This is a genomic window from Intrasporangium calvum (genome assembly GCF_028446585.1).
Taxonomy (GTDB): domain Bacteria; phylum Actinomycetota; class Actinomycetes; order Actinomycetales; family Dermatophilaceae; genus Intrasporangium; species Intrasporangium calvum_A.
In genome coordinates this window covers 1-56,557 of the sequence record NZ_JAPFQL010000007.1, presented here as the reverse complement: position 1 = coordinate 56,557, position 56,557 = coordinate 1, and the positions used below count along the sequence as shown (strand labels likewise).

53 protein-coding genes (1 of these 53 cut by a window edge) are annotated in these 56,557 nt (G+C 71.8%); 24 read left to right on the top strand and 29 right to left on the bottom strand.

Features of this window, described 5'->3' with window-relative positions; translation table 11 throughout:
- Nucleotides 1–138 carry the final stretch of a gephyrin-like molybdotransferase Glp gene (gene glp, locus OO014_RS03115; RefSeq protein WP_272460807.1) on the top strand. 1,056 nt of this gene lie to the left of the window's left edge, so the window shows 138 of its 1,194 coding nt (coding positions 1,057–1,194); its start codon lies off the left edge, out of view; it ends in the stop codon at nt 136–138.
- A gap of 19 nt (nt 139–157) precedes the next feature.
- Here the strand turns inward: glp and OO014_RS03110 are convergent, their stop codons facing one another.
- Entirely contained in the window at nt 158–496 is a 339-nt protein-coding gene (locus OO014_RS03110; protein ID WP_272460806.1) for a YciI family protein, read from the bottom strand.
- Nucleotides 497–509: 13 nt separating this feature from the next.
- Nucleotides 510–1,364 carry a formate dehydrogenase accessory sulfurtransferase FdhD gene (gene fdhD / locus OO014_RS03105; protein ID WP_272460805.1) on the bottom strand — a complete coding sequence of 285 codons (855 nt, stop codon included), beginning with the start codon at nt 1,362–1,364 and terminating at the stop codon, nt 510–512.
- Between the two features lie 25 nt (nt 1,365–1,389).
- Here fdhD and mobA point away from each other — a divergent pair, with 25 nt between their 5' ends.
- Complete coding sequence (gene mobA / locus OO014_RS03100; RefSeq protein ID WP_272460804.1) at nt 1,390–2,004, top strand: molybdenum cofactor guanylyltransferase; 615 nt, start codon at nt 1,390–1,392, stop codon at nt 2,002–2,004.
- A gap of 18 nt (nt 2,005–2,022) precedes the next feature.
- Here the strand turns inward: mobA and OO014_RS03095 are convergent, their stop codons facing one another.
- Nucleotides 2,023–2,631, bottom strand: coding sequence for a hypothetical protein (locus OO014_RS03095; protein WP_272460803.1), 609 nt, complete (start codon nt 2,629–2,631; stop codon nt 2,023–2,025).
- Between the two features lie 139 nt (nt 2,632–2,770).
- Entirely contained in the window at nt 2,771–4,711 is a 1,941-nt protein-coding gene (locus OO014_RS03090; RefSeq protein WP_272460802.1) for a penicillin-binding transpeptidase domain-containing protein, read from the bottom strand.
- Between the two features lie 53 nt (nt 4,712–4,764).
- On the opposite strand from OO014_RS03090, the gene OO014_RS03085 reads away from it, so the two are divergent.
- A complete protein-coding gene (locus tag OO014_RS03085; RefSeq protein ID WP_272460801.1) occupies nt 4,765–5,859 on the top strand; it encodes an App1 family protein in 1,095 nt (364 codons plus the stop codon).
- 28 nt (nt 5,860–5,887) lie between these two features.
- The gene (locus tag OO014_RS03080) at nt 5,888–6,748 is read left to right on the top strand and encodes an Fpg/Nei family DNA glycosylase (RefSeq protein ID WP_272460800.1); all 861 of its coding nucleotides are present in this window, start codon (nt 5,888–5,890) and stop codon (nt 6,746–6,748) included.
- Between the two features lie 9 nt (nt 6,749–6,757).
- Here the strand turns inward: OO014_RS03080 and OO014_RS03075 are convergent, their stop codons facing one another.
- The 4 genes from OO014_RS03075 to OO014_RS03060 all read right to left on the bottom strand — a co-directional run bounded on the left by OO014_RS03075 (nt 6,758) and on the right by OO014_RS03060 (nt 7,998).
- Nucleotides 6,758–7,105: a rhodanese-like domain-containing protein gene (locus OO014_RS03075; protein WP_272460799.1), complete on the bottom strand. Its 348-nt coding sequence runs from the start codon at nt 7,103–7,105 to the stop codon at nt 6,758–6,760.
- Between the two features lie 69 nt (nt 7,106–7,174).
- The gene (locus OO014_RS03070) at nt 7,175–7,330 is read right to left on the bottom strand and encodes a hypothetical protein (RefSeq protein WP_272460798.1); all 156 of its coding nucleotides are present in this window, start codon (nt 7,328–7,330) and stop codon (nt 7,175–7,177) included.
- Nucleotides 7,331–7,367: 37 nt separating this feature from the next.
- On the bottom strand, nt 7,368–7,646 hold the full coding sequence (locus OO014_RS03065; RefSeq protein ID WP_272460797.1) for a DUF1648 domain-containing protein: 279 nt from the start codon (nt 7,644–7,646) through the stop codon (nt 7,368–7,370).
- 1 nt (nt 7,647) lies between these two features.
- On the bottom strand, nt 7,648–7,998 hold the full coding sequence (locus tag OO014_RS03060; RefSeq protein WP_272460796.1) for a GntR family transcriptional regulator: 351 nt from the start codon (nt 7,996–7,998) through the stop codon (nt 7,648–7,650).
- A gap of 52 nt (nt 7,999–8,050) precedes the next feature.
- On the opposite strand from OO014_RS03060, the gene pdxY reads away from it, so the two are divergent.
- Nucleotides 8,051–8,899 (top strand): pyridoxal kinase PdxY, encoded by an 849-nt coding sequence (gene pdxY / locus OO014_RS03055; RefSeq protein ID WP_272460795.1) that lies wholly within the window; start codon nt 8,051–8,053, stop codon nt 8,897–8,899.
- Nucleotides 8,900–9,076: 177 nt separating this feature from the next.
- The gene (locus OO014_RS03050; RefSeq protein ID WP_272460794.1) at nt 9,077–10,339 is read left to right on the top strand and encodes an ATP-binding protein; all 1,263 of its coding nucleotides are present in this window, start codon (nt 9,077–9,079) and stop codon (nt 10,337–10,339) included.
- A 128-nt stretch (nt 10,340–10,467) separates the two neighbouring features.
- Here OO014_RS03050 and OO014_RS03045 read toward each other — a convergent pair whose 3' ends face one another.
- On the bottom strand, nt 10,468–10,827 hold the full coding sequence (locus OO014_RS03045; protein ID WP_272460793.1) for a UBP-type zinc finger domain-containing protein: 360 nt from the start codon (nt 10,825–10,827) through the stop codon (nt 10,468–10,470).
- A gap of 102 nt (nt 10,828–10,929) precedes the next feature.
- On the opposite strand from OO014_RS03045, the gene OO014_RS03040 reads away from it, so the two are divergent.
- The 3 genes from OO014_RS03040 to OO014_RS03030 all read left to right on the top strand — a co-directional run bounded on the left by OO014_RS03040 (nt 10,930) and on the right by OO014_RS03030 (nt 12,691).
- Nucleotides 10,930–11,169 carry a hypothetical protein gene (locus OO014_RS03040; RefSeq protein WP_272460792.1) on the top strand — a complete coding sequence of 80 codons (240 nt, stop codon included), beginning with the start codon at nt 10,930–10,932 and terminating at the stop codon, nt 11,167–11,169.
- Nucleotides 11,170–11,361: 192 nt separating this feature from the next.
- Nucleotides 11,362–11,934, top strand: a complete 573-nt coding sequence (locus OO014_RS03035) for an RNA polymerase sigma factor (protein ID WP_272460791.1) — start codon at nt 11,362–11,364, stop codon at nt 11,932–11,934.
- A 1-nt stretch (nt 11,935) separates the two neighbouring features.
- Nucleotides 11,936–12,691, top strand: coding sequence for a hypothetical protein (locus OO014_RS03030; RefSeq protein ID WP_272460790.1), 756 nt, complete (start codon nt 11,936–11,938; stop codon nt 12,689–12,691).
- Between the two features lie 169 nt (nt 12,692–12,860).
- Here OO014_RS03030 and OO014_RS03025 read toward each other — a convergent pair whose 3' ends face one another.
- On the bottom strand, nt 12,861–18,443 hold the full coding sequence (locus tag OO014_RS03025; protein ID WP_272460789.1) for a carboxyl transferase domain-containing protein: 5,583 nt from the start codon (nt 18,441–18,443) through the stop codon (nt 12,861–12,863).
- Between the two features lie 219 nt (nt 18,444–18,662).
- Here OO014_RS03025 and OO014_RS03020 point away from each other — a divergent pair, with 219 nt between their 5' ends.
- The gene (locus OO014_RS03020) at nt 18,663–19,244 is read left to right on the top strand and encodes a hypothetical protein (protein WP_272460788.1); all 582 of its coding nucleotides are present in this window, start codon (nt 18,663–18,665) and stop codon (nt 19,242–19,244) included.
- Between the two features lie 80 nt (nt 19,245–19,324).
- Here OO014_RS03020 and OO014_RS03015 read toward each other — a convergent pair whose 3' ends face one another.
- A complete protein-coding gene (locus OO014_RS03015; protein WP_272460787.1) occupies nt 19,325–19,780 on the bottom strand; it encodes an Lrp/AsnC family transcriptional regulator in 456 nt (151 codons plus the stop codon).
- Nucleotides 19,781–19,820: 40 nt separating this feature from the next.
- The gene (locus OO014_RS03010) at nt 19,821–20,057 is read right to left on the bottom strand and encodes a DUF2249 domain-containing protein (RefSeq protein WP_272460786.1); all 237 of its coding nucleotides are present in this window, start codon (nt 20,055–20,057) and stop codon (nt 19,821–19,823) included.
- Nucleotides 20,058–20,352: 295 nt separating this feature from the next.
- Between OO014_RS03010 and OO014_RS03005 the strand changes: the two genes are divergently transcribed.
- Genes OO014_RS03005 through OO014_RS02995 form a run of 3 tightly spaced genes read left to right on the top strand, consistent with a single transcriptional unit; the run spans nt 20,353 to nt 24,317 of the window.
- The gene (locus tag OO014_RS03005; protein ID WP_272460785.1) at nt 20,353–21,732 is read left to right on the top strand and encodes a tryptophanase; all 1,380 of its coding nucleotides are present in this window, start codon (nt 20,353–20,355) and stop codon (nt 21,730–21,732) included.
- Nucleotides 21,733–21,768: 36 nt separating this feature from the next.
- Nucleotides 21,769–22,344, top strand: coding sequence for a TetR/AcrR family transcriptional regulator (locus tag OO014_RS03000; protein WP_272460784.1), 576 nt, complete (start codon nt 21,769–21,771; stop codon nt 22,342–22,344).
- Nucleotides 22,341–24,317 carry an alpha/beta fold hydrolase gene (locus OO014_RS02995; RefSeq protein WP_272460783.1) on the top strand — a complete coding sequence of 659 codons (1,977 nt, stop codon included), beginning with the start codon at nt 22,341–22,343 and terminating at the stop codon, nt 24,315–24,317. The genes OO014_RS03000 and OO014_RS02995 overlap by 4 nt, the downstream gene beginning before the upstream one ends.
- On the opposite strand, the gene OO014_RS02990 is transcribed toward OO014_RS02995, so the two are convergent.
- From OO014_RS02990 to OO014_RS02980, 3 genes are all read right to left on the bottom strand, one after another.
- Nucleotides 24,212–25,633 carry a tyrosine phenol-lyase gene (locus OO014_RS02990; protein ID WP_272460782.1) on the bottom strand — a complete coding sequence of 474 codons (1,422 nt, stop codon included), beginning with the start codon at nt 25,631–25,633 and terminating at the stop codon, nt 24,212–24,214. The genes OO014_RS02995 and OO014_RS02990 overlap by 106 nt on opposite strands.
- Nucleotides 25,634–25,794: 161 nt before the next feature.
- Nucleotides 25,795–28,758 carry a helix-turn-helix transcriptional regulator gene (locus OO014_RS02985; protein ID WP_272460781.1) on the bottom strand — a complete coding sequence of 988 codons (2,964 nt, stop codon included), beginning with the start codon at nt 28,756–28,758 and terminating at the stop codon, nt 25,795–25,797.
- Nucleotides 28,759–28,915: 157 nt separating this feature from the next.
- Entirely contained in the window at nt 28,916–29,101 is a 186-nt protein-coding gene (locus OO014_RS02980) for a hypothetical protein (RefSeq protein WP_272460780.1), read from the bottom strand.
- Between the two features lie 219 nt (nt 29,102–29,320).
- Here OO014_RS02980 and OO014_RS02975 point away from each other — a divergent pair, with 219 nt between their 5' ends.
- Nucleotides 29,321–31,993 (top strand): AMP-binding protein, encoded by a 2,673-nt coding sequence (locus OO014_RS02975; protein WP_272460779.1) that lies wholly within the window; start codon nt 29,321–29,323, stop codon nt 31,991–31,993.
- 72 nt (nt 31,994–32,065) lie between these two features.
- On the opposite strand, the gene OO014_RS02970 is transcribed toward OO014_RS02975, so the two are convergent.
- The gene (locus OO014_RS02970) at nt 32,066–33,028 is read right to left on the bottom strand and encodes a DMT family transporter (protein WP_272460778.1); all 963 of its coding nucleotides are present in this window, start codon (nt 33,026–33,028) and stop codon (nt 32,066–32,068) included.
- Nucleotides 33,029–33,206: 178 nt separating this feature from the next.
- Between OO014_RS02970 and OO014_RS02965 the strand changes: the two genes are divergently transcribed.
- Nucleotides 33,207–34,241, top strand: a complete 1,035-nt coding sequence (locus OO014_RS02965) for a GlxA family transcriptional regulator (protein WP_272460777.1) — start codon at nt 33,207–33,209, stop codon at nt 34,239–34,241.
- A gap of 16 nt (nt 34,242–34,257) precedes the next feature.
- On the opposite strand, the gene OO014_RS02960 is transcribed toward OO014_RS02965, so the two are convergent.
- The 7 genes from OO014_RS02960 to OO014_RS02930 are packed head-to-tail and all read right to left on the bottom strand — an operon-like array spanning nt 34,258 to nt 41,875.
- Complete coding sequence (locus OO014_RS02960) at nt 34,258–35,685, bottom strand: tryptophan-rich sensory protein (protein ID WP_272460776.1); 1,428 nt, start codon at nt 35,683–35,685, stop codon at nt 34,258–34,260.
- A gap of 4 nt (nt 35,686–35,689) precedes the next feature.
- Complete coding sequence (locus tag OO014_RS02955) at nt 35,690–36,409, bottom strand: CPBP family intramembrane glutamic endopeptidase (protein WP_272460815.1); 720 nt, start codon at nt 36,407–36,409, stop codon at nt 35,690–35,692.
- 4 nt (nt 36,410–36,413) lie between these two features.
- Complete coding sequence (locus tag OO014_RS02950) at nt 36,414–37,781, bottom strand: cryptochrome/photolyase family protein (protein WP_272460775.1); 1,368 nt, start codon at nt 37,779–37,781, stop codon at nt 36,414–36,416.
- The gene (locus OO014_RS02945; RefSeq protein WP_272460774.1) at nt 37,778–38,530 is read right to left on the bottom strand and encodes an SDR family NAD(P)-dependent oxidoreductase; all 753 of its coding nucleotides are present in this window, start codon (nt 38,528–38,530) and stop codon (nt 37,778–37,780) included. The genes OO014_RS02950 and OO014_RS02945 overlap by 4 nt, the downstream gene beginning before the upstream one ends.
- Nucleotides 38,527–39,846: an SAM-dependent methyltransferase gene (locus OO014_RS02940; RefSeq protein WP_272460773.1), complete on the bottom strand. Its 1,320-nt coding sequence runs from the start codon at nt 39,844–39,846 to the stop codon at nt 38,527–38,529. The genes OO014_RS02945 and OO014_RS02940 overlap by 4 nt, the downstream gene beginning before the upstream one ends.
- Entirely contained in the window at nt 39,843–40,598 is a 756-nt protein-coding gene (locus tag OO014_RS02935) for a DUF1365 domain-containing protein (RefSeq protein WP_272460772.1), read from the bottom strand. The genes OO014_RS02940 and OO014_RS02935 overlap by 4 nt, the downstream gene beginning before the upstream one ends.
- Entirely contained in the window at nt 40,595–41,875 is a 1,281-nt protein-coding gene (locus tag OO014_RS02930; protein WP_272460771.1) for an NAD(P)/FAD-dependent oxidoreductase, read from the bottom strand. The genes OO014_RS02935 and OO014_RS02930 overlap by 4 nt, the downstream gene beginning before the upstream one ends.
- Nucleotides 41,876–42,015: 140 nt before the next feature.
- Between OO014_RS02930 and OO014_RS02925 the strand changes: the two genes are divergently transcribed.
- On the top strand, nt 42,016–42,444 hold the full coding sequence (locus OO014_RS02925; RefSeq protein WP_272460770.1) for an SRPBCC family protein: 429 nt from the start codon (nt 42,016–42,018) through the stop codon (nt 42,442–42,444).
- Between the two features lie 25 nt (nt 42,445–42,469).
- Nucleotides 42,470–43,375, top strand: a complete 906-nt coding sequence (locus tag OO014_RS02920; RefSeq protein WP_272460769.1) for a MerR family transcriptional regulator — start codon at nt 42,470–42,472, stop codon at nt 43,373–43,375.
- Here OO014_RS02920 and OO014_RS02915 read toward each other — a convergent pair.
- Together OO014_RS02915 and OO014_RS02910 are read right to left on the bottom strand one after the other, a co-directional pair.
- A complete protein-coding gene (locus OO014_RS02915) occupies nt 43,372–43,635 on the bottom strand; it encodes a hypothetical protein (protein ID WP_272460768.1) in 264 nt (87 codons plus the stop codon). The genes OO014_RS02920 and OO014_RS02915 overlap by 4 nt on opposite strands.
- A 334-nt stretch (nt 43,636–43,969) precedes the next feature.
- Nucleotides 43,970–44,578: a polysaccharide deacetylase family protein gene (locus tag OO014_RS02910; protein ID WP_272460767.1), complete on the bottom strand. Its 609-nt coding sequence runs from the start codon at nt 44,576–44,578 to the stop codon at nt 43,970–43,972.
- Between the two features lie 67 nt (nt 44,579–44,645).
- Here OO014_RS02910 and OO014_RS02905 point away from each other — a divergent pair, with 67 nt between their 5' ends.
- On the top strand, nt 44,646–45,005 hold the full coding sequence (locus OO014_RS02905; RefSeq protein ID WP_272460766.1) for a hypothetical protein: 360 nt from the start codon (nt 44,646–44,648) through the stop codon (nt 45,003–45,005).
- An 87-nt stretch (nt 45,006–45,092) separates the two neighbouring features.
- The gene (locus tag OO014_RS02900; RefSeq protein ID WP_272460765.1) at nt 45,093–46,877 is read left to right on the top strand and encodes a SulP family inorganic anion transporter; all 1,785 of its coding nucleotides are present in this window, start codon (nt 45,093–45,095) and stop codon (nt 46,875–46,877) included.
- Here OO014_RS02900 and OO014_RS02895 read toward each other — a convergent pair.
- Nucleotides 46,822–47,814, bottom strand: a complete 993-nt coding sequence (locus OO014_RS02895) for a cobalamin biosynthesis protein (protein WP_272460764.1) — start codon at nt 47,812–47,814, stop codon at nt 46,822–46,824. The genes OO014_RS02900 and OO014_RS02895 overlap by 56 nt on opposite strands.
- A 105-nt stretch (nt 47,815–47,919) precedes the next feature.
- Here OO014_RS02895 and OO014_RS02890 point away from each other — a divergent pair, with 105 nt between their 5' ends.
- The gene (locus OO014_RS02890) at nt 47,920–48,753 is read left to right on the top strand and encodes a pyruvate, water dikinase regulatory protein (RefSeq protein WP_272460763.1); all 834 of its coding nucleotides are present in this window, start codon (nt 47,920–47,922) and stop codon (nt 48,751–48,753) included.
- 82 nt (nt 48,754–48,835) lie between these two features.
- Nucleotides 48,836–51,211, top strand: coding sequence for a phosphoenolpyruvate synthase (gene ppsA, locus OO014_RS02885; RefSeq protein ID WP_272460762.1), 2,376 nt, complete (start codon nt 48,836–48,838; stop codon nt 51,209–51,211).
- Between the two features lie 127 nt (nt 51,212–51,338).
- Here the strand turns inward: ppsA and OO014_RS02880 are convergent, their stop codons facing one another.
- Complete coding sequence (locus OO014_RS02880; protein WP_272460761.1) at nt 51,339–52,001, bottom strand: TRM11 family SAM-dependent methyltransferase; 663 nt, start codon at nt 51,999–52,001, stop codon at nt 51,339–51,341.
- 5 nt (nt 52,002–52,006) lie between these two features.
- Nucleotides 52,007–52,456: a rhodanese-like domain-containing protein gene (locus OO014_RS02875; RefSeq protein ID WP_272460760.1), complete on the bottom strand. Its 450-nt coding sequence runs from the start codon at nt 52,454–52,456 to the stop codon at nt 52,007–52,009.
- Between the two features lie 328 nt (nt 52,457–52,784).
- Between OO014_RS02875 and OO014_RS02870 the strand changes: the two genes are divergently transcribed.
- Nucleotides 52,785–53,459, top strand: a complete 675-nt coding sequence (locus OO014_RS02870) for a SprT-like domain-containing protein (protein ID WP_272460759.1) — start codon at nt 52,785–52,787, stop codon at nt 53,457–53,459.
- A 58-nt stretch (nt 53,460–53,517) separates the two neighbouring features.
- Here OO014_RS02870 and OO014_RS02865 read toward each other — a convergent pair whose 3' ends face one another.
- Nucleotides 53,518–54,813, bottom strand: a complete 1,296-nt coding sequence (locus OO014_RS02865) for a GNAT family N-acetyltransferase (RefSeq protein ID WP_272460758.1) — start codon at nt 54,811–54,813, stop codon at nt 53,518–53,520.
- Between the two features lie 103 nt (nt 54,814–54,916).
- Between OO014_RS02865 and OO014_RS02860 the strand changes: the two genes are divergently transcribed.
- Nucleotides 54,917–56,461: a sodium-dependent transporter gene (locus tag OO014_RS02860; RefSeq protein ID WP_272460757.1), complete on the top strand. Its 1,545-nt coding sequence runs from the start codon at nt 54,917–54,919 to the stop codon at nt 56,459–56,461.
- Nucleotides 56,458–56,557 (top strand): methionine/alanine import family NSS transporter small subunit (locus tag OO014_RS19340; protein WP_420485471.1); only part of this gene is annotated, 100 nt, incomplete at its 3' end. The genes OO014_RS02860 and OO014_RS19340, both read left to right, overlap by 4 nt.

The window sequence follows — 56,557 nt, the reverse complement described above, 5'->3', positions numbered from 1 at the left end:
ATCGCGCAGGACGGCACGGTGACGGCGCCCGATGCGCGTCATCTGTCGGCGCTCGCCGGCGCCAACGGGCTCCTCGAGGTGCCCGAGGCGGTCGACCAGATCGTCGCGGGTGACCTGGTCACCGTCCACCCGCTCTGACGGGATCCGCCGGCGTGCGTCAGGCGTTGCCCTGGCTCACGTCGGCCACCCACGGCCCGAGTGGCGGGTTCCACTCGCGCACGACGCGGCGCAGGACGTGCCCGCCGACCCAGTAGGGGTCCTCCTCGAAGGTCGCCAGCACGTCCGCCAGGGACGCTGCCTCGACGACGATCAACGCACCGTTGGGCGGCTCCTCGACCGTCTCCTCGCCCTCCGAGAACTCGTCGTGCCCGGACTGATACATCCCAGCGGCGCGCAGCCCCGGCAGCCCGCTCAGCCACGCCCGATGCTCGGGCCGGACCTTGAGCGCCTCGGTCATGTCCTCGGGGTAGGTGTAGTGGATCGCGAAGATGGCCATGCCGAGAGCGTAGTCAGGTGGTGCGGAGCCGGTCGCCACGCGAGTAGACGTTGAGCGTCGAGCCGCGGACGAACCCGGCCAGCGTCAGCCCCGCATCGGCCGCCGTCTCCACCGCGAGGGACGACGGGGCGGACACTGCGGCGAGGCAGGGCACCCCGGCCATGAGCGCCTTCTGGGTCAGCTCGAACGATGCACGTCCCGACACCATGAGCACGCAACCGGCTGCGGGCAGCCGGCCGGCCAGCAGTGCCCAGCCGAGGACCTTGTCGACGGCGTTGTGCCGCCCGACGTCCTCCCGGACCGCGAGCAGCTCGCCACCCGGTCCGAAGAGACCGGCGGCGTGGAGCCCGCCGGTCTTGTCGAACGACCGCTGCTCCGCGCGCAGCTTCTCGGGCAGGGCCGCGATCAGCGCAGCCGGCCACTGGGTCGGGTCGTCCCGGACGGGCCAGCGGGTCCGGGCGCGCAGCTGCTCGATCGACGCCTTGCCGCACACGCCGCATGACGACGACGTGAAGAAGCTCCGCGCCAGCTCCGGTGCCGGCTGTGCCACGCCGGGTGCGAGCGTCACGTCGATGACGTTGTAGGTGTTCTCGTCGAAGCCGCTCTCCCCGGAGACGACGGCGCCCTCGCAGTAGCGCGCGAGCGTCACGTCGGCCGCGTCGCCGATGATGCCCTCCGTCAGGAGGAAGCCGTGGACGAGATCGATGTCGTGGCCCGGGGTCCGCATCGTGACGGTGAGCGGGGTGCCGCCGACCCGCAGCTCGAGCGGCTCCTCGACCGTCACCGAGTCGGTGCGGGTGCGCGACACCGGCTGCTCGGCCGACACGTCGACGACCGTGACCTTGGTGCGCTGCGTGACCCGTCCCATACGGCAAGCGTGCCAGACTCCCAGCGTGCAGCCATCCCCCGCCCGAGTCGCCGCGATCGTCCTCACCGGTGGGGCGTCGTCGCGGATGGGCCGCCACAAGCCGGCGCTCGCCGTGGGCGGGCGCTCGATCGTCGCGCGGATTCTCGATGCCGTGGCCGGCTGGCCCGTCGTCGTCGTGGGGAGCGACGCCGGTGTGCCCGAGCGAACACCGGTCGTGACTGAGGAGCCACCGGGCGGAGGTCCCGTGGCCGGGATCGCCGCGGGGTGGGACGCCCTGATCGAGAGGCCGTATGCCGCTGGGCCGACTCCGCGCCCACCTGACGTCGTCGTCGTGCTGGCCGGGGACCTACCGCTCCTCACCCGGGCGCACCTCGAGTCCCTGGTCCGCGCCGCCAGGCACGGGCGGGTGGCGGTGACGAGGTCCTCGACGGGCCCGAACTGGCTCTGCGCCGCCTGGCCCGCGCCCCTGCTCACGGACCGGCTCGCGGCGGTGGGATCACCGGAGGGCGTCAGCGTGCGCCGGCTGCTCGCCGGGGTGCCCAGCGTCGAGGTGGTGGACGCGTCGGACGTGGCCACGGACGTCGACACGCCGGAGGAGCTGGAGGACGCGCGGCGACGCGTGGAGGGACCTGGCGTGTGACTCCGGACCCGCTCCGGCTCAGGTCGCGGGAGCGGGGATCGGGCTGGTGGGGGTGACGCACTCGGTGGCAGCGGGGGACGAGAGTGTCACGTCGGCGACGAGCGCGCCGACCAGGCCGGCCACCTCGCCGAGCGACGGGTCGCTCAGGTCGAGGGGCCGCAGCTTGTGGTCGGTGATGTCGATGACGATCGCGTCGTTGCCCGGCTCTTCGTCGATGTCTGGCGGGACCGGGACGGTGCCCTCGGTGGAGCCGGGCGCCGGCGAGCCGGTCACCGTCACGAGTCGCAGCGTGTTGAGCAGGGAGAGCAGGTGCTTCTGCTGCTGGGTGGTCAGCTGGCAGACGCGACCGTGGACGGATCGGGTGTCGACGAGGACCTTGCCGTCGGCGTGGAGGATGACGGTGTCGTCATAGCCGGCAATGCCGCCGACGCGATGGAGGGTCAGCGGGAAGACCGGAGTCGTCAGCGGCTCGGTCGAGTCGCCGAGCGGCCCGCCGGCGAAGGTGCGGGTGGCAGGCAGCGAGTCGATCGGCGACGGCGTGCTGCTGCTGCCGCCGTCGGCGCCGGAGCACCCCCCGAGACCGACGACGAGACCCACCGCGGCGACCGCGAGCCCCGTCCTCCCCATGTCGACCACTATGCGCCCTTCACGTCCCTTGATGCGCGCCGACTGGGGCGCAGGTTTGCAACACTACGGTGAACATTCTCGGCGCCCGGCTGCCTGCGCCGTCCAGCAGGTGGTCGGCGCAGCCGGTTCGGTCGGCGGATCATTCGCCCTTGACGGCCCGGTCGTAGGCCGTGAGGAAGTCGATGATGAAGGGCGCGGCGTGGGTCGTCCCACTGGGGCCTTCCTCGTTGTAGGCGGCAATGGCGAGGTCGCCGCGGCCGGCCACCATCCAGGCGTGCGTCCGGGGCGGGTTCGCCGTGCCGAACTCGGCGGTGCCGGTCTTGGCGAACTCGACCCCGACGGAGCTCAGCACCTTGCCGCTGCCCTCCCTGACGACGGCCTGCAGCGTGCGTTGCAGCACCTCCGCCTCGGCGGCCTCGAGCGGGGTCGCGGGGACCGGCAGCGGCTCGTCGGAGACGACGAGCTGGGGCCGGACCGTCTCACCCTTCATCACCGAGGCGAGGACGACCGCCATGGTGAGCGGGGAGGCCTCGACCCGTCCCTGGCCGATGAACGACGCGGCGTGCTCGACGGTGTCGTCGGTCTGGGGGACCGACCCGAGGAAGCCGGTGAACGGCAGGTCGAGGTCCTCGCCCATGCCGAGCGACTCGGCTGCAGCGATGAGGTCGTCCTGCGACACCTTCTGGTGCTGGCTGATGAAGGCGGTGTTGCAGGAGTAGGCCATGGCGCGCTCGAGGGCGATGTCACCGAGCTGGGATGAGGGGTACTTGCTGTAGTTGCCGAAGACGCGCCCATTGACGGTCAGGCGGTCCGTGCACGGGATCTCGGAGCGGGCGGTCGCGCCCTTGCGGACGAGGGCGAGGGCGCTGGCGATCTTGAAGGTCGAGCCCGGAGCCTCCTTGCCCGCCAGGGCGAGCGGAGCGCCCTCCGCGCCGGGACCGACCGCGGCGGCCACGACCTCGCCGGTCGAGACCTTGATGGCCACGAGTGCGGTCGGGTGCTTCGTCTGGTCCGCGAGGGCGTCCTCCGCGGCGGTCTGGGCCGCCTCGTCGAGCGTCACGGTGAGGGGCTCGGCCTCTCGGGACGACTCCACGAAGAGCTCGCGTCTGTCGAGGGCCGACCCGTCAGCCCCACGCTTGACGGCGCGAACGGCGACGCCGGGGGTGCCGCGCAGGCGCTCGTCGTAGCGCAGCTGCAGACCGTTCTGGCCGACGGCGTCGCCCGCGGCCAGGGCACCGTCCGACTTCTCGATCTGCTCGGCGGTGGCCTCCGCCACCCGGCCCAGGATGGGAGCGGCCCAGGTCCGCGTGGGCGCGAGCACCTGCATGGCCGGCACCCGCAGGGCCCCGTCGATGGCGTCGATCCGGTCGATGTTGTCGGCCAACGCGGGGTCGCTCACCCGGAGCGTGATCGCGCTGACGAACGCCCGCGGCCCGGCCGCGGCGACCCGGTCGGCGAAGGCGTCGCCGTCCACACCCACGATGTTGGCAAGCGCTCGGGCCGACGCCTTGGCCGCGGCGCCGGAGACCTTCGTCTTGTCGATCCCGACGTGGGCGACCTCCCGCTCGGTCATGAGCCTGGTGCCGTCGCGGGCGACGATGTCGGCCCGCTGCGGCCACGTGCGCACCAGGTCGAGGGTCTCGTCCGCGCCGAGGTCGGGTGCCACGAGGGAGGGGCTCCACCGCACCTGCCAGACGTCCTCGACGAGACTGAGCGGGACCTGCGTCTCGTAGGTCCAGTCGTCGTCGGTCGGCGACACGTCCCAGGTCGTGCGCAGCGTCGCGGTCGCGCGGGTGCCGTCCTCGTCCGGCACGACGTCGGTGACGGCCACCGAGGGGCGCAGGTCGCCCAGGTCCTCGTAGGCCTCCCCCAGGAACGTCGTCGCCTGCTGCGCGGTGGCCCCGCTGAGGGTGAGCCCCGAGAGGTCACCCTTGGCCAGACCGGCCGCAAGAGCACTTGCGGAACCCCGGGGATCGGGATCCGACTCGAAGAGGGAGCAGCCGGCGACCAGGCTCGTGGCGAGCATCAGGCTGACGGCTGCGGAGATGGTGCGGCGGCGTGTGGAGGGGCCCCGGTGCATGGGGACCACCGTACGTCGTGGTCGGGACACCATCGTCAAGTAGGTTGGGCCCCATGTCCCGACCGCACGCGGCCGCCATCATCGAGGACGCCTTCAACGAGCAGGTCGAACGGCTGCTGCGCGGGCGCGGTTGGGGCAACCGCGTGGTCACGCACATCGGCTACGGCACCAGCACCTACGTGCGCGTCTTCGCGCGGATCGTGCTCGGCCGCAGGGGTGAGGCCGGGCCGCCCGAGCGGCAGGACGCGACCGGCGCCCTCGCGCCGGCCCGGTGGGACCGCGGGTGGCGCGTCTTCGTCACCGCCCCCGCCGCCGGCGTGCCCGTTGTCGTCACCATCGGCGACCGCGAGGTCTACGGCCGCTCGGACCGGGGCGGCTACATCGACGTCGTCGCCCATGACCACGGCCTCGAGCCGGGGTGGCAGCAGGTCGTCGTCGCGGCGCAGGGCACCGATCCCGTGCCGGCGGACGTGTTCATCGTCGGCGACGACGTCACCTACGGCATCGTCAGCGACATCGACGACACGGTCATCACGACGATGCTGCCGCGACCCATGCTCGCCGCCTGGAACACCTTCGTCCGCAGCGGCAAGACGCGACGGGCCGTCGCCGGGATGGCCCCGATGTACCGCCGGCTCCTCTCCGCCCACCCCGGGGCGCCGATCGTCTACCTCTCGACCGGGGCCTGGAACACCACCCCGACGCTGACCCGATTCCTCGTCGAGGGTGGCTACCCGTTGGGCCCGCTGCTCATGACCGACTGGGGCGCCACCAACACGGGGTGGTTCCGCAGCGGGCAGGAGCACAAGCGGACCTCGCTGCACCGGCTCGCCCGCGACTTCCCGCACATCACCTGGCTCCTCGTCGGCGACGACGGCCAGCACGACCCGCAGCTCTACGCAGAGTTCGCCGAGGCCCGGCCCGACAAGGTGCGGGCGGTGTGCATCCGCCAACTCACCCCGGCCGAGCAGGTCCTGTCCCACCCCATCGGGCGGGCCGAGGGCCCGCAGCGGGGCTGGGCGAGCAAGACGGTGCCGACCTTCCTCGCATCGGACGGACACGGCCTGCTGCGGCTCCTCGACGAGGCCGGGATGGTCGGTGAGCCCGTCGCCGCCGACGAGCAACCGTCACGTCCACCCCTCACCTGACCGGCCCGCGGTTTGGCAGGATGGCCCCATGCCTGAGCTGCCCGAGGTGCAGGCGCTCGTCGACTTCCTCGCCGAGCGGACGGCGGGTCTGGCCGTCACGAAGGTCGAGCTCGCCTCGATCAGCGTGCTCAAGACGTTCAACCCGCCCCCGCAGTCACTCGAGGGCGCGCCCATCGATGCCGTGCGCCGGCACGGCAAGTTCCTCGACCTCGACTGCGACGGCACCCACCTCGTCTTCCACCTGGCCCGGGCCGGCTGGCTGCGCTGGAGCGACCAGCTCCCGACGACCGTCCTGCGGCCCGGCAAGTCGCCGATCGCGCTCCGCGTCCGGCTCTCCGACGGGTCCGGCTTCGACCTGACGGAGGCGGGCACCAAGAAGTCCCTCGCCGCCTACATCGTGCGCGACCCAGCCGAGGTGCCCGGCATCGCCCGACTGGGCCCCGACCCCCTCGCCGACGACTTCACCGTCGAGCGCTTTGGCGAGCTGCTCCACGGGCGACGCACGCAGATCAAGGGCCTGCTGCGCGACCAGGAGGTGATCGCCGGCGTGGGCAACGCCTACAGCGACGAGATCCTCCACGTGGCCAAGCTCAGCCCGTTCGCCATCGCGGGCACCCTCGCTCCCGAGGTGGTGGAGCGGCTCTACACGGCGCTGCGCGAGACCCTCACCCATGCGGTGCAGGCGGCCTCGGGCAAACCCGCGAAGGAGCTCAAGGACGCCAAGCGTGCCGGCATGCGCGTCCACGCACGCACCGGCGAGGCGTGCCCGGAATGCGGCGACGTCGTGCGCGAGGTGAGCTTCGCCGACACGTCGCTGCAGTACTGCGCCACCTGTCAGACAGGTGGCAAGCCGCTCGCCGACCGCCGGATGTCGAAGCTGCTCAAGTAGGCCGGACGATCAGAGGACGAAGGGTTCGTGGTGCTCGCCCTCGAGCGGCTTGCCCGCGGCCTCCCATGCCTTCATCCCGCCGTCGAGGTTCGCCACGTCGAAACCCTGCTGGGTCAGCCACATGACGGCGCGCGAGGAGCGGCCGCCGCCGCGGCACGTGATCGCGATCGTCTCATCGGTGTCGGGCAACTCGGCGATGCGGGAGGGCAGCTCGCCCAGTGGGATGTGAATCGCATTGGGGGCGTGGCCGGCTGCCCACTCGCTGGGCTCGCGGACGTCGACGATGAGGGCGTCGTCGGGGACGCCGTGGACATGGGTCGTCGGGACACCGGACTGGCGCTCGGCGGGAATGCTCATGCGGGCCATCCTGACACGGGAGGTCAGGCCGGCCCGGGGGCGAGCCCAGCGGCATACGGGCTGATGGCCTCAGCCCACTCGGGAGTCGAGCGTGTTGAGGACTGCGGCGGCCTCGTCCGCTCGCTCCACCGTGACGAGGAAGTCGGGCGCTCCGACGCGGTGGACCACGAGCGCCTCCCCCGCGCGGGTGAGGGGCGAGACCTGGCCCTGCTCCCCAGCCGCCACAGGAGGAAGCCGACCACGGCCCCGAGGAGGACGCCGATCACGAGCCACTGAACGGGGAAGGCCGCCGTTTCGGTCCCAGCGCGAGCGCGACGATGAGCAGCGGCACCAGCGCCGTGGTGAGCCCCGTGAGCCAGAGGAACTGGGGGACGGACACCCAGCGATCGGGTCCGTCGAGACCCCAGTGAACGACGAGGCGATCGGGTAGCTGCTCGCGCGCGGACAAGAGGGACCACGTCCCCAGGCCGGCGATGACGGGCCCGAGCAGGGCAGCGGCCACGAGGGCCGAGGTGGTGCGGTCGCGGTGTGTGGAGGTCATGTCAGTACGCCTTCTCGATGAGTCGGGTCAGGTCGGCGCGGGTTGCGCCCACGCGGTGTGCTTCGCGCACCAGCTCCGTGACGAGGGTGCTCAGTCGCGCCTGGCCGCCGGGGTCCGTCGCGATGACCACGGCGCCCCGGCCGCGGCGCAGGTCGATGAGCCCCTCGTCCCGCAGGGCCTGGTAGGCGCGCAGCACCGTGTGGAGGTTGATGTCGAGCAGGCTCGCGACCTCCTTCGCGGAAGGAAGCCGGTCGCCCTGGGTGAGGCCGCCCACCGCCATCTCACGACGCACGGACGCGGCGACCTGCTCGTGGAGCGGTGCGCTGGAGGCGGGGTCGACCTGGAAGAGCATAGTTCTAATATAACTAGAACAAGTGACGGCTGCCAGTCGTTATGGTGGGCCCGTGAAGATCCTGTCGATCCAGTCCCACGTCGCCTACGGCCACGCCGGCAACTCGGCGGCGGTCTTCCCGCTCCAGCGACTCGGCCACGACGTCTATCCCGTCCTGACCGTCACCTTCTCCAACCACACCGGCTACGGCGCCACGCGCGGGCCGCTCATCGCACCGACCGACGTCGCCGAGGTGTTGCGCGGCATCGAGGAGCGCGGCACCTTCCCACACATCGACGCGGTCCTCTCCGGCTACCAGGGAGCCGAGGCGGTCGGTGAGGTCATTCTCGACGCGGTGGCCCGGGTCAAGGAGGCGAACCCGTCGGCGATCTACTGCTGCGACCCGGTGATGGGGGACGTCGGTCGCGGCTTCTTCGTCCGCGAGGGCATCCCCGAGTTCATCCGGGACGAGGTGATCCCCCGAGCGGACATCATCACGCCCAACCACTTCGAGCTCGAGTTCCTCGTCGGTCGCTCCCTGACGAGCCAGCAGGAGGTCGTGGAGGCAGCCGAGGAGCTGCGGCGCCGCGGGCCCCAGGTCGTCCTGGTCACCTCGACCCTGACCGACGACACACCCGACGACTGCATCCAGATGACGTGCGTCGCGCACGCCGGCGCGTGGGTCGTCACGACGCCCCTCCTCCCGATGACGGTCAAGGGCGGCGGGGACGTGACGGCGGCGATCTTCCTGGCGCACTACCTGACCGACGGCCCCAGGCTGGCGCTGGTGCGCACCGCCGCGACGATGCACGCGATCCTCGAGCGCACGCACGCGGCCGGCAGCGAGGAGATGCTGCTGGTCGCGGGGCAGGACGCCATCGCGAATCCGGGAGAAGCCGTCGAGATTTACGCGATTCGTTGACGGACAACCATCACATCGCGTTATGCTCGCATCGCGCCGTTCCGCATGACCACCCCTGACCGTGCGGAACGGCGTCTTTTCATGTCCTGTCGAGGCGGTCGAGGCTGTCGCGGCGACACGATCGGCCTGTCTGCCGATGTCTCAGGTTTTCCCTAGAAGCGCGTATAGCCTCCGATCGTGGACCCCATCACGAACCCGTACGCCCCGGGTGCGGGGCAGCGCCCCCCTGAGCTCGCCGGGCGGGACGAGCAGCTGAAGACGTTCGACGTCGTGCTGGAGCGCATCGCGAGAGGGCGGTCCGAGCGGTCCATCGTGCTGACCGGCCTGCGCGGCGTCGGGAAGACCGTCCTGCTCAACGCCCTGCGCTCCTCCGCCGTGCGGGCCGACTGGGGGACGGGCAAGCTCGAGGCGCGCCCCGAACAGCGACTGCGCCGGCCCCTGGCCGCCGCGGCCCACCAGGCCGTCCGCGAGCTCGGCCACCCGCGCGCCGACGACGTCGACCAGGTGCTCGGCATCATCAAGTCGTTCGCGCTGAGGGACGCCGTCTCCGGCAGCAAGCTGCGGGACAAGTGGCAGCCCGGCATCGACGTTCCCGCCGTGGCCGGCCGCGCCGACTCCGGGGACATCGAGATCGACCTCGTCGAGCTGTTCACCGACATCGGTGGGCTCGCCGCCGACCTCGGCAAGGGCGTCGCCTTCTTCATCGACGAGATGCAGGACCTCGGGCCCGAGGACGTCTCCGCAGTCTGTGGGGCCTGCCACGAGATCTCTCAGTCGGGGCTGCCCGTGATCGTCGTCGGCGCGGGGCTGCCCCACCTGCCCGCCGTCCTGTCGGCGTCCAAGTCCTACTCCGAGCGGCTCTTCCGCTACCAGCGCATCGACCGCCTGCCCCGGGAGGCGGCCGACCGGGCGCTCGCCGGGCCCGCTGCCGAGGAAGGCTGCGAGTTCCACCCCGAGGCACTCGAGTCGATGTATGCCATCACCGCCGGCTACCCCTACTTCATCCAGGCCTACGGCAAGGTCGTCTGGGACGTCGCGCCGTCGTCCCCCATCACCGCCGAGGACATCCGCGTCGCCGCGCCCGAGGCCGAGTCCGAGCTCGCCGTCGGCTTCTTCGGGTCCCGCTTCGAGCGGGCCACCCCCGCCGAACGCGAGTACCTCCGGGCCATGGCCGACGCGGCCCTGGTGGGCGGGCCTGACGACCCCGCCACAGCGGAGGACAACGGTGGTGTGGGAGCCGGCCCAGCGGCATACGGCATCGTCAACGAGCTCGACGCCGTCCCGACCTCGGCCGTGGCCGACATCCTGGGGCGCAAGCCCCAGTCCCTCTCTCCCGCGAGGGATGCACTGATCAAGAAGGGGCTCATCTACTCCGGCGAGCGCGGACAGATCGCGTTCACGGTGCCCCACTTCGGGCGCTACCTGCGCACCCAGGCCTGAGCGCCAACCTCCCATCTGTCAGCGGAAAGCGCTGCCTGTCCTGGGACGAGCAGAAGGAGGCTCACCCTCGAACTCCGCGCGCCGAGAACCCCCCGAGCTCGGTCACCGGGGCAGTTCAGTGAGTGGGCTCAGTGGATGAGGTCGCGCCAGTTCGGGGGGACGCGGTCGGCCGGGGCCGGGACGCCTTGGCCCTCAGGGCGGCTCGAGGGAGGCGCCAGGTCCGGGCCGGTGACGAAGTCCTGGTTCCGGTAGTCGTAGAACCAGTCCTCGCCCGGCTCGAAGCTGCGCACGATCGGGTGACCGGTGGCCCGGAAGTGGCCACTGGCGTGCTGCGACGGCGAGGTGTCGCAACACCCGACGTGCCCGCACGCCGCGCAGCGGCGCAGATGGACCCACCAGCCGTTCGCGGCCAGGCACTCGGCGCAGCCGGTGCCGCTCGGGGGCACGCTCGGGTCGATGTCGGGGGTGGCTCCGGGAGCGTCGACCATGGGGCCAGCCTACGACCCGACCCGGGCACACCGCGCTCTGCGCCGCCGGTGGCTGGCTACGCTGGTGGCGTTGCGACCTGCCCCGTTTGAACGGAGTTGCCCATGAATGCTGAGCTCCATGACCGCCCCGACGCCGTGGCCCCCGGCTTCTGGATGACCATCCTCGGAAGCATCCTGGCCGTGATCGCGCCCTTGGCGGGCTTCCTCGGCGGAAGCAGCACGGGGGCGGTCGCCCGTGACGGGCAGCTCGGCACGTGGCTGCTCGTCGGGCTGGTGATCGGAGGCCTTGGGGTCCTCCTCGCCTTCGTCGGCGGCCAGCGCTGGTGGCGGGCGACGCACTGAGTCCCGGGCTCAGCTCGTCAGCAGGATGACCGCGGCCACGACCCCGATGCCCGCACCCCACAGGACCTCGTGGGTGACGGCATGGCGCCTTCCGGTTCGGTGGAGGGGCCAGTCGACCCCACACAGGGCGCTCGCCGGATTTGTCCGGCTACGCCCTAGCGATTTCCGTTCCGACAGGCCAGACTGTCCGGCGTGATCGGCGCAGACTTCGAGAAGGTCCTCGCTGACGCACAGGCAGGTGACGAGTACGCGTTCGCGCGGCTCTGGCGTGACCTCAACCCGGCTCTGCTGCGCTACCTGAGCCTTGGCGGCGAGATGGCCGAGGAGGTGGCGGCGGAGACGTGGACGACGGTGGTCCGCGGCCTGAGGCGCTTCGAGGGGGACGAGACGGCATGGCGGGCCTGGGTGTTCACGACCGCTCGCCGACGGGCGGTCGATGCGGGCCGCAAACGGGCCCGCGAGGCCGGCCTCGGCTGGCGCGCGAGCACGTGGGCGTCGGACACGGCCGCGGACAGTGCCGATGCGGTGGTCGATGCGGCCACCACCGAGGACATGCTGCGACTCGTCCGCACCCTGCCGGCGGCCCAGGCCGAGGCCGTGCTGCTCCGAGTCGTCGCGGGACTTCCCGTGGCAGAGGTGGCCGAGCTGCTGGGACGGACGCCCGGCTCGATCCGGGTGGCCTGTCACCGGGGCCTGGAGAGCCTGGCAAAGAAATTGTCGAAGCAGGACGTAACGCAGAGCGACCTTCGGGCGCTTCGGGGGTGACATGAGCAACGAATTTCATGGTGAGGGGCTCCACGATCGGGCCGGGTCGCACGACGACCTGCTCGACGAGGTCGCTGCCAACCCGGAGCTGGCCCGGGTGGCCTTCCTCCTCACCGCCCGGCCCAGCGAGCGGGAGCTCTCCGGCTTCGACGGTCCCCTCGAGGCGTTCCGCGCCCATGTCTCCGCTCCCATCCCTCAACGACGGAGACCCTCCATGATCTCAACGCTCGCCGGCGCGAAGCTCGGCGCGACCATTGCCGGTATTGCCGTGGGCCTCGGTGGCGCCGCCACCGTGGCCTACGTCTCGGCCAGCACGCCGGCCACGCCCGAGACCCGCGCCACCGCCGCCGCGACGCCCACCCAGGCCGGCGCTGCGACGGACGCGGGCAAGGACGCCAAGGGCCAGAACGACACGGCCACACCGGTGGGTCCGGACGCCACCGGGTCGGCCGCCTACGGCCTGTGCACCGCGTGGAAGGGCGTCGCGCAGAACGGCAAGGCCATGGAGTCGGTTGCGTTCCAGAACCTCGCCACCGCTGCGGGCGGCGAGGACGAGATCGAGGCCTTCTGCGCCGAGGTCGAGGCACCCGGCGAGTCCGGGGACCGCGCCACCGGCAAGCCTGAGTCCGCCCCCACGGGCAAGCCCGAGTCGGTGCCGAGCGTCTCCCCGACGCAGCGTCCCGACGCCACCCCAGCTCCGGCAACGCCGGACACAGTTCCGACCGCCTCACCCTCCCACCCGACCGGGCGGTCGTGAAGGCGCGGTAGCTAGCACCGCGCAGCCCCCAAACCCAGCCGTATGCCGCTGAGCCCCCACTCACCGGCATGCGGCTGGGTCGCGTTCGGCCCTCCCTCTGGACGCGGACGAGGCCCCTTCCCCGGGTGACCGGGGCAGGGCCTCGTCGCTTCGCGTGACCGGGGGCTCCTCAGTCCCCGAGGCCAGCCTCGAGCGCGGAGATGATCCGAGGCCGCAGGTCCGTGGCCTCGATGACCTCGTCGACCGAGCCCACCTCCACCGCCCGGTGGATGCTGTGGACGCTGTCGAACTCGGCAGCCACCTCGCCGAGCTTCTCGGCGCGCACGGTCGCCCGCAGCTCCGCCAGCTCGGTGGCCAGCTGGGCGCGTTCGACGCCCTCGGCGGCGTCGACGCGAGCCGAGAGGCCGGCCACCCGCGGGTCCGCGGCGGTGCGTGCGTCGACGTCGCGCGCGAAGACGACGGCAGCCGCAGGAGCGCCGCCGATGACCGAGGCGAAGGATCCCTCGATGGCGAGCACGGTCATGCTCGGGTTGAGTGCCTTGGAGAAGACCACGAAGGCGCCACCGTGATAGCGGGAGATGACGGTGAAGGCGATCGGGCCGTCGAAGTTGACGATGGCCCGGCCGATCTCCGCGCCGTACTCGAGCTGGAGGTTGCGCATCGACTCGGGTGAGCCGTCGAAGCCGGAGAGGTTGGCCAGGATCACGACGGGCCGGTTGCCGCTGGCGGCGTTGAGGGCTCGCGCGACCTTCTTCGACGAGCGCGGGAACAGGGTTCCTGCGGTGTAGGTGTCGGGGCCGTCGGTGGGCGGGAAGCCGCGCCGCGGCACCGACTTGGACTCGATGCCGATGAGGCAGACCGGGATGCCACCGAGGTGCGCATCCTGGATGACCGCGGTCTCGGCGTCGGCCATGCCGGCCCACCGCTCCAGGGTCACATGGTCCTGGTCGGCGAGGGCTCGCATGAGCGTGCGGATGTCGAACGGCTTCTTGCGGTCGGGGTTCTTGTCGGCGGAGAAGATGTCGCCGACCGTGGTGAAGCCGGAGTCGGGCATGGAGTGCGGATAGGACGTGACGTCCCGGTCGACCGGGTCGGTGGTGGGAACGCGGCGCGGACCGCTCTCACCGCGAGCGACGTAGGCGTGGTCGTAGTGGGACATGAGGATGTCGCGTGCCGCGGCGAGATCCTTGGCCCAGTACTGCGCCTGACCGTTCGGGCCCATGACCCGGTCGTAGCCGCCGATGCCGAAGTTGTCCTCCGCGGAGACGCCGCCGGAGAAGTCGAGCGACTGCTTGCCCGTGAGCACCATGGCGCTGTCGGGGGTCATGACGAGGATGCCCTTGGTGTGCATCAGCATCGTGGCCTCGGCGTTCCAGTAGGGCTGGGCGCCGACGTTGATGCCGGCCACGACGACGTTGATCTCCTGGCCGGACTGGGTGAACTCGACGATCCGCTTGAGGGCTCGGGCGACCCAGTCCATGTTCTCGGTGCCGGAGTCCATCGAGATCCGTGCACCGGCAGACAGGGAGTACCACTCGACGGGGATACGGCGCTCCTCGGCGAGGTCGAGGGCCGCGATGACGCGCGCGCACTCCGCCTCGGCGACCGAGCCGAGGGAGCGGAGCGGGTCGCCGCTCAGCACGATCCGCTCGACGCCCTCCGGGTGCCGCTCGGTCGGGGAGGTGACCAGGGCAACGATGATGCCGGCCTTGTTGAGACCAAGGGGCCGGTCGACCGGGACGAGGCGCCCGGTGTCGTCGAGGTCGTGCTCGACGACGGTGCCGCCCTCCCCGGCGATCATCGACTGCAGCTCGTAGGGGTAGACCAGCCCGCGGCGACGGGCCCGGACGACCTTCGACGCGTAGTCGTCGAGGGGCCTGAGGGGCTCGGCCGGAGGCTGGCCGACGGTCCCGACCACACCTGAGCCGGGTTGGTAGGAGAACCGGCCGGCGATCGGGACGGGCCCCTCCTCCGGGTCGAGGACGACGCGGGCCTGGACGAGGACCTCCTCGACGCCGGCTCCGACGGTGAGCGGGGCGATCTGGGCCTGCAGGGCGGTGAGCTGGTCGAGGTCGGCCTCGATGATCGGCCAGATCGTCACCCAGACGTAGTTCATGTCGAGGCGGGAGCCGGCCGAGCCACGCGACGCGCGGACGCGGCGGACGGCATCGAGACAGTTGGCGATGGCCCGCTCGACCTGCGGCAGACCGGAGACCCGCCCGTTGTCGTCGCGCACGACGACGAGCTGGCGGACCTGTGCCGACACGACGAGGCGCCGGTCGTCGGGGTTGTCAGGGGCGACGCACTCGTAGAGGAAGACGTCCTCGGGCGCCTCGAGGCGGGTGACCTCGAAGTCACGCAGTCGCCACAGCTGCAGGCGCCGCCCGACCATGGGATGCACGCCGCGGACGAGGCGGTCCTCGACGAGGTCGTCGCCCTGCGGGCGGAAGGTGAAGTAGCCGACCGGCTGATCACCCGTGCCGGTCACGGCGACGGCGACCCGACGCAGGTCCTTGGCCCAGTCCAGCGCCTTGAGCCGCGTCGCGAGGCCCGCGCTGACCCCCTCGGGATCGGCCGGCTGGTCCCGCCAGCGGAGGTAGAGGTCCACGACGGCGTCATGCTCCTCGACCCGGCTCCACACGTCGTTGCCGACTGACACAGCGAGGTCGCTGCCGGGAGTCAGCTCGTCGACGTCGCCGATCGTCGAGGTGAGGTGGGTCGGCCGGCCGTCGAGCGTGTAGTCGGCCACCGCGAAGGGCCGTCCGCCGGCGTGGAAGCGGTGCGGCCCGTGGAGATCGTGCTCGTGGTAGTGCCGCTTGATGAGCACCTCGACCATCGGCTCGTGGCGGGGCAGGCTGTCGTCGGGCCGGTCCAGCCGCTCGGCGAGGAAGCGGACGATCTGCTCGGGGATGGCAGCCAGCTCGTCGACGCCGGCCGTGTAGTCACGGTGGACGCTCTCGGGGATCGCCTCGCCGTCGTCGCCGATGCGCTCGGCCTCGGCGGCCAGGGCCTCGATCTTGCTCCGGACACCGGCGAGCACGCTCTGCCGCTCGGCTTCCACGAGCGGCTGCTCGAACCAGCGGAAGCGGACGCTGCGGGCGAGGTCGCCGACCACGGGGAAGCGCAGCTGGGTGGCCAGCACGAGGCGGTCGAGGGTGTCGCGGGCGGCCGTGTCATGCGGTGTTGTGGGCGCGGGCTCGCCGAGCCAGCGCTGCAGGAGCGAGGTGGCGAGGGCGACTTCGGGGGAGGTCCGCTGCTGCGCGAGGAAGACCCGGAAGACGGCCTCCTCGAGGTCCGGGGTCCGGTCGAGCTCCGACACGCCGTAGTGCCGAAGGACGCGAGCCAACTTGTCGCGGAACGCCGCCGGCAGGGCCGCACGGTCGGCGTCGAGGCTCTGGAGGTAGGTGTGGAAGTGCTCCTTGGGGGAGTGGACGAGCAGCTCCGTGTGGCGCTCCTCCTCAGCCGGGCGGTTGCGGCTCAGCTCGGCGAAGTCGGCGACGAGATCCAGCAGGTAGATCTCCTCGGAGAGGGGGCTCTCTCCCGCCGCCGTCGCCTGGTCACGGGCGGAGAGGTAGGCGGTGAGGCTGCGGTGGTTGCCGTTGTCGTCGTTGTCGAAGCCGAGAACGCCCGCCGACAGCTCGGACACGCCGCGGACGAGCCGGTCGCGCAGCGTCTCGCCGGCCACGGTGCAGTCCGGCAGCTCGAGGTCGACCGTGGCGGCAGGGGCAGCGCCCACTGCCGACTCGTCCTCGTCCCCGGTGGGCTCGAGCCGGACGAGGGCCGCGCCGGTCTCGACCTGGCCGCCGACGCCGACGAGGATCTCCTTGACCCGGCCGGCGAACGGGGCCGCGACCACGGTCTCCATCTTCATCGACTCGAGGACGAGCACCGGAGCGCCCGCCGCCACCTCGGCGCCGACTTCGACGGGTGTCGCGACGACGAGAGCCGGGGCCGGAGACCGGAGCACGCCACCCTCGTCGCGGGACACCCGGTGCATCACCCCGTCGACCTCGACGAGGAGGACGGGCCCGTGCAACGCGGTGATGAGGCGGTGGTTCCGTCCGCCGATGACGATGCGGCTCTGGTAGTCGTCGATCCGGTCGAGCTGGGCCTCGACGACGTGCCCTTCTTCGCCGGTGGCTCCGGACCCGACCGTCACGCGGTAGCGGTGGGGGGCGATGCGCAGGACGTTGACCTTGTGGACGGCACCGCGCAGCTTGAGGTCGACACCGCGGCCGATCTGGTGGTGAACCTGCGGGCGACCGCCGCGTGCCGTCTCGAAGAGTCGGGCGCGCTCGATGGCCTCGGCCTCCTCGTAGGCCTCGATCCCGGCGGCCACCAGGGCGATGCCGGAGTGGCGCTGGGACATGAGGCGTCCCTCGCCGCGGACGCGGTCGATCCAGCCCGTGTCGGCCGAGCCGTCGATCACCTCAGGTTGGTCGAGGAGGTCGAGGATGAAGCTCTTGTTGGTCGCTCCACCGTCGATGACGACGGTCGTCTCGGCCATGGCTCGGCGCAGGCGGGCCAACGCCTCGTCCCGGTCCCGCCCGTAGGCGATGATCTTGGCGATCATGGAGTCGAAGTCCGCGGGGATCGAGTCGCCCTCGCCGACTCCGGTGTCGACCCGGATGCCGGGGCCGGACGGGAAGTCGAGCAGCGCGATGCGCCCGGGGGCCGGAGCGAAGTCGCGGTCGGGGTCCTCGGCATTGAGCCGGGCCTCGACGGCGTGGCCCCGCTCCACCGGGCGCTCGCCTTCGAGGCGCCCGCCGCCGGCGACGTGGATCTGGAGCTTGACGAGGTCGGTGTCCGTCGTCGCCTCGGTGATGGGGTGCTCGACCTGGAGCCGGGTGTTGACCTCGAGGAAGGCGAAGAACTTCTCACCCGGGTGGTAGAGGAACTCCACGGTGCCCGCGCCCGCGTAGCCCACGGCCACTGCGAGTCGCTCTGCCGCGGACCGGACCTCCGCCGTCTCCTCGGCGGAGAGGACCACGGAGGCGGACTCCTCGATGACCTTCTGGTTGCGCCGCTGGATCGAGCAGTCGCGGACGCCGACGGCCCAGGCCGTGCCCTGGCCGTCGGCAATCACCTGGACCTCGATGTGGCGGGCTCCGGTGACGAGCTTCTCGAGGAAGACGACCCCGGAGCCGAACGCGCGGGCCGCCTCGTCGCGGGTGCGCTCGTAGGCCTCGGTCAGGTCCGCGTCGGACTCGACCTTGCGGATGCCGCGCCCGCCACCGCCGGCCGTCGCCTTGAGCATGAGCGGGTAGCCGATGCGGGCGGCCGCCTCCTTGGCCTCCTCGAGGGTGTCCACGCCGCCGCGCGACCACGGGGCGACAGGGACGCCGACCTCCTCCGCGATGAGCTTGGAGCCGATCTTGTCGCCGAGCTTGCGCATCGCCTCGGCGCTCGGGCCGATGAAGGTGACGCCGATCCGCTCGCACAGGTCGGCGAAGGCGGGGTCCTCGGCGACGAACCCCCACCCGACCCAGGCCGCGTCCGCGCCCGTCTCGAGCAGCGCCCGCTCGAGGACGGCGTGGTCGATGTAGGGCCGGTTGGCGGCCGGGCCGAGGTCGTAGGCGTGATCGCTCTCGCGGACGAACATCGCCCGCCGCTCACCCTCGGTGTGCAGGGCGATCGTCTCGATCCGGTGGCTGCGCCCGTCCCCGGCGTTCTGGGCGTTGAGGTCGCGGACGGCGTGGATGAGCCGCATGGCGGCCTCGCCACGGTTGACGATCGCGATGCGCGAGATCATGGGGCGGTTCTCCTTTGGTCACCCGGTCGGGCTGTGACGCGAGACACGTCACGAGGCAGCCTTTCACCAGGAGCAGGTTACGGGCGAGTGCACTTGCCGACTTTCCCGGCTGGTCGGTGTGATCCCGGGACTGTTGGCCCTGCCGTCCGCAGGGCCGGTGGCTGAGCATGGTGGTGGGACTCGGGTCGAGCTGTATCCGTCGGGAGGAGGCGACGGGACATGAGCGGCATGCACGCGGCGTATCGTGCGGCGCTCTCCGTCGCGGTGGTCGGATCGGTGCTGACGGGGGTGGTGGGGACTCTCGTGAGCGCGTACTTCTGCATGTGGACCGCCTCCGACCTCGGCATCCCGCCCTTCGTCGTCCTGTCGGGGGCGCTCGTCACGGGAGTGGTGCTCCTGTGGGATGCCGTCCGGCCCGGCCGGTCCCGGGTCACCGCCGGACCGGTGGCGATCTTCGTCGGCCTGGCCGTCGCGAGCGCCGCGCTGATCCGCACCGGGGAGCCCTTCCTCCTGGTGAGCTTCGCGGCCCCGACGTTCGGTTTCGCCCTGGTCGTGCCGCTGGCGCTCGTCGGAGGCCGGGACCTGGGGGCCGCGTCCACCTCGCTGTGGCATGTCGGCCTGGGCTTCGTCGTCGCGGCGGTCATCCAGGAGCTGAGCGGTCTCGGACTCTGGGTGGGACTCCTCGACGCCATGGGTGCGCTGGCAACCGGCATGCTCGGCGCGCTCCTCGCGGCAGCTCAAGCCCTCCGGACCAGGTCACCACAGCAGCACCCGGGCGGCGTGGCGGCCACGACGCACTGAGGCGCTCAGGAGGTGTCGTATGCCGCTGGGCCGGGTTCCGCGGCACCCGGCACCTCGGCCGGGTGCGACGCGGCAGGGAGTCAGGCCGGCTGGCTCGGGAGCACCGGGGCCCAAGGGAGCTGGTCGGCGAGGATCATGCTGCTGCTGGGCCGGCCGTAGCGGGCCAGGCGGTCGATGAGCTCCTCGAAGGCGTCCATCGACGCCGTGGCCACGACGAGCACCGAGCAGCCCTGCCCGGTCACCCGGTAGAACTGCTGCACCTCCGGCCACCCGGCCACGTCGGGATCCCGGAGCAGGCACGTCGGGCCGTAGCAGTCCATCACCACGACGGCCCGGACCGGGCGGCCGGCGCTCTCGAGGTCCACCTGCGCGTGGTAGCCGGCGATGACGCCAGACTCCTCGAGTCGCCGCACCCGGTCGGCCACGGCCGGCGCGGAGAGCTTGACCCGCCGGGAGAGCTCGTTGAACGACAGCCGGGCATCCGCCTGGAGCTCGGACAGGATGTGCCAGTCGACGCGGTCCACGGCACCCATCATGGCCGAACCGGACGGACCCCGGCCGTCGATGCGGGCTTGCTCAGGCAGCGGGGCGGCCGATGCGCACACGCCAGACCTCGGGGCCCTCCTCGAGGTAGTCCCAGGTGAACTGGTCCGTGTACTCCGCGTCGAACTGGTAGTAGAGCGGCTTCGGGTCGTGGTCGTTGACGAGCTCGAAGCCGGCGCCCGGCGCCAGCGCGTGGTACGTGTCCAGAATGAGCGTGTGGCGCCGGGCCGGGGGCTCCGAGCGGACGTCGAGCTGCGGGTCGGTGGTCATGCCTTCTCCTTGGTTGCTGTTTCGGGGGTCGGTGTTTCGGGGGTCGGTGTTTCCGGGGTTGGCGCTTTGCAGGGCGGCCGGCCATTAATCACGGAATCAGCCGTATTAAACAAGAGGAGCCTATCCCACGACCGGTGGCCCCTGCATCGGGCAGGGCAGGGCTCCGAGAGCGCTGAGGCCCTTCCTCACGATCGTGAACCGGCTCGCCTGACTGCGACACGATCGCAAGGTCACCGCAGCGAAACGGTGCCCGATGCGCCTTCCGAGCCCAGCGGCATACGGCCAATCTGTGGGTATGAACGACGCCCCCTTCACCACGATCATCGAGCCCTTCCGGATCCACTCCGTGGAGCCGCTGACGATGACGACCCGAGCCCAGCGGCAGGAGCACCTGCAGGCGGCCGGCTACAACCTGTTCCAGCTGCGCGCCGAGCACGTACTCATCGACCTGCTCACCGACTCGGGCACCGGCGCGATGAGCCGTGACCAGTGGGCGGCCATCCAGCGCGGCGACGAGTCCTACGCCGGCTCGCCCTCCTACTACGTGTTCGTCGACGCGGTCCGCGAGCTGTTCCCCTTCGAGCACGTCATCCCGGTGCACCAGGGACGAGCCGCCGAGAAGATCCTCTTCTCCGCGCTCGGTGGGCCCGGCAAGGTCGTGCCCAACAACACCCACTTCGACACCACCCGCGCGAACGTGGAGTTCACCGGCGCCCGCGCCGTCGACCTGGTGATCGCCGAGGGCCGGGACCCGGGGAGTGACCATCCCTTCAAGGGCAACATGGACCTCGCCGCCCTCGAGGGGCTGCTCGCCGAGCAGGCCGACAACGTGCCCTGCGTCATGATGACGATCACCAACAACAGCGGCGGCGGGCAGCCAGTGTCCCTCGAGAACCTCCGCGGCGTCCGCGAGATCTGCGACCGCTATGGCAAGCCGCTGTTCCTCGACGCCTGCCGGTTCGCCGAGAACGCGTGGTTCATCCGCGAGCGCGAGGCGGGGCAGGGCGACCGGGAGGTCAGCGACATCGTCCGCGAGATCGCCGGCCTCGCCGACGGTATGACGATGAGCGCCAAGAAGGACCCGATGGGCAACATCGGCGGCTGGCTCGCGATGAACGACGACGACCTGGCCCAGCGCTGCCGCAACATGCTCATCCTCACCGAGGGTTTCCCGACGTATGGCGGGCTGGCGGGGCGCGATCTCGAGGCCCTGGCCCAGGGGCTGCGAGAGGTCGTGCAGCACGACTACCTGCGCTACCGGATCCGCTCGACCGCGTATCTCGGCGAGGCGCTCGTCGAGCTCGGCATCCCGGTCCTGACGCCCATCGGCGGGCACGCCGTCTACATCGACGCGCGCGCGCTCGCCCCGCACCTCTCGCCGCTCGAGTACCCGGGCCAGGCCGTCGCCGTCGCGCTCTACGAGCTCGGTGGGATCCGCTCCTGCGAGATCGGGACCGTGATGTTCGGCCGGCAGGCGGACGGCTCCGAGCAGGCGGCGTCGATGGAGCTGGTGCGGCTGGCGATCCCGCGGCGGACGTACACCCAGAGCCACATCGACTACGTCATCGAGGTGTGCGAGCGGCTGGCGCACGTGGCGCCGACCCTGCCCGGCTATCGGATCACGGCCGAGCCTCCCGCCCTGCGGCACTTCACGGCGTCCTTCGCGCCCAGGTGAGTGGACAAAATATGTAGACCGGTCTAGTTTTTCGCCATGGCCACCAAAGGGGAACTGACGAAGACGCGACTGGTCGACTCGATGCTCGAGCTGATCCAGTCCCGGGGCTATGCGGGGACCGGCCTCATCGCGGTGGCCGAGCACGCCCGCGCGCCGAAGGGCTCGCTCTACTTCCACTTCCCCGACGGCAAGGAGGCGCTGGGCGTCGCCGCGGTCGACCGGGCAGCCGATCAGTTCCACGAGCTGATCACGGCTGCGGCACGGGACGAGCCCACCGCGGGTGGTGTCGTGCGCCGCGTGGTCGAGGCCTTGGCCGCACTGCTCGAGGCCAGCGACTTCCAGCTCGGCTGCCCGGTCTCCGTGGTCACCCTCGAGATGGGCGCGGACAGCGATCTCCTCCGCCAGAGCTGCGCCGCGGCCTTCGAGTCCTGGATCTCCCCGGTGGCCGAGCTCCTCGTCGAGCACGGCCGATCAGATGACGACGCCCGCGGTCTCGCCACGACTCTCGTGAGCACCGTGGAGGGGGCGTCGATCATCTCCCGGGCCCAACGCAGCGTCGTCCCCCTGCTGCGCGCCGGCCAGGTGCTCAGCGGGTTGGTGGACGCCCGATGAGGGACGACGCGGTCCCGCGCCGGGCCCTGGTCCTCGGCGCCTCCGGTTTCACGGGGCGACACCTCGTGCTCGCGCTGCTCGAGGCGGGTGCCGACGTGGTCACCGCCACCCGGAGTGAACGCTCCGCCGCGGCCCTGCGTGGGTGGCTGTCAGCTCATGGTCTGGCGGAGGCGCCCCGCAACGTCCTCGTCGACTTCACCGCGACGGAGCTGCTCCCCGGTGGCCCCGAGGCCTTCGCGGACCTGACCGAGATCCACAACTGTGCGGGGGCCTTCCGCTTCGGGATGAGCAACGACGAGGCCCGGTCGGCGAACGTCGCGACCGTGGAGGCCATCGTCGCCTTCGCCGCGCGTCTCCCCGGGCTCACTCGCATCGTGCACGTCTCGGGCTACCGCGTCGGTGGTGCCGACCCGCAGGGCATCCCGTGGAGCGAGGAGGAACGCCGCGCCAGCTACGCGCGGCTCGGCGCCTACGAGGCCTCCAAGGTCGAGGCGGACGCGGTGTTCCGGGCCCGGGCCGAGCAGCACGGGCTGCCCTGGACGGTCGTCAACCCCGCCACGGTGATCGGGCACAGCGAGACCGGTGAGTCCGACCAGTACCTCGGACTCGCTGCCAGCCTCAAGGACCTCTGGCACGGCGCGCTGCCTGCCCTCCCCGGCGACGGAACCACGTTCGTGCCCATCGTCACCGTCGACCACCTCGCCCGGTTCATGGCACTGTTGCCGACCGACCAGACCACGGTGGGCCAGTCCTACTGGCTCCTCGACGACGAGACGCCCACGCTCCCTGACCTGCTCGCGCAGGTGGGCCAGCACTACGAGGTGAGGGTGCCCCGGCTCCGCGTCCCCGCCGGCCTGCTCAAGCGGTTGCCGGAGCGCATCACCAAGGCGGATCCGGAGACCCTGACCTTCCTGTCCAGCGACCGCTACCCGACGGGAGCCGCCCAGGAGGTCGCGACCCGGCACCGGTTGGTCAAGCCCGACCCGGTGGCCGCGACGCTGGCGTGGGCAGACCACCTCGCCGGCCAACGCTTCGGCACCGCTTCGGGCGGACCGGTGCGCGGCTATCGCGACGTCGCCGGGACGCGCACCTTCCATCTCGGTGACCCGACGGCCACCACCGTGGTCCTGCCCGGACTTCCCGTGAACGCCGACTCCTGGGCCGACCTGGTGCGACAGGACGCCGGCCTGAGCGCGGTCGACCTGCCGGGTCTGGGCCTGAGTCGGGGGAGTGGTGATCGGGAGTGGGGGGCGTGGCTCACAGCGCTCACGGCGCTCACGGCGCTCACGACCCTCACGACGGGGGGAGGGCTCCACCTGGTCGGCCACTCGGTCGGTGCCGCGACCGCCCTCCAGGCGGCGTCGGTCCATCCCGAGCGGGTCGAGCAGCTGACGCTCGTCGCGCCCTTCTTCCTCCAGCCGACCGCGGGACTGCTCGCTCGGGTGGCTCCGCTGACGAGGGCCTACCTGCGCCGGGTCACGGCCGCGGGCCTGTCGCGGCGACTCACCGGCTCGGCATCAGCGGCCGAGCGGTTGGCGCCCGCGGTCGCTGACCTGCACCGGGCCGGCGTCGCTGCTCGAGTGGCTCGACTGTTGCAGCGCACGACGTCCGCTGCCTGGCGCCGCGACCTGCACCGCCTGCTGGCCGCCTATCCCGGGCCCGTGCACATCATCGTCGGCGCGGACGACCCGCTGACGGACGAGGGCCTCGCCCTGCTCGAGTCCCTGCCGGGAGTCGCTCTGTCGATCATCTCGGGGGCCGGACACCATCCCCAGCTGACCCACGCCGACGAGCTCCTCGCGCTGATCCGCAGGCCAAGGGGCCCGGCGTGGTGTGGCGACGTCCGGGCCCCTCGGTCAACTGATGGTCAGGCGCCCGCGAGCGCCGGCTCGGGCCTCCCTTCCTCCAGGGCGGCGTCGGCCGCGAGCGGTTCGAAGCGTGAGGTGAAGAAGCGCAGGGTGGGCGGCTCGTAGACGAACTTCAGGCCCTGGATCTCCTTGCGCCGCTGGAAGACCCGGATGACCGACTCTGCGACGACGTCCATGTGGGAGTTCGTGTAGACGCGGCGCGGGATGGTCAGCCGGACCAGCTCGAGCTTGGGGTGGCGGTGGTTGCCGTCGGCGTCGCGGCCGGCGGACACGATGCCGCGCTCCATGGCGCGCACCCCGGAGTCGAGGAAGATCTCGGCCGCGAGGGTCTGGGCCGGCAGCTCGTCCTGCGGGAGGTGGTCGAGGAAGGCCGCAGCGTCGATGAAGACCGCGTGACCGCCGACGGGCTGGACGATGGGGACGCCGGCCTCCTGCAGCCGCTCGCCGAGGTAGCGCACTTGGCCGATCCGGTGGGCCAGGTAGTCATCGTCCAGGGCCTCGCGCAGGCCGACGGCCATCGCGTCGAGGTCTCGACCGGCCAGTCCGCCGTAGGTCGGCATGCCCTCGAAGACGACGACGAGCTCGCGGGCCTTGGTCAGGATGGCCTCGTCCCGCATGGCGAGGAAGCCACCGATGTTGACGAGGCAGTCCTTCTTGCCCGACATGGTGATGCCGTCGAAGTGCGAGAGCATCTCGCGGGCGATCTCGGCGACCGGGCGGTCGGCGTAGCCGTCCTCGCGCTCCTTGATGAAGTATGCGTTCTCCGCGAGGCGGGTCGCGTCCGACCACATGATGATGCCGTAGCGGTCACAGATCTCGCGGACCGCACGGATGTTGGCCATCGAGACCGGCTGGCCGCCGGCCATGTTCACCGTCACGGCGACGTTGATGTAGGCGATCTGGTCGGCGCCGACCTCGTCGATGAGGGCCTGGAACTTGTCCAGGTCGACGTTGCCCTTGAACGGGTGGAGGGAGCTCGGGTCGTGTGCCTCGTCGATGATCACGTCGTGGAACGTGCCGCCGGCGAGCTCCTGGTGCACGCGGGTCGTCGTGAAGTACATGTTGCCCGGGACGTGCTGGCCCGGCGTGATGAGGATGCGGGAGATGAGGTGCTCGGCGCCCCGCCCCTGGTGCGTCGGGCAGACGTAGGGGAAGCCGTAGCTCTCCCGGACCGACTCGACGAGGTGGTCGAACGAGCGCGCCCCAGCGTAAGCCTCGTCGCCCATCATCATCGCGCTCCACTGGCGGTCGCTCATCGCCGAGGTGCCGGAGTCCGTCAACAGGTCGATGTAGACGTCCTCGCTGCGGAGCAGGAAGGTGTTGTAGCCCGCCGCGCGGATGGCGGCCTCGCGCTGCTCCCGGGTGGTCATCGTGATCGGCTCGACCATCTTGATCCGGTAAGGCTCGGCAATGGCTGGCATGGGTGGGGCCCTCTCTGTGCAGGACCGGCCTGGTCGCCGGGTCGTCTGCCGCCACTGTGCGCCCATCTCCGGTGGTGCGCAATCGGTACAGTGATCGATGGTCACACTGCCCAACCTGACTACCCCAACAGCGATTTAGCGGAGCAAAGTGTCCAGCCAGATCACGGCACGAGGGCCCGATCCCGCGCGATGGCGGCGGCCTCGGTGCGGCCGGACGCGCCGAGCTTGGCAAGCAGGTTGGAGACGTGCACGCTCACCGTCTTGGTGCTGATGTAGAGCTGCTTGCCGATCTGGCCGTTGGACAGGCCCCGGGAGACCAGGGCGAGCACCTCCAGCTCGCGAGGCGTGAGCTCGGCGGCCACGGCCGCGGCCGGCATCGGGCGCGCCAGGGCCTCGAGCTCGGCGAGCAGGGGACGGGCCCGAAGCCGCTCGGCCACCTCGCGGGCTGAATCGGCGACCTGCCGCGACTCGACCTCCCGCCCGGCGGCGTGCAGGGCAGCGGCGAGGCGGGCGCGAGACCGGGCGGCCTCGTAGACGTGGCCGAGACGCTCGAACGCCTCGACTGACTCACGCCAGGCGATGACCATCTCCTCCACGTCCGGCAGCTCACCCTGCCCGAGGGTCCACGCGAGCCGCGACCGCTCGGCGCGGAGCCGCTTCGCCCAGGCCCAGGTCTCCGTGCTCGAGTCCCTCAGCACCTCGACGTCGGTCGGCTCCCAGTCGTCTCCCTGGTACTTGCGGATGACCTTGGCGACGAGCTGGTCGGCGCGCCGCTGGAGGTCCTCGACCGTGCGGACCGAGCGTTCGCGCAGCTCGGGCTGGGCCCGGGGAGCGAGGCTGGCGGCCTGACCGGCGACGAGAGCGGCGAGGCGGACGCTGGCGTGGTACTTCCCCCAGGCCTTGTCCAGCGTCTGGGCTGCCTCGCAGGCGATCTCGAGCAGACCGGTGAGGTCGCCGGCCTCACCGAGCAGGTCGATGCCCGGCATGACCGTCAGCACCACGGCCATCCCGTCGACGTACCACCACTCACGCAGCGCCGACAGCCGCCCGGGCGGCGCCGCCTCCCCCCGGCCGGCGGACACGGCCAGCCCGGCCGCCTCGAACAAGGCGCGAGCCGGCTGCGGGGTCACCTTCGAGGCCACCGACAACCGGCTACGGACGCCGTCCCAGTCACCGAGCTCATAGGCCGTCAGCCCGCTCAGCAGGCGGCAGTCCAGGCCCCACGGGGCCCACTCCTGGTGCAGGCGACGGGCGATCCGGGTCCCCTCGTCGTAGTGGGCGAGCGCGCCGGCCAGGTCGCCGCGCCGGTGGGCCACGGCAGCGAGCTGGTGGGTGAGGCGCAGCTGGATCAGCCTGTCCGTGCCCTTGACGGCAGCGAGGAGGCTCTGGAGGTAGGCCTCGACGGCGTCCAGGTCCTGCTGGGCCTCGATGACCCGCGTCAGGATGGTGCGGATCTCGAGCAGGGACTCGCGCAGGCCGAGCCGCTCGGCCATCGCCATCACCTCGTCGCCCGTGCGGACCGCGGCGTCGAGAGCGCCCGCGTCGACGAGCTGCTGGATGTGGGCGATGAGGACCAGAACGCGCCGCGGCGTCTCCTCCGCCGGCAGCAGGTCGACGGCCGTGGTGGTCAGGTCCAGTCCCTGGACAGGCAGGTCCAGCATCCGGGACAAGGTCGCGTAGCGAGCGAGCAGCTCGGCCCGGACGTCGTCGCGCTGTCCTGGGCCCGGGTGGTCGATGGCGTCGCGGAGGAGCCGGACCGCCCGGAGGATGTCGCCTGCGGCCGTGGCCGCCTCGGACGCCCGGATCGTCACGTCGTCCCGCTCCGCGGCGTCCTCCGCGAGCCAGCTGAGGGCCAGCTCCAGGTGCAACAGCGCCTCCTGGGGGCCACCCACGTCCATGGCCGCCTCCGCGGCGGCCCGGCTCGCCGCCACCGCGGCGCGGAGGTCGCCGCTCGCTGCGGCGTGGCGAGCCAGCTCGGACGCCGGAGCCAGGTGTGGGCACTCGGCGAGCACAGCGGCATACCTCTTGTGGAGCCGGAGGCGCTCCCCGGGGAGGAGGGCCTCCGCCGCCGTCTCACCCAGGAGCGCGTGCCGGAAGGTGTAGGCCGGAGGCCAGCTCGTCTCGAGGACGTGGTGCTCCACCGCCTGGGCGATCGCTGCGTCGAGCTCCGGCTCGGGGAGGTCCATGATCCGGGCCAGCAGCTCGTGCCCGATGAACCGGTCACCCTTGAGCGAGACGGCGCGGACCACGCTCTGCGCGATCTCGTCGAGCCGTTCCACGCGGGCCCGCAGCACCCGACCGAGGCCACCATTGACCTGATGGCCGGCCACGGCGCTCGCAGCCAGCTCCTCGGCGAAGAAGGGGTTGCCCTCGGCGCGCCGGGTGATCTCGCGCATGGTCTGCGCGTCCTCAGGCACCCCTTCGATGCCGCCGACGATCTCACCCACGGCGGCATCCGTCAGGGGCGCGAGGCTGACGTGCGTGACGTGCGGGATCCGGTCCCACACCGCGAGCGTCTCGTGCAGCGGGTGCTTGCGGTGCAGGTCGTCGGACCGGTAGCTGGCCACCAGGGCCACCGGCGTCGTGAACGACCGGGTCAACAGCAACGTGAGCAGGTCGCGCGAGGAATGGTCCGCCCAGTGCACGTCCTCGATGACGACGAGAGTCGGCCGGCGGGCGCCGAGCGCGGTGAGGAGGGCGTGCACCGACTCGGCGACGAGGCCCGGGCTGGCCTCCTTCGCCGAGTCGGTGCCTCCCCCTGTGATGACACCCGTGCCGCCGTCCCTGCGTGGGAGGAGCCGGGCCAGGCTCGGATGAGAACCGAGCACCTGGGTGACGACGTCGGGCGTCAGGGTGTCGAGCAGGCCGATGAGCTCCACGAACGGGAGGTACGCGAGAGCGCTACCGGCCTGCCCGACACAGTGGCCGGTGACGGTGAGCCAACCGGCCTGGCCCGCATCCGTGGTGAGCTGCAGGAGCAGTCGCGACTTGCCGATGCCGGCATCCCCGGAGACGATGGCCACGCCGCCGCGGGTGCCGTCGAGCGAGTCGACGAGCCCGACGGCCTCCGCGAGGCGGGCCAGGTCCGATTCGCGTCCGACCATGACCCCGGAGCTGAACGGCATACGCCGAATTATCCGGGATGGGTCCGACAACGTCTCGTGGGTTTCGGGGACGGTGGAGGTGGCGGGGCTGGTCGCGTGCTCGACGGGGTCCATGGGTGGGACGTCCTTGCAGCGGTCAGGTGCGGGCCGGTCCGTGGTGGCGCTGCCGCCGCCCGGGTCAGTAGGCGCGGGCCGGCGTCGCCAGGCGGGCCGGCTCGTCCCTGCGCTGCCGGTGAGCCCTGACCTCGACGGCGAGCGACGGGGCGGCACGGCGGCGCCAGGTGCGGCGAGAGGGCGGGCCGTACCTGGCCTGCAGCTCTGCCTGCATGTACTCCGGGGTGATCAAGGTGATCGAGGTGGTCATGATGGCTCCCTGTCTTCTTCCTCTCTGGTGACTCCTCAAGGCTCGCCGGGTGAGGTATCCCCACACATCGGGCGACCTCCCTATCTCTGGGCCACGCGTGGCCGGGGTAGCTACCTCAGACACCATCAGGGCTGGCGGTGGGCTACCTCACACGGGCCGGCGTCCCGCACCGCGGAACGCCGGTTTGCATTAGGTAAGGCTTACCTTTTCAATGTCCCTGTGACTGCGCTGGCCGGCGAGCTGACCCGGGCGCCCTGTGGGCTCCCGTGGCTCCGCGACCTCGCCGCCCGTGGCGCCGCCCGCGCCGTCGCGACCCCCGACGCGAGCGTCACCTACGCGGAGCTGGCCCAGCGCGTCGACGCGGTCGCCGCCGCGCTCGGCACCACCCGGCGCCTCGTCCTCGTCGAGGGCGACAACCGGCTCGAGAGCCTCGTCGGCTATCTCGGGGCCCTCGCCGGCGGGCACGTCGTGCTCCTGGTCCCGAGCGACAGTGAACCTGCGCGCGCAACGCTGCGAGCGGCATATGACCCCGACGCCGTGATCGGCTCGGACGGCTCCGTCGACGTGGTCCGCGACGGTTCGGCTCACGAGCTGCACCCGGACCTGGCGCTCCTGCTCAGCACGAGCGGGTCCACCGGCTCACCCAAGCTCGTCCGCCTCTCGTGGGACAACCTCGCCGCCAACGCCGACCAGATCGCGACGTACCTCGACATCCGCCCGTCCGACTGTGCCGCCACGACCCTGCCCCTGCACTACTGCTACGGGCTGTCCGTCGTCCACAGCCACCTGAGCCGCGGCGCGAGCATCGCGCTCACCGACCTGTCGGTCGTCGACGAGTGCTTCTGGCGGCTCTTCCGTGAGTCAGGCGCCACGACGCTCGCAGGAGTGCCCTACACCTTCGAGCTGCTCGAGCGGGTCGGCTTCGAGTCGATGGACCTGCCGAGCCTGCGCTACGTCACCCAGGCCGGTGGCCGGCTGGAGCCGGACCGGGTGCGCCATTGGGCCGAGGTGGGGCGGGCCCGCGGTTGGGACCTGTTCGTCATGTACGGCCAGACGGAGGCGACGGCGCGCATGGCCTACCTGCCGCCCGACCTGGCGCTCGAGCACCCCTCCACCATCGGCGTCCCCGTGCCCGGCGGCTCCTTCGACGTCGTCAACGGCGAGCTGGTCTACTCCGGTCCCAACGTCATGCTGGGCTACGCCGAGTCCCCCCGAGACCTCGCCCTGCCCCGCACCATCACCCGACTCCGGACTGGTGACCTCGGTCGGCTCACCGAGGCAGGCCTCTACGAGGTGACCGGCCGGAGCAGCCGGTTCGTCAAGGTCCTCGGCCACCGCATCGACCTCGACCAGGTCGAGCGGGGCCTGCGACGCGCAGGGCAGGACGTCCGGTGCGCCGGCCGAGAGGGACTGCTCGCCGTCGCCGTCGCGGCCACTGGGGACGCTCCTGGGTCGGTGGACCTCGGGGCGCTGCGCCGGTCCGCCGCCCGGCTGAGCGGCGCGCCCGCCGCCGCGATCTCCGTCGTGGCGTTCCCGGAGCAGCCGGTCCGCGCGAACGGCAAGACGGACTACGCAGCGGTGCTGTCCCGGGTCGAGGAGGTCCGGGCCCGGATCGAGGCCACCGACGAGAAGCGCATCGCCTCGGTCGCCGCCGTCTACGCGGCAGCCCTCGGCCGGTCCGAGGTGGCACCGTCCTCGACGTTCGTCTCCTTGGGTGGGGACTCACTGTCCTACGTCGAGGTGTCCATCCGCCTCGAGCAGCTGCTCGGGACGCTGCCGGCGTCCTGGCATGTCACCTCGGTCGCCGACCTCGAGGAGGCTGCCTCCCTGCGGACTCAGTCTGCCGACGATCACCCCGCTGCGGCCGGCGGGCCCGCTCCGGGGCGCGGCCGGGGAGGCTGGGGCGGTGGGTGGCTCGGACGGGGACAGTCCCGCGCCTGGCGCACCGTCGAGACCAACGTGTGGCTGCGCGCGCTCGCCATCGTGCTCATCGTCGGGACCCACGCCGACCTGTTCGTCCTGCAGGGCACCGCGCACGCGCTGCTCGTGCTCGTCGGCTACAACGTCGTCCGCTTCGCCCTCGCGTCTGAGCGGACCCGCGACCGGCTGCGCTCGTTGGCGCGCGGTGCAACGCGGATCGCCCTGCCGACGCTGGCCGTCATCGTGCCGGCACATTTCATCGGCGGCTACTACGAGCCGCGCAACCTCTTCCTCGCCAACTGGCTCCTCGGCGAGGAGCGCCTCGGCCCGCCGTGGCGGTTCTGGTTCATCGAGGCCCTCGTCGTCGCCCTCCTCGTCGCGATGGTGCTCGTCGCTGTGCCGGCGGTCGCCCGTGCCGAGCGCCGCTGGCCCCTGGGTCTGCCGCTGGCCCTGACCGCCGTCGCGTTCACCCTTCGCCTGCCGCTCTACCCCCTCCCCGGGCCCCGGATGCAGGGCTCGGCGCTGGTCGTCCTCTTCCTCTTCTTCCTCGGCTGGGCCATTGCCCGGGCCGTTTCGCGACGTGAGCAGTGGGTCGTGACCGCTGTGGCGGTGCTCAGCGTGGGGACCTTCTCCGGCAACCCTGCCCGTGACCTGCTCTCGCTCGCGTTCGTGCTGCTGCTCATCTGGAAGCCCGTGTCTCGAATCCCCGCCATGCTCGTGCCCGTCGTGCAGGTGCTCGCCGCGAGCTCGCTCTACGTCTACGTCATCCACTGGCAGGTGCTCGAGCACCTCTGGGGTGCGCCGGTGCCGGCCTTTGCGGTGTCGCTTGCCGTGGGGGTCGGCTACTGGTGGCTGTGGACGGCAGGGGTGGACCTGGCCAGGCGGGCCGTGGCCCAGGTTCGGGCAGCGCGCCGAGCCGACCGGCCCGTGGCCGCTCCCTCCGGCAGTCCCTCGCTCGTCGTCGTCCCGTGAGCAGCAGGGACCAACGGCTCTGGTCGTGCTCACCCTGATCACCGAGCGCCGCAGCTGGGTGGGTCTGAAGGACTACGTGGAGCGCCGCCCGGCCCTTCGAGCCGGTTGGCGGCGCGTGAGCAGCACCCCGGTGATGCAGAGCGCGCCACCGAGGAAGGTGAGGGCCGGGGGAACCTCTGCCAGGAGGGCCCAGGCGATGAGGGTCGCGATGAACGGCACGAGGAAGGTCGTCAGCGTCAGCTTGCCGGCATCGCTGCGGGCCAGGACGAAGGCCCACAGGGAGAAGGCCACCGCCGTCGGGAAGATCCCGAGGTAGGCAATCCACAGGAGGGTGTCGGCATCGGACTGCCGGATCACGTCGACGAGCTCGCCGGACCAGGGCAGCAGCGTGATGACGCCGATGGCACAGGCGAGGAAGGTGACCTCCGGTCCGGGCAGGCGTCGCAGCAGTGGCTTCTGGGCCAGCACGCCGATGGCGTAGGTCACGGCGGCGATGACCGCCAGCCAGACGCCGACCCGGTCACCCGAGCCACCGTTGGAGAAGCCGCGCGCGATGATGAAGACCCCGGCGAAGCCGACGACCATCCCCACCACGAGCCAGGACGTCAGTCGCTCGCCGAGGAAGACCGTCGCCAGCAGAGCCACGATGATCGGGCCGATCTGGACGAGCAGGGCAGCGGTGCCGGCGTCGATGCGTCGCTCGGCGTCGTTGAGGGCCAGGTTGTAGATGCCGAACCAGGCCACCCCGCAGAGGATGAGCAGACCCCAGTCGCCGCGCCGCGGCCAGGTCGGTCGGCGCCGGAAGACGAGCACCCCGAGGGCGACAGAGGCGACGAGGAGCCGGCCCAGCGAGAGGGCGCCGGGTGGGACGTCATGACCGAGGTGCCGGATCGCCACGAAGGCGGACGCCCAGAGGACGAGTGTCACGGCCATCGCGGCGAGCACGAGCCAGGTGGCCGTCCGGGTGGCCGGTGGCTCGGTCCTCGCTGGAGCGCGGGCCGCTGCCTCGGTGGAGGAGTTGCGGGGGCTGGTCACGGAACGACGGTAAGCAGGTGGCGCCTGCGTGTCTCGCGAGTTTCGCCGTTCACCGGCTCGCGAGCCGGCGCGCACTGAAGTCGTCATGGCAGAAATCATTCGTGTGAATGATTTCTGCCACCAGTGGCAGAAGTGCCGATGTTCGCCCTCTTCCTGCCACTCGTGGCAGACTGTAGCGATGCTGCACACGGTCGCCGTCCTGCTCGAGGAGCCCGTCGCCCCGTTCGAGCTGGCCGTGCTGTGTGAGGTCTTCGGGATCGACCGCACCGAGGATGGCGTCCCCCCTTTCGACTTCAGGGTGTGCGCCGCCGATCCTTCCAAGGTCCTCCGGACCAAGACCGGCATGGGCGTCGTCGCCACGCACCCGTTCGAGGCCGCGCGCGACGCGGACCTCATCGCGATTCCCGGCGGCTCGGTCGACGGCCCCTTCCATCCCGAGGCGCTGGAGCTGCTGCGCGGAGCAGTCGCCCGCGGCGCGCGGGTCCTGTCGGTGTGCAGTGGCGCCTTCTGGCTCGGTGCGGCGGGTCTCCTCGACGGTCGCGCCTGTGCCACCCACTGGAAGCACTCCACGCTGCTCGCCGAGCGGTTCCCCGAGGCTCGGGTCGACGCTGACTCGCTCTACGTGGACGACGGACCCGTCCTGACGAGTGCCGGCACGGCCGCCGGCATCGACGCCTGCCTCCATCTCGTCGGCCAGGAGCTGGGCACGGACGTCGCGAACCGGATCGCGCGCCGCATGGTCGTCCCGCCGCACCGGGCCGGCGGTCAGCGGCAGTTCGTCGAGACGCCCCTGCCGGTCGAGTCGGCGGACAGCCTGCGGGAGCTGCTCGACTGGCTCGCGCAGCACCTGGACGAGGAGCACTCCGTGCCCGCGCTCGCGGCCCGGGCCACCATGTCCGAGCGCACCTTCGCCCGCCGCTTCGCCCGGGAGGTCGGCACGACGCCGCACAAGTGGATCACCGCTCAGCGAGTGCTCCGCGCCAGGCACCTTCTGGAGACCACGACCCTGGACGTCGAGGGGATCGCGCGGGCCTGCGGTTTCGGCACGGCAGCCGTGCTGCGCAGCCACTTCCAGAAGGAGGTCGGCCTGCCTCCGCTCCAGTATCGCCGCACGTTCGCCGGCCGCGACGTCCGGACGCCACCTCCGGTGCCACCCTGGCCCGCCGAACACCGGTCGATCACGGTGTCTTCGGAACTATTGCCTCAGTACTAGATAAGCGTAGACAAGGTCATCGACGGTTGCGGCGGTGGATCACCGCGCTGAGCACCGTCGCGAAGCCGCACCAGGCGACGTAGGGCACGAGCGCCCGACCGGCGACCGGGTTGGCGGCTGCGGATCGCCGGACCAGGTCGGCTCCGCTCGCCGTGAGGGCGGCGGACTCGAGCGCTGCTGCGCCCGGGCTCCGGCCCCGCCAGAACACCACACTCCAGCCCGCGTTGAGCATCAGGTTCGCCCCAAGGGAGGCAAGGTAGGTGCGGCGACCCGCTTCGTCGCCGCGCCGGTCGAGGCTCGTCAGGGTCGCCGCGGTGCTCGCTGCGAGGTCCGCGTAGAGCAGGCTCCACACGATCGGAAAGGCCGACTTCGGTGGTTGCCACGGCGGCAGGTCAAGGCTCCGATACCACCGTGAGTCCGGCTGTGTGGCAAGCGATCCCAGCACGGCCGCAGCAGTGACGGCGGCACCGGTGAGCGCGAGGTTGCGCAGGGCGGTGTCGGGCCGGGTTCCCTCCATCGCCCGGCGCACCGCCTCGTCGAAGCCGGTCAGCCCGCCGGGCACGGGCACGCGGTCGAGCAGGTCGGACTCCTTGGCCACCACCTCGTGCACCAGGCTGCCGACGAGCGGCTTGGCGATCCCGGCGCCGATGGGCGTCACGAGGCCGACCCAGTGGCTCGCCAGGCGCGGCGTCAGCACCGGCACCGTGACGACGACGCGGCGGCGCAGCCCGGTCACCTGCGCGAAACGCTGGATCATCTCGCGGTAGGTGAGCACCTCAGGCCCGCCGATGTCGAAGGTCCGGTTGACGTCGGTCGGCAGCTCGGCCGCTCCCGCGAGGAGGGTGACCACGTCGTCGATGGCGATGGGCTGGATCCGGTTGTCCAGCCACTTCGGCGCCACCATCGCGGGCAGCCGCGTGGTGAGGTGGCGCAGCATGTCGAACGACACCGACCCGTCGCCCAGGACGACCGCGGCCTGCAGCACCGCCGTCGGGACGCCCGACTCGAGGAGGATCCGCCCGACCTCCACGCGCGAGGCGAGGTGCGGCGAGAGCTCCTCACCGTCGGGGTGGAGTCCGCCGAGGTAGACGATCCGGGACACGCCCTGCTCCCGGGCGACCGCGCCGAAGGCGGCTGCCGCCTCGCGGTCGCGCTCGGCGAACCCCGGCTCGTCGTCCATCGAGTGGACGAGATAGAACGCAGTCCGTATGCCGCTGAGCGCGGTTTCGAGGTCCGCGCGGTCCGCGACGTCCCCCACGACGACGTCGACGTGCTTCCCCCAGGGCCGGTCGTCGAGGGAGCCGGCTCGCCGGGTCAGGACCCGCACGGCCCAGCCCTCGGCGAGCAGCCGGGGCACGAGCTGTCCGCCGATGTAGCCGGAGGCGCCGGTGACGAGAGCGGTCCGCTGCGAGGCGGTCCTGGCCGGGGTGGTGGTGGCGGTCATGCGGTCACCTCACGAGGTCGAGGACGGGTGGGAGCAGCAGGAGCATCCCGGTCGACCACGTGACGTGGGTGATGACCGGACCGAGGATTCCCCCGGTGACGCGCCGCTGCAGGGCGGTGACGAGGCCGACGACGCCGGCCGCGAGGACGAGGAGCGGCACGCCGCTGCCGACCGTCGTCAACGCGTAGAGCACGGTGGTGACGGCAACCGCGTGGCGGGGGAGGGCGGCATACAGGGCGCCGCGGAAGTAGAGCTCCTCGGCGATGCCGTTGAGCACGGTGATGCCGAGCACGACGGGGAGGGACCCGAAGCGAGCGTGGTCGAGCAGGTCGTCGACGGGTGCCCGGAGGACGGGAACCCGGGCGACGACGAGAGCGCCGGCGAGGAAGACGGCGAGGAGCAGCCCGCCCAGCGCGAGCGACTGTGCGACGGGGCGCTCGCGCGCGCCGCGCCGCGTGGTTCCGAGACCGAGGCGGAGGGGGCCCGAGAGCAGCGCCCCGAGGGCCCAGGCAGCAGCCAGTCCCAGGGTCGCCGCGTAGAACAGCGCGTCGCCCGGTCGGATCCGCAGCGCCCAGGCCAAGAGGGCCGCCCCCACGACGAGACTGATGCCCACGACGACGCGGCGCCGGAGCCGGGCCCCGGGGGGATCCGGTCGAGCATCGGCGACGGGCCTCAGCAGGGCGGCGTCGACAAAGGCGCGCAGCTCGGCGACGGGGCCTCGCACCACGTCACCTCCTCGACAGCTCGTAGCGGGTCAGGGCCTCCCGGCGCTCGACGTCGTGATCGACGATGCGGCCGGGATACCCGTGGTCATACCCGTTCGGGTGGTCCCACGGCTCGTGCGCGGCCGCGCCGGGCAGGTGGGCCAGCTCGGGCACCCACCGCCGGACGTACTCGCCCTCGGGGTCGAAGCGGTGCGCCTGGCGGAGTGGGTTGAGCACGCGGAAGTAGGGCGCCGCATCGGTCCCGGTCCCGGCCACCCACTGCCAGCCGTGGTTGTTCGAGGCGATGTCGCCGTCGAGGAGGTGGTCGAGGAAGTGCCGGGCCCCGGCGGGCCACCACACGTGCAGATCCTTGGTGAGGAAGCTGGCCGTGATCATCCGCAGCCGGTTGTGCATCCAGCCCTCGGCGAGCAGCTGGCGCATGCCCGCGTCGACGATCGGGTAGCCGGTCCGTCCGGCGCGCCAGGCCTCGACGAGCCGGTCCGTCTCCGGGCCGGTGTCGTACGGAATTCGGGCGAGCTCCGGCCGCAGGTCCTGCCACGCCGACTCCGGGCGGTGCCACAGCACGTCGGCATAGAACTCCCGCCACGCCAGCTCCGTCACGAACGTCGCGGCGCCACTCGTGCGGCCGTCCGGGTGGGAGGCGATGTCGGCCAGCAGGGTCCGAGGGTGGATCTCGCCGTACTTCAGCGGGATCGACATCCGGCTCGTCGCGTCGAGGTCCGGCCGGTCGCGATCCTCGCCATATCGGGCCAGCTTGCCGTCGGCGAGGAAGTCGAGCCACTTCTGGCGGGCCGCCACCTCCCCGGCCAGCCCCCCGGATGAGGCAACGGCCGACACGGCGGGCAGGGCGACGCCCCCGACGTCCCCGTCGAACCACGGGATGCGCAGGGGCGGGGAGGCCGGCGGCGGCGAACCATGCGCCCGCCACGCCCTCGCGAACGGCCCGAAGACTCGGTAGGCCGCCCCGCTCTGCGTGACCACGCGACCGGGCCCAGCGGCATACGGAGTGCCGGTGGCCGCCAGGCGCCGACCCTCAGCGCTCAGCGCGGCCGCGACGGCCGCATCCCTGCGGCGCCCGAAGGGCGTCGTCTCCCGCGTCACGTGCACCGTCTCGGCCCCCACCTCACGGGCCAGCTCGGGGACGACCTCCCCGGGGTTCCCGGTGCGGACGACGAGGCGCCCATCGAGGGCGGCCGCGAGCGCCCGCACCGCCGCGACGAGCCGTCGCGAGCGGGGGCGGCCGGGCGCGAGCAGGCGGGGGTCGAGGACGAAGACGGGCAGCACCGAGGTCCCCGCGTCCAGCGCTGCCAGCAGAGCCGGGTGATCCGACAGCCGCAGGTCACGCCGGAACCAGAGGACCGAGACCGTCACGCCCGGGCACCTCGCGTGCTGAGCGCCGTCCACACCCGGCCGGGGACGAGGCGGGCGACGCTCGCCGCGACCGCCATCCGTTTGGGGAACACGATGTTCTCGTACCCACGCTCGAGGCCGTCAGCGATCGTCCGCGCGGCCTCGTCGGCGTCGATGAGGAACGGCATCGGGAAGTCGTTGACCGACGTCATCTCCGTGCGGACGAAGCCCGGGGCCACCGTCGTGACGCGAACTCCGCGCGGCGACAGGGAGGCCCGCATGGCCTCCAGGAGGTTGAGCTGGGCCGCCTTGGTGGCGCCGTAGGCCTCCGACCCGGCGAGCCCGCGGTAGCCCGCGACCGACGCGATGCCGACCACGTGGCCGCTGCCCTGGGCGACGAGCCCGGGGACGACGGCCGCGAGGACGTTGTTGAGGCCGAGCAGGTTCACCTCGACGTGGCGCGCGAAGACCTCGCGGTCCCACGTGGCGGCGTCGAACTGCTTCCAGTAGCCGGCGCTGTGGATGACGGTGTCGATACCGCCGAGGCGCTCGCGGACCGTCGCCGCGGCTGCGTCGACGGCAGCCGTGTCGGTGACGTCGAGGGGGACGGTCACCATGTCGCCCGAGGACACCGTGTCGAGCTCGTCGGTCCGTCGGCCGCTGATAGCGACGACGGCGCCGCGCCGGACGAGCTCGCGCGCCAGCTCGGCGCCGATGCCACTGGACGCCCCGACGACCCAGATCCGCTCGCCCCGGACCGCCCGGCTCACGCGGCGTCCAGGATGCCGATGGCGGCGCCGGCGACGTCACTGCCACCGCTGGCCAAGCCCGGTCCCTGCCGCTCGAAGCGGATCTGCGCGACGTCGAGGTAGCCGGACGCGAAACCGGCCTCGCAGTAGGCCAGGTAGAACTCCCACTTGTTGCGGAAGGTCTCGTCGAAGCCGAGCCCCTCCACGTGGGGCCACTGCTCCATGAACGTGGCCCGCCAGCGCCGCAACGTCTCGGCGTAGTCACGCCCGAAGGCCCGCACGCCCGCCACGCGCAGGTCCGTGTGCCGGTGCGTCACCTCGGTGATGGCGCGCAGGCTGGGGATGAGGCCGCCGGGGAAGATGTGCTTCTGGATCCAGCCATAGGAGCGGCGCGTCACGAGATAGCGGTCGTGCGACATGAGGATCGCCTGGATCGCGGCGACGCCACCGGGGGCGAGCAGGCCCTCGATCGCCTGGAAGTACGTCGGCCAGTACTCCTCACCGACCGCCTCGATCATCTCCACCGAGACGATCGCGTCGTAGCTGCCGCGCGCCTCCCGGTAGTCCTCGAGCCGGATGTCGATGCGCTCCGCGACGCCGGCAGCCGCGGCGCGCTCGCGGGCCAGGGCGGCCTGCTCGCGCGAGAGCGTCAGCGTCGTCACGTGGGCGCCGCGCTTGGCCGCCTCGATCGCGAGGGTGCCCCAGCCGGTGCCGATCTCCAGGACGCGGGTGCCCGCGGTGACGCGGGCGTCGTCGAGGATGGCGTGGACCTTGCGCAGCTGTGCGTCCTCGAGCGTCTGCTCCTCGAGCGGGGCGGCCCGGTCGAAGAGCGCCGAGCTGTAGGTGAGCGTCTCGTCGAGGAACGCGGCGAAGAGGTCGTTGGACAGGTCGTAGTGCGCCTCGATGTTGCGGCGCGAGCCCGTCAGCGTGTTGCGCTGCTCGTGCGGGATGGCCCGGTCGACGACCTGGCGCAGGGCGACCCAGTGCTTCGGGATCGCCGTGGTGAGGCGCTCGGCGAACGGCCTCAGCACGTCGGCGAGGTCCGTGCCCGGGGCGGCGCGCCAGTCGCCGGCCATGTAGGCCTCGCCGATGCCGATCTTCGGGTGGTGGGCGAGGCGGTCGAAGAAGGCCGCCGGCCGTCGCAGCTCGACACCAGGCCGTATGCCGCTGGGCTCGGTGCCGCTGTCCGCTGACCGTCGGAGCGGGGTGCCGTCGGGGAGTGTGACGTCGACGGGCACGCGGTCGAGGACCTGCTCGAAGATGGTGCGGGCCAGCTTGGCTCGCAACCGGATCGGGGTGAGTGTCGGGACAATGGGCTGGGGCTGGATCGTGGTCATCGGACTGCCTCCTCCAGGCGGTGTGGGCGGGGGACCACGGGCAGGCGCCGCATCCAGAGTCGCACGCCGTGCCACCGGATGAGGGCCGTGACGCGGTGGGTCATGAAGGCGTGACGGACGGTGGTGGACAGCAGGGCGCGCGTGGTGGCCGGGATCGGCCGACCGGCGACCGCGGCGTCGAGGACGGTCGTGCCGTCGCGGTTGAGTCGGATCGCGACGGCGACGCGTCGCTCCTCGAGGACGAGGCGGATGTCGTAGGACCCCGAGACGTCGTTGAACGGGGAGACGTAGAAGGCCTTGTCGACGGCGGCTCGACCGCGGTCGTCGACCTGGATGAGGTAGGTGTGGCGTCCGCGGTAGGTGTTGTGCACCTCGAGGACGGTGGCCAGGAGCTCGCCGTCCGGGGCGATGCACCAGTAGACGGTGAGCGGGTCGAAGACGTGCCCGAGGGAGCGTGCGTGGGCGAGCATGAGGACGCGGCTGTTCTGCGGCAGGGAGACCCCGCGGGCCGCGAGGAACCGGTCGAGGTCGCCGCGGATGCCGCCGCCGAGCCGTCCGCCGTCGAGGTGGTCGGCGGCGTCGAACCGGGCGAGCAGGGAGGTGGGCCAGGGCAGTCGGGGGAGGTCGTCCACGTCGACGAGCCACTGGAAGTGGCGGTGGCGGAAGCGGTGCGTCAGCGGGGTGTGGCGTGTGTGCGAGACCGTCCCCTCGACGAGGCTCGGGACCGGTGGGGGTGTGACGGTGGTCGTCACCAGGTCACCCCGAAGGACGCGGCGGCCTCGACTCCGGAGCGGCAGCCGTCCTCGTGGAAGCCCCAGCCCAGGTGGGCGCCGGCGAAGGCCAGGCGTTCCCCGCCCGCGGTGCGGAGCCGGCTCGCCGCCGCGACGGCCTCGCCGGTGAAGATCGGGTGCTCATAGGACATCTCGGCCGTGACGGAGGCCGGGTCGACCAGGCCCTCGGGATCGAGGGTGACGACGTGCTCGTCGGGGCCGGGCAGGCCCTGCAGCCGGTTCATCCAGTAGCTGACCGCGACGTGCGAGCTGGGGGCGTCGCAGGAGCGCATCCGGTAGTTCCACGAGGCCCGGGCCTGCTGGGCGGAGGGCAGGACGGCGGAGTCGCGATGGAGCCACACGGTGTTGCGTGAGTAGCGGATCGCGGCCAGGTCCTCCTTCTCCTGCGGCGTCGCATCGGCGAGCAGGTCGAGGGCCTGGTTGGCGTGCGTGGCGATCACCACGCGGTCGAAGCGCTCTGGTGCTGCGTCCCCGACGCGGACATCGACCCCGTCGTCGTGGCGCTCCACGGCCGTGACCGGCGCGGAGCGGCGGACGTCGGGAAGCCGGGAGACCAGGCGGTCCACGTACGTTGCCGACCCGCCGACCACGGTGCGCCACTGGGGGGAGCCCGTCACGGTGAGCATGCCGTGGTGGTCGAGGAACTGGAAGAGGTGCCGGGCCGGGTAGGTCTCGGCGTCGAGGTCTCCGCAGGACCAGACGCAGGCGACGAGCGGGATGGCGAAGTGCCGGACGAAGTAGGTCGAGAACCCTCCGTCCCGGAGGAACTGGCCCCACGTCGGGTCGGTGGACGGGTCCTCGAGGAGCCGTCGCGCCGCGCGGTGGAAACGAGGGACCTCGGTCAGGAGCCGGATGAACCGCGGGTCCGCGGCCCGGCCCGGCTGGGCGAGGATGCCGCGCAGGCCGAGGCCTCCCGCGTAGGAGAGCCCGCACTGCTCGCACGTGATGCTCATGCTCATCTCGGTTGGCCGGGTCTCGACGTCGAGCTCGCGGAAGAGTCGCAGCAGGTGCGGGTAGGTCCGCTCGTTGTGGACGATGAAGCCACTGTCCACGCGGAGGGGATCGGCGCCCGCCCCCTGGTCCGGGGCCGGGACCGTGTGGGTGTGGGCGTGCCCGCCGACCCGCTGGTCCGCCTCGAAGAGCGTCACGGCGTCGGTGCGGGACATCACGTGGGCCGCGGTCAGGCCGGCGACGCCGGCGCCGATGACAGCGGTGGTCGGTTGGCGGCGCTGGTTCATGGTGCTCCCTCGGGGGACTGCGTGGGGTGCGGATGGCCAGCCGTTCGGAGCCGAGTCGGGGCTGGATGGGCTTTCCCTGGCCTGTTCGTCAATGTAGAGTCTCTGTATAAGGTTTGTCAAAGGTTATCGAGGAGGACCCCATGCAGTTCGTTCGCACACTCACCGTCCCGGCCCCTGCCGACCGGGTCTTCGCCTACCTGTCGGACTTCACGACGACGACGGAGTGGGATCCAGCCACCGTGCGCACCGAGCGGGTCTCGGGTGACGGTGGCGTCGGCACGCGGTATCGGAACGTCTCCCGGTTCATGGGCCGCGAAGCGGAGGTGAGCTACGTCGTCACGCAGCTCGAGCCCGGGCGCCGCATCGTGCTGCGGGGCGAGAACTCCAGCCTGGTCGCCCATGACGACATGACCATCGACGGCGCCGCTTCCGGCTCGACGGTGACCTACTCCGCGAGCTTCGAGCTCAAGGGGTGGCGCAAGGTGGCCGCCCCCCTGCTGGCGCCGGCCCTGAAGCGGCTCGTGGACGACGGAGCCGACGGGTTGCGGCGCGCCCTGCACGCGCTGTGATGTCCAGACCTAGACTGGACAAACCATGTACACCATCAAACGTGCGGCCGAGCTGACGGGGATCAGCCTGTCCACCCTCAGGGCGTGGGAGCGGCGCTATGGCGTCGTGAGCCCGGCACGGTCCGACGGCCGCTACCGCCTCTACTCGGCGGAGGACCTGCGCGCCCTCGGCATCATGGCGGCTCTGGTCCAGGAGGGGTGGTCGGCCCGTGAGGCGGCCGCCGAGACCAAGGCGCGCCTCAGCAGTGGGGGCTCAGTGCCCGGTCGGGGGCTGGCTCCAGGCAGTGCTGTCGCCGGGGCCGTCTCGGATGACCTCGTGGCCGAGCTCGTCGAGGCCGCGGCCGCGCTGGACCCGGCCCGGGTGTCGGACGTTCTCGACGACGCTTTCGCACGGGCGGCCTTCGAGCGAGTCGTCGACGACTGGCTCATGCCCGCACTCGTCGTCATCGGTGACTCCTGGGCCGACGGGCGCATCACCGTTGCGGGTGAGCACCTGCTCAGCTATGCGATCCAGCGCCGGCTGGCCGCGGCCTACGAGGCGGCCGGAGGTCGCGCCGTCGGTCCGGTGGTCGCCCTGGGCCTGCCGCCGGGCGCCCGGCACGAGCTGGGGATCCTGGCCTTCGCCGTCGGCCTGCGCAGAGCGGGCTTCTCGACGGCCTACCTCGGAGCCGACCTCCCCGCGGGGGACTGGGTGGCGGCAGTCGGAGCGCGAGCCGCCGCCGCGGTGGTCCTCGCGGTGCCGCGGCAAGCCGACGTCGTGCCGGCCCGCCAGGTCTGCGAGGAGCTGCGCACCGCCCGTCCCGACGTCGTCACCTTCGTGGGTGGTGGCCGGCAGGAGGACGTCGGTGCCGGCTCTGTCCCCCTCGGGCACCAGGTCCGGGCGGGGGTCGAGCTGCTCGAGTCGACCCTCACGTCCCGGCGCCCGGCCTAGACAGGACGACGCCCGCCCCGGAGCAGAAGGCTGCATCCGGGCAGCCCGCCCTTGGCGACGTCGTCGATGAGCCCGGCGCCGATCAGGGTCTTCAGCCCGGCCTTCTGGCAGGACGTGTCCGGTGCGGCCGATGCGGAGCCGGCTGAGGCTACGGAGGGGCCACCACGCATCGGACCCCGGCCCGATTGGTGGTGGCGGAGGGCGCTCAGGTCGAGGTGGGCGCGGACCCGGCCCAGCGGCATACGGGAAGGGGCCACCACGCATCGGACCCGGGCCCGGGACGTGGTGGCGTCTGCCGCGTGAGCCCACCACGCATCGGACCCGGGCCCGGGACGCGGTGGCGTCTGCCGCGTGAGCCCACCACGGATCGGACCCCGGCCCGATTGGTGGTGGTGGCGGAGGGCGCTCAGGTCGAGGTGGGCGCGGACCCGGCCCAGCGGCATACGGGATGGCGCCACGACGGGCCGAGGCTGGAGACCCGACCGCACCCAGCCGACAGCGCCGTCGGTGCGAAGGTCATCGGCCCGTCGTGGACGTGTGGACCCGGCACCGCTGGGCCGGAGTCGAGGAAGCTGGGTGCGCACATGGGAGGCCTCACGGGGCCGAACCGAGGACGGCCTGCAGCGTGACGAATCCGTAGCCGCGCGCCCGGAGTGCATCGATCAGCCTCGGCAGGGCATCGGCGTCGAGGGTCGAGCCGTCTTCCGGGTGGGCGCCGACGTGCATGAGCACGATCTCCCCCGGGACCGCCGCATCGAGGACCCGGTCGACGACCGAGCCAACCGACTGGCCGCCGGAGGTGCCCTTCCAGCCCAAGGTGTCGACGGTCCACCGGAACGGCACGTAGCACTCGGAGTTGACGACCGAGATGGTGTGCCCGGTGACGGCGCCGAAGGGGAAGCGGAAGTACGGCCTCGGGTCCTGGCCCGTGACGGCCTTGATCCGGCTCTCGGCGCTGTTGATCTCGGTGCGCACCCTGGTGTCGGACACGGTGGTCAGGTCGGGGTGGTTGTACGTGTGGTTGCCGATCGGGTACTTCGCCATGGCCCGGGCGCTCCCGGGGAAGGCGTCGACGAAGTCGCCGGTGAGGAAGAAGGTCGCCGGCACGCCCTTGTCGGCCAGCGTCGCCAGGATCGAGGCGACCCCGTCATTGCTGGCTCCGGCGTCGAAGGTCAGGGCGACGACCTTGCGATCGGTCGGCACGCGCGTCAGGTCGCGCCCGAGCAGCCCGCTCGGGACGGAGCAGCTGGGCGGACGAGGGGCTGTGGTGGTGACCGGGGGCCGCGGGGTGGTGGAGGTCGAGGGCTTGGGCGCCGCGGTCGGGGGCTTCGTTGTCGTCGTGCGTGGCGCTGTGGTGACCCGGGTGGTCTGCGGCGGCGTGGTCGTCCTTGGCCGAGGTGTCGCGCGAGTGCTCGTCGACGGGCTCGTCGTGCTGGATGACGGGCTGGTCGAGAGGCTGGTGCTCGTGGCTGCCGACCCGGTCGGGGACCTCGAAGCGCCGGGCGGCTCGGGATCGGCGCCGCCGCACGCCGAGAGCACCAGACCGGCCGCCACCCCCGCCCCTGCGAACCAGCGGAGCCTGCCGCGAGACGCTGCACCCATGGCGCCTTCTTCCGTCACCCCCAGTTGACTCCTGGCCGGTCCCTCCGGTTGACACCTGTGGTGCACCGCACGCGTCTTCTCCATCACAGCACGGCCCGACGGGTACGTTCGGCTCGTGACGGACACGCGGGAGGAGCGGCAGGCCAGGTGGGCGCGGTTCGCCCCAGGGCTGGGCGTGCTGCTCTCCTACGACCGCACCTGGCTGCGTGGCGACGTCCTCGCGGGCGTCACCGTCTCCGCCTACCTCGTCCCGCAGGTGATGGCCTATGCGGAGGTGGCGGGTCTCCCGGCCATCACCGGCCTGTGGGCGTGCGCCCCGGCCCTCGTCGTCTATGCGCTCCTCGGGTCGTCGCGGCAGCTGTCCGTCGGCCCGGAGTCGACGACGGCCCTCATGACCGCGGCCGGGATCGGCGCGCTCGCGGGCGCGGCGGGCGCCGGCCGTCACGCCGAGCTCGCCGCCCTGCTCGCCCTCGCCGTCGGGGTGGTCTGCGTCCTCGCGTGGCTCGTGCGTCTCGGGTTCCTCGCCGAGCTGCTGTCCAAGCCGGTGCTCGTCGGCTACATGGCCGGCATCGCGGCGCTGATGATCGTCAGCCAGCTCGACAAGATCACGGGCATCGACGTCGAGGGCGACTCGTTCCTCGAGGAGGTCGGCTTCACGGCGACCCACCTCGACCAGGCGCATGCGCCCACGCTCGCCATCGCGCTCGGCGTGCTCGCGGTCCTGCTCGCCTTCGGGCGGTGGGCCAGGCGCTGGCCGGGCCCGCTCATCGCGATGCTCGGCGCCGCGGCCCTCGTCCAGGTGCTCGGCCTCGCCGACGAGGGCATCAAGGTCGTCGGCGAGGTGCCGAGGGGCCTGCCGCCGATGGGCCTCCCGCGGCTCGACGACGTCGAGATCTGGAAGCTGCTCCCCGCCGCGATCGGGGTCGCTGTGGTCGCCTACAGCGACAACGTCCTCACCGGCCGGGCGTTCGCCCTCAAGCGTCGCGAGACGATCGACAGCAACCAGGAGTTCGTCGCGCTCGGTGCGGCCAACATCGCCTCCAGCCTCACCTCCGGGTTCCCGGTCAGCTCGAGCGGCAGCCGCACCGTGCTCGCCGACGCCATGGGCGCGCGCACGCAGCTGCACTCGCTCGTCTCGGTGGGGGTGCTGGCGGCGACGATGTTCTGGCTCGGCCCGATCCTGGCCGCCTTCCCGACGGCGGCACTCGGCGGTGTCGTCGTCTACGCGGCGCTGCGGCTCGTCGACGTGGCGGAGCTGCGCCGGATCACCGGCTTCCGGCACAGCGAGCTCGTCCTGACCGTGTCGACGACGGTCGCCGTCCTCGTCTTCGGGGTGCTGCCGGGCATCGGCGTCGCGATCGTCCTGTCAGTCCTCGACCTGCTGCGGCGGATCGTCCACCCGCACGACGGCGTGCTCGGCTACGTCCCCAACGTGGCCGGGATGCACGACATCGACGACCACTCCAACGCCGTCCAGGTGCCGGGGCTCGTCGTCTATCGCTACGACTCCCCGCTCTTCTTCGCCAACTCGCACGACTTCGTCCGCCGCGCCCTGCAGGCCGTCGCCGACTCCCAGCGGGTCGCGCCGGTCGAGTGGTTCCTGCTCAACGCCGAGGCCAACACCGAGGTCGATCTGACGGCCGTCGATGCGCTCGACACGCTGCGCCTGTCACTGGAGGAGGAGGGCATCCGCTTCGCCATGGCTCGCGTCAAGCAGGACATGCGCGAGCCGCTCGAGGCGGCCGGGTTCGTCGACCAGGTGGGCGAGGACCACATCTTCCCGACGCTGCCGACCGCGGTCGCGGCCTACGCGAGGTGGTACGAGGAGCACCACGGCCACCCGCTCAAGGGCCTGGAGATCCCCCCGGTCCCGCGGCAGCCGCGGCACCCCGACTCCTAGCCGCCGCGAGCGCCATCGCCCCCAGGAGCGACAGCGTCCCCACGCGCCGGGACAGGCGGTTCGCCCGCCCGATGTCGTATGCCGCTGGGCTCGGTCCCGCGCCCAGGCTCCCTCGGTCCTCGGCCCGGCCCTCATAGACGTTGGTGCCGCCCAGCGTCACGCCGAGGACCCCGGCGAACGCGGCCTCGACGACGCCGCCGTTCGGGCTCGGGTGCGCGGGGGCGTCGTGCCGGATCGCGTCCCGGGCCCGGGACACCGCGACGGAGTCACCGTCAAGTGCGGCACTGGTCAGCGCGGCCCCGGCGGCGAACCGCGCGGGAACCCAGTTCGCCACGTCGTCCAGGCGCGCGGCAGCCCAGCCGAACTCGCGATAGCGCGGTGTCCGGTGGCCGACCATCGCATCGAGCGTGTTGACGGCCCGGTAGGCCAGGAGTCCCGGGACGCCCAGCGCGCCGCCCCAGAGCAGCGGGGCGACGACGGCGTCGGACGTGTTCTCGGCGACGGACTCGACGCAGGCCCGGGCGATCCCATCCGGGTCGAGCCGGGTCGTGTCGCGGCCCACGAGGTTGCGCAGCCGGAGCCGGGCGGCCGCGAGGTCCCCGGAGGACAGCTGCCCACTGATGACATCGCCCTCACGGACGAGCGACCGCCCACCGAGCACCGCCCACGTGGCCGCTGCCGTCGCCGCCGCATGGGCCACGGGAGAGCGCCGCGTCACCCGCTCGGCCATGAGCCCGAGGGCGGCCGTTGAGCCCACCAGCAGCGCGACGTGGGCGACTCCGGGAGCGCGCCCAGCGGCATACGTCCGCTTCTCGAGATGCCCCGCAAGGGTCCCGAAGCCCGCCACGGGATGCCAGCGGCGCGGGTCGCCGAGGAGGCGGTCCGCCACGAAGCCCAGCGCCAGCCCGGCGGCTCTCGACCCGACCCGACCCGTCACGCGCGGCCTCCTCTCGCCGCGCGCAGTCTGCCAGATCGGCGGTGCCCGTTCCGCAGGAGCGGACGGAAGGGGCGCCCGCAGCCGTGGCTGTGGCACAGTGGCGCCGTGAGTGCCCCCGACAACGTCGCCGAGACACCGGTGTTCTTCCTGGCCGGTGGCACGGGCATCTCTGCCGAGACGCTCGGCAACCTCATGCTCAACCAGTTCCCGACGGTGCGGTTCCGGCGGCGCAAGATCCCCTTCATCACGACGCCGCAGGTCGCCCGCCAGGTCGTCGCCGAGATGGACGCGGCGATGACGGACTCGGTGACCCCGCTCGTCTTCTCCACCGTCGCGGACGAGGAGGTGCGCACCGAGCTGGTCAAGACGAAGTGCGCCTTCATCGACCTCTTCGGCACTCACCTCGACGCCATCGAGCGGGTCCTCCACGTCAACGCCAGCCACAACCGGGCCGGCCTGCACGGCGTCGGCGACCCGCGCCGCTACGAGCAGCGGATGAAGGCGATCGAGTTCTCCATGGAGCACGACGACGGCCAGAGCCTGCGCAACCTCGCCCAGGCCGAGCTGATCCTCGTCGCCCCCTCGCGCTGCGGCAAGACGCCGACCTCGATGTACCTCGCGCTCCAGCACGGCATCAAGGTCGCCAACTACCCGCTCGTCGAGGAGGACTTCCAGTCCAACGACCTCCCGCGCCCGATCCGCGACTACGCCGACCGGTGCTTCGGCCTCGTCTCGACCGCCGCCCGCCTCGCCCAGGTGCGGAGCGAGCGGCGGCCGGGCTCGAAGTACGCCTCCCTCGCCCAGTGCAGCTATGAGCTGCGGCGGGCCGAGGCCCTCTACCGATCCCACAAGATCCCCTCGATCAACTCGGCATCGATGTCGGTCGAGGAGATGGCTGCGGTGATCATGCAGACCCGACACATGAACAACCTCGCCTAGCGGGCAGCCCGCCCGACACTGCCCGCCGCTGCCCGTCAGCGGCCTGTCACAGGCCCGTCATCGCCGACGAAAGGACAACACAATGACCGCCAACATCCTCTGGTTCCGTGAGCTGGGGCTGAGCGACGTCGAGTCGGTGGGTGGCAAGAACGCCTCCCTCGGCGAGATGGTCCAGCACCTCTCCAAGGCGGGTGTGTCCGTCCCCGACGGGTTCGCGACGACGGCGGACGCCTACCGGCGGTTCCTCGCGCACGAGGGGCTCGCCGACCGGATCAACGCCCTCCTCGACGACCTCGACGTCGACGACGTGCGGCGCCTCGCCGAGGTGGGGCACGAGATCCGCGACGCGGTCGAGTCCCAGCCCTTCCCGGCCGACCTCGAGAGCGAGATCCGGTCGGCCTACGACGAGCTCGTCGCCGCGGCCGGCAGCCCGGACGTGAGCTGGGCGGTCCGCTCGAGCGCGACCGCCGAGGACCTGCCCGACGCGTCGTTCGCCGGGCAGCAGGAGACCTTCCTCAACATCAGCGGGATCGACAACATCCTCCACGCGATCAAGCTCGTCTTCGCCTCGCTCTACAACGACCGGGCGATCGCCTACCGCGTGCACAGCAACTTCGACCACTCGGGCGTCGCGCTCTCGGCCGGCGTCCAGCGGATGGTGCGGTCGGACATCGGCGCCTCGGGCGTCATGTTCACCATCGACACGGAGTCCGGCTTCCCCGACGCCGTCTTCATCACGAGCGCCTACGGCCTCGGCGAGGGCGTCGTCCAGGGCGCCGTCAACCCGGACGAGTTCTACGTCTACAAGCCGGCGCTGCGGGCGGGCCGCCCGGCGATCCTCAAGCGGGGCATCGGCGCCAAGGCGACGAAGATGGTCTACACGCAGGACGCGTCGGTCGGGCGGACGACGGAGTTCGTCCCCGTCGACGCAGCCGACCAGGCGCGGTTCAGCCTCACCGACGACGAGGTGACCGAGCTCGCGCAGCACGCGGTGAAGATCGAGGAGCACTACGGCCGCCCGATGGACATCGAGTGGGCGCGTGACGGGATCGACGGGCGCCTCTACGTCCTCCAGGCCCGCCCCGAGACGGTGAAGTCGCGGGCCAGCTCGTCGACGCTGCGCCGCTTCCGGATGAACGAGCGCGGCCCCGTCGTCGCCGAGGGCCGCGCCATCGGCCAGAAGGTCGGCGCCGGTGCGGTCCGGGTGCTGACCGACGTCGCCTCGATGCACGAGTTCCAGCCGGGCGAGGTGCTCGTCGCCGACATGACCGACCCCGACTGGGAGCCGATCATGAAGCGCGCCAGCGCCATCGTCACCAACCGGGGTGGCCGCACCTGCCACGCCGCGATCATCGCCCGTGAGCTCGGCATCCCGGCCGTCGTCGGGTCGGGCAACGCCACGTCGGTCATGCAGGACGGTCACGAGGTCACCGTGTCCTGCGCCGAGGGCGACACGGGCTTCGTCTACGAGGGGCTGCTCGACTTCACCGTCGACGAGACGGCCCTCGACGAGATGCCCGACGTCCCGGTCAAGATCATGATGAACGTCGGCACGCCGGAGCAGGCCTTCGAGTTCTCCCGGCTGCCGCACAGCGGGATCGGCCTGGCCCGCCTCGAGTTCATCATCAACCGCCAGATCGGGATCCACCCGCGTGCTCTCCTCGAGCTCGACGACCAGGAGCCGGAGCTCCGCGAGCAGATCACCGAGCTGATCGCCGCCTACGACAGCCCGCGCGACTTCTTCGTCAAGCGGCTCGCAGAAGGCGTCGCGATGCTCGGGGCGGCCTTCGCGCCCGAGCCGGTCATCGTTCGGATGTCCGACTTCAAGTCCAACGAGTACGCCAACCTCATCGGCGGCGAGCGCTACGAGCCGCACGAGGAGAACCCGATGATCGGCTACCGGGGTGCGTCGCGCTACCTGTCAGCCGACTTCGCGGAGTGCTTCGCGATGGAGTGCGAGGCGCTGAAGTTCGTCCGCGACGAGATGGGCCTGACCAACGTCAAGGTCATGATCCCGTTCGTCCGCACGGTCGCCGAGGCCGAGGGCGTCATCGACCTGCTGGCCCAGCACGGCCTGCGCCGCGGCGAGAACGGCCTGCAGGTCATCATGATGTGCGAGGTCCCGTCCAACGCGGTCAACGCCGACGCGTTCCTCGAGCACTTCGACGGCTTCTCCATCGGCTCCAACGACATGACGCAGCTGACGCTCGGCCTCGACCGCGACTCCGCGCTCGTCGCCGGCTCCTTCGACGAGCGCGACCCGGCCGTCAAGAAGATGCTGAGCATGGCGATCCAGGCGTGCCGCGCCCAGGGCAAGTACGTCGGCATCTGCGGCCAGGGCCCGTCCGACCACGTCGACCTCGCGGAGTGGCTCCTCGACGAGGGCATCGAGACGATGTCGCTCAACCCCGACACCGTGGTTGACACCTGGCTCCGGCTGGCCAGGCACGCGCGCTGAGCGGGACCCAGCCCAGCGGCATACGACAGCGTCCGTATGCCGCTGGGCTCGCCTGCGCCGAAGGCGAGTCACGTCTCGGCGGGGTGGGTGAGCTGCTGGCCGTCGCCCATCGTGCCCTTGACGGGAGTCAGTCCTCCCGCCTGAAGGTGAGCAGGTAGTCGCCCGTCAGGTCGTGCGGGAGGGTGTCCCAGTGGATCACGGTCTCGCCGACGAAGGGGAGGACGGCGCCGATGGTTCTGGCCACGTCCCACGCGAGGGTGGTCGTGTGGCGGTCGTGCCGGATGTTGGCGACGTTGAGCACGAGGTGGCCGCCCGGCCTGAGATGGCGGGCCACCGTCTGCGCCACCGCGGTGAGGTCAGCCAGATAGCTCTCGTAGCTGCCCGCGACCAGGGTGTAGGCGGTGAGCGGGTCGTGCGGGTGGTCGTTCGCGGTGCGGTAGGGCGGTGACGTGAGGCAGAGCGCGACGGGCTCGGCGATGAAGCGGTGCAGACCGCGGGCGTCGCCCTCGATCACGGTCGCGCCGGGCGCGCGGGTGCGGGCCAGCTCGACCCGCTCGGGGAGCAGCTCGACGCCGAGGCCCCGACGACCGAGCCGGTCTGCGACGGAGAGGGTGGTGCCGAAGCCCGCAAACGGGTCGAGCACGAGGTCACCGGGATCGGTGAGGCGCTCGATGACCTCCGCCGCGACGTGCTCGCTGAAGTGCACGTCCTCGTCGGCCCCGGTGAGCCGCTCGGCAGCCAGCTCGGCCGTGGTTGCCGTCAGATAAGGCGGTAGGGGAGGTCGGGGCATCAGGATCAGTTGGTGACGACCTCGCCGCCGGCCTGCTGCCACGCGCCGATGCCACCGCCGAGGTGGTAGGCGGACGTGAACCCGGCACCCTGCATCAGCTGGAGGGCGGCGGCGGACCGGTTGCCGGAGCGGCAGTAGACGGCGTAGGTCGCCTTGGGGTCGAGCTGGCCGATCCGTGCAGCGAAGTCGGGGCTCTGCACGTCGATGTTGACCGCACCGGGCAGGTGGCCCTCGGCGTACTCAGCGGGGGTGCGCACGTCGAGGATCGTGGTGCCCTCGCGCTTGGCGGCCGCGGCGAAGTCGGCCGGCGACAGCTCGGCACCGAGCGTCGGGGCTGCGGCGGCAGGGGCAGCGGCGGTCAGGCTGGCGCCGCCGTCCGAGCCGCTGCAGGCGGCGACCGAGGTGAGGGCGGCGAGGGCGAGGAGGGCGCCGGCGAGACGACGACGGGGTGACATGTGAGCTCCTGACGGGACGGGTCGCAGGGCCATTCTCCACCGAGTGGAGGGGAAGGCTGGACCGAATATACCCCAGGGGGTATGTGGTGGCTGGTCTCATCCCGCAGGGTCCGGATGGCGTGGATGCGTCGCCTCAACCCGCCGCATCCAGGTGAAGTGGGATGCCGATCCTGCGCATCCAGGTCTTGTCGACGCAGCGAGGTGAGATCGACCCCACGGATATCGGGGTGACCCGGCCAACCGTCCGGGCCGGCACGGGCAGCTCGTCGGCCCGGTGTCGGTGGGATCTCCTAGGGTCACCGCAGGGGCATCGACAGTTGGGAACGCGATGGAGCTGAGTGCTGCACTGAAACTGGGCCGGGAGCTGATGGCCGCCCACGGCCTGGGTGACTGGTCCTTGAACCTCGACCGAGCCCGCACGCGGGCGGGAGTCTGTCGAGCGGCCACCCGAGAGATCTCGTTGAGCGCGCACCTGACGCGGCTCCACCCGGAGGAAGAGGTCCGGGACACGATCCTCCACGAGATCGCTCACGCGCTCGTCGGCCCCGGGCACGGCCATGACTCCGTGTGGCGGGCCAAGGCCCACCAGATCGGCTGCTCGGGCAACCGCTGCTCCTCGGCAGATGTGCCGAGCATCGCGGGTGACTGGGTGGGCACGTGTGCCATGGGCCACCGCACCACCCGGCACCGGATGCCGTCCCGGGTGGCCTTGTGCACCCGGTGCGCGGGCACCGACCTCTCCCGGGTCTTCACCTGGACCCATCGCGGTCAGCGGGTGCCGATGCACCCGAACTACGTCGCCGAGCTCGACGCGCTCCGGCTCGGGCTGCCTCAACTCGCCCCCGGCCGGCTGCGCCCCGGGGCCACGGTGCGGATCGCGGCGCCGGGGCAGTACGACGGGGTCGTCGGGCAGATCGTGACGCGCGGGCGGACCCGCTATCGCGTGCGCATCCCGGAGGGGCTGTTGTCGGTCCCCTTCGCCTGGGTGGAGCGCTCCGGCTGACCGCTGCCTCCGGGCGACCGCGGTCGCCCGGAGGCGCTGCGACCCGGTGGCCAAGGGGTCAGGGGCGCCCCCGGGCGTAGACGACCTCGTCGGAGAAGGAGCCGTCCGCGTTTCTCAGCCGGCCGGCGAGGACCGCCTCACGGACGAAACCGGCCCGGGCCGCGACGACTCCGGACGCCACGTTGTCGACCTTGTGGCCGAGCTCGAGCCGCCCGATCGACGTCGTGCTGAAGACCCAGTCGGCGACGAGCCGGAGCGCGCGCGTCGTGAAACCCCGCCCGCGGAACTCCGGCAGCACGCCGTAGCCGATGATGCCCACCTCGGGCGGGCCCATCCGGAGCACGCCGAGCTGCCCGGCCGCGCGTCCGGTGGCCCGGTCGACCATGGTGAGGCGCGCGGCGCGGCCGCGGACCCACTCGCGGCGCGCGCCGGCGGCCCGCTGCCGGGCCTGCGCCTCGGTGAGTCGTTCGCCGGTGAGCGACCAGCGGAGCGACTCCTCGTCGTTGTTCTCCGCCAACACCGTCGGCCAGTCCTCCGTCGTGACCGGCCGGAGCGTGAGCACCCCGTCGGTCAGCTCGGCGAGGGCCGGCCACGGCGCGGGCCCGGGGCGGGCTCGGGTCTCCGCGGGTCGCACGATGTAGGCATCCAGCAGGGGCGGTCCGGCCGCCTGCGCCCGAGCGCACGCGGCGGGGAGCTCCACGGTCAGCTCGTCGAGCCGGCCGGCGACGAGCACCTCGTCGTCGCGGCCGAGCCGTGCCCCCCAGTAGACGTTCAGGTCTGGATAGAGGTCGGTGAGCTCGAGGCAGCGCAGGTCCGGGTCGCCGACGACGACGGCCACGCCGTCCGCCGGCTCGTAGCTCTCGCTGAGGCCCTCGGCTGACACGAGCCTGACGTTCTCGTCGTCCTGGGCGAGGGAGATGCCGTGGGCCGCGGCGAGCAGCTGCGCCGCCGCGAGGCCGGGGACGACCTCCACCCCCGCGCCGAAGTGGTCCGCGAGCCGGTGAGCGATCTGGTCGGCCGCTGCCTCGACCCTGGGAAGGCCGGGAACGAGGATCCCCACGATCTGCTCGTCCGGCGTCAGATCCCCCAGCGCGTCGAGGCAGCCGGCAAGCAGTGCTTCTCCGTATGCCGCTGAGTTGCCTTCGCGCGCAAGCGGGCTCAGAGGGGTGGTTGCCTCAGCGAACCGCGGAAGCGGCTGCCTCTGGAGCACCTCGGAGACGAGGGTCCGCTGCGCGTCCGCGTCGCCGTCGACGACGAGGACGACGTCGACGGTCCCGAGGGCGACGGTGGCCGCCCTCGTGAGGTGCGCGCTGTGGCCGAGCCCGGTGCCGATGAGGCGGATCTGCTTGACCACGTTCGGGACTCCTTTCTCCGATGTGGATCATGCGGGGGTGGCGCAGGTCACGCTCTTGGGTGAATGCTGGGGAGCACCAGTCTCGCTCGATCCGGGAGGGTTCATGAGCACCACAGCGGACGACGATGTGCGCGAGGAACGTCGGGGAATGTTCTCGACCAGGCGGGTCTTCATCCTCGCCGCCATCGGTTCTGCCGTAGGCCTCGGCAACATCTGGCGGTTCCCCTACGTCGCCTACGAGAACGGTGGCGGCGCCTTCATCCTGCCCTACCTCGTCGCCCTGTTCACGGCGGGCATCCCGTTCCTCTTCCTCGAGTACGCGCTCGGCCACAAGTTCCGCGGGTCGGCGCCGTTGTCCTTCGCCCGCCTGTCGCGCGGCACCGAGGGGCTGGGCTGGTGGCAGGTCGGGGTCTGCTTCATGATCGCCGTCTACTACGCGGCGGTCCTGGCCTGGGCGCTCAGCTACACGTTCTTCTCCTTCAACAAGGCGTGGGGCGACAGCCCGGACAAGTTCCTCTTCGGTGAGTACCTCAAGGTCGCCGAGACGCCGGGCCTGTCGCTCGACTTCGTGCCGGGCGTCATCGTCCCCCTCCTCGTCGTGTGGGGAGCCCTCATCGTCCTCATGGCCCTCGGGGTGCAGCGCGGAGTGGGCCGCACCTCGGTCATCTTCATCCCCGTGCTCGTCATCGCGTTCACGGCGCTCGTCATCCAGGGCCTCACCCTCCCCGGTGCGGCAGCCGGCCTCGACGCGCTCTTCGCGCCGAACTGGTCAGCGCTCGCCGACCCGGCCGTGTGGGCCGCGGCCTACGGGCAGATCTTCTTCTCGCTGTCGATCGGCTTCGGCATCATGATCACCTACGCGAGCTACGTGCGCCGGCGCACCGACATGACGGGCTCGGCGATGGTCGTCGGCCTGTCGAACTCCGGTTTCGAGATCCTCGCGGGCATCGGCGTGTTCGCGGCCCTCGGCTTCATGGCCCAGGCGTCCGGCGTCGCCGTCAGCGAGGTCGCCACCTCGGGGCTCGGCCTGGCCTTCGTCGCGTTCCCGGCCATCGTCAACGAGGCGCCGGCCGGCGCGCTGCTCGGTGTCCTGTTCTTCTTCTCGCTGGTCCTCGCCGGCTTCACCTCGCTCATCAGCGTCCTCGAGGTGGTCATCTCCGCCGTGCGGGACAAGTTCGAGATGTCGCGCATCGCGGCGACCCTGTGGGTCACCATCCCCTGCGCCCTGATCAGCCTGGTCGGGTTCAGCACGACGAGCGGGCTCTACGTCCTCGACATCGTCGACCACTTCATCAACCGCTTCGGCATCCTGCTCGTCGCCGTCGTGAGCATGATCGTCCTCGCCTGGTTCGTGCGGGCGCTGCCGGGGCTGCAGAGCCACCTCAATCGGGACGGGTCGGTGCCGGTGGGCGTCTGGTGGCTCGCGCTCATCTCGGCGATCAGCCCGCTCGCCCTCGGCTTCGTGCTGATCCGTGAGTTCATCGCGGTCATCGAGAAGCCGTACGGCGACTACCCGCAGTGGATGCTGCTCGTCTTCGGCTGGGGTGCGGCCTTCGTGGTGCTCATCGCCGGCTTCCTGCTGGCCAGGATCCCCTGGCGACCGGACACACCCGTCCACGGACACGACAGGGAGGAGGTCGAACGATGACAACGGGAGCGATCGTCATGATGATCGTCGCCATCCTCGTGGTGTGGGGCGGGCTGGCCCTGGCCATCCACAACCTGCGCCGCGGCGACACCGAGG

Bases quoted from the DNA above. Each gene is read 5' to 3' on its own strand.
- OO014_RS03000 (WP_272460784.1), top strand. From the start codon at position 21,769: ATGGCCACCAAAGGGGAACTGACGAAGACGCGACTGGTCGACTCGATG.
- OO014_RS02980 (WP_272460780.1), bottom strand. From the start codon at position 29,101: ATGACCACCTCGATCACCTTGATCACCCCGGAGTACATGCAGGCAGAG.
- OO014_RS02870 (WP_272460759.1), top strand. From the start codon at position 52,785: ATGGAGCTGAGTGCTGCACTGAAACTGGGCCGGGAGCTGATGGCCGCC.
- fdhD (WP_272460805.1), bottom strand. From the start codon at position 1,364: ATGGGACGGGTCACGCAGCGCACCAAGGTCACGGTCGTCGACGTGTCG.
- OO014_RS02860 (WP_272460757.1), top strand. From the start codon at position 54,917: ATGAGCACCACAGCGGACGACGATGTGCGCGAGGAACGTCGGGGAATG.
- OO014_RS03090 (WP_272460802.1), bottom strand. From the start codon at position 4,711: ATGCACCGGGGCCCCTCCACACGCCGCCGCACCATCTCCGCAGCCGTC.
- OO014_RS02990 (WP_272460782.1), bottom strand. From the start codon at position 25,633: ATGCCAGCCATTGCCGAGCCTTACCGGATCAAGATGGTCGAGCCGATC.
- OO014_RS02930 (WP_272460771.1), bottom strand. From the start codon at position 41,875: ATGAACCAGCGCCGCCAACCGACCACCGCTGTCATCGGCGCCGGCGTC.
- OO014_RS03020 (WP_272460788.1), top strand. From the start codon at position 18,663: ATGAGCGGCATGCACGCGGCGTATCGTGCGGCGCTCTCCGTCGCGGTG.
- OO014_RS02880 (WP_272460761.1), bottom strand. From the start codon at position 52,001: ATGCCCCGACCTCCCCTACCGCCTTATCTGACGGCAACCACGGCCGAG.
- OO014_RS03095 (WP_272460803.1), bottom strand. From the start codon at position 2,631: ATGGGGAGGACGGGGCTCGCGGTCGCCGCGGTGGGTCTCGTCGTCGGT.
- OO014_RS02985 (WP_272460781.1), bottom strand. From the start codon at position 28,758: ATGCCGTTCAGCTCCGGGGTCATGGTCGGACGCGAATCGGACCTGGCC.
- OO014_RS03005 (WP_272460785.1), top strand. From the start codon at position 20,353: ATGAACGACGCCCCCTTCACCACGATCATCGAGCCCTTCCGGATCCAC.
- OO014_RS03060 (WP_272460796.1), bottom strand. From the start codon at position 7,998: ATGCTCTTCCAGGTCGACCCCGCCTCCAGCGCACCGCTCCACGAGCAG.
- OO014_RS03085 (WP_272460801.1), top strand. From the start codon at position 4,765: ATGTCCCGACCGCACGCGGCCGCCATCATCGAGGACGCCTTCAACGAG.
- OO014_RS02965 (WP_272460777.1), top strand. From the start codon at position 33,207: ATGCTGCACACGGTCGCCGTCCTGCTCGAGGAGCCCGTCGCCCCGTTC.
- OO014_RS02960 (WP_272460776.1), bottom strand. From the start codon at position 35,685: ATGACCGCCACCACCACCCCGGCCAGGACCGCCTCGCAGCGGACCGCT.
- ppsA (WP_272460762.1), top strand. From the start codon at position 48,836: ATGACCGCCAACATCCTCTGGTTCCGTGAGCTGGGGCTGAGCGACGTC.
- OO014_RS03045 (WP_272460793.1), bottom strand. From the start codon at position 10,827: ATGGTCGACGCTCCCGGAGCCACCCCCGACATCGACCCGAGCGTGCCC.
- OO014_RS03110 (WP_272460806.1), bottom strand. From the start codon at position 496: ATGGCCATCTTCGCGATCCACTACACCTACCCCGAGGACATGACCGAG.
- OO014_RS03010 (WP_272460786.1), bottom strand. From the start codon at position 20,057: ATGACCACCGACCCGCAGCTCGACGTCCGCTCGGAGCCCCCGGCCCGG.
- OO014_RS03030 (WP_272460790.1), top strand. From the start codon at position 11,936: ATGAGCAACGAATTTCATGGTGAGGGGCTCCACGATCGGGCCGGGTCG.
- OO014_RS03080 (WP_272460800.1), top strand. From the start codon at position 5,888: ATGCCTGAGCTGCCCGAGGTGCAGGCGCTCGTCGACTTCCTCGCCGAG.
- OO014_RS02995 (WP_272460783.1), top strand. From the start codon at position 22,341: ATGAGGGACGACGCGGTCCCGCGCCGGGCCCTGGTCCTCGGCGCCTCC.
- OO014_RS03065 (WP_272460797.1), bottom strand. From the start codon at position 7,646: ATGACCTCCACACACCGCGACCGCACCACCTCGGCCCTCGTGGCCGCT.
- OO014_RS03015 (WP_272460787.1), bottom strand. From the start codon at position 19,780: ATGATGGGTGCCGTGGACCGCGTCGACTGGCACATCCTGTCCGAGCTC.
- OO014_RS02920 (WP_272460769.1), top strand. From the start codon at position 42,470: ATGTACACCATCAAACGTGCGGCCGAGCTGACGGGGATCAGCCTGTCC.
- OO014_RS03040 (WP_272460792.1), top strand. From the start codon at position 10,930: ATGAATGCTGAGCTCCATGACCGCCCCGACGCCGTGGCCCCCGGCTTC.
- OO014_RS02925 (WP_272460770.1), top strand. From the start codon at position 42,016: ATGCAGTTCGTTCGCACACTCACCGTCCCGGCCCCTGCCGACCGGGTC.
- OO014_RS03075 (WP_272460799.1), bottom strand. From the start codon at position 7,105: ATGAGCATTCCCGCCGAGCGCCAGTCCGGTGTCCCGACGACCCATGTC.
- OO014_RS03025 (WP_272460789.1), bottom strand. From the start codon at position 18,443: ATGATCTCGCGCATCGCGATCGTCAACCGTGGCGAGGCCGCCATGCGG.
- OO014_RS02875 (WP_272460760.1), bottom strand. From the start codon at position 52,456: ATGTCACCCCGTCGTCGTCTCGCCGGCGCCCTCCTCGCCCTCGCCGCC.
- OO014_RS02940 (WP_272460773.1), bottom strand. From the start codon at position 39,846: ATGACCACGATCCAGCCCCAGCCCATTGTCCCGACACTCACCCCGATC.